Origin of the sequence: Hallella faecis (assembly GCF_018789675.1) — a bacterium.
Taxonomy (GTDB): domain Bacteria; phylum Bacteroidota; class Bacteroidia; order Bacteroidales; family Bacteroidaceae; genus Prevotella; species Prevotella faecis.
In genome coordinates this window covers 1-57,671 of record NZ_JAHKBE010000014.1, presented here as the reverse complement: position 1 = coordinate 57,671, position 57,671 = coordinate 1, and the positions used below count along the sequence as shown (strand labels likewise).

General features: G+C 55.4%; 37 protein-coding genes and 2 tRNA genes (1 of these 39 running past the window's edge). 29 read left to right on the top strand and 10 right to left on the bottom strand.

Annotation, left to right across the window (positions count from 1 at the left end; all coding sequences use genetic code 11):
- From KM934_RS05215 to KM934_RS05160, 12 genes are all read left to right on the top strand, one after another.
- Positions 1–1,432: the 3' portion of a S41 family peptidase gene (locus KM934_RS05215; RefSeq protein WP_215759567.1), read on the top strand. 293 nt of this gene lie to the left of the window's left edge; the window shows 1,432 of its 1,725 coding nt (coding positions 294–1,725); the start codon falls outside the window, past its left edge; it ends in the stop codon at positions 1,430–1,432.
- A gap of 1,074 nt (positions 1,433–2,506) precedes the next feature.
- Positions 2,507–2,968, top strand: coding sequence for a 50S ribosomal protein L13 (rplM, locus tag KM934_RS05210; RefSeq protein ID WP_215759566.1), 462 nt, complete (start codon positions 2,507–2,509; stop codon positions 2,966–2,968).
- An 11-nt stretch (positions 2,969–2,979) separates the two neighbouring features.
- Positions 2,980–3,366, top strand: a complete 387-nt coding sequence (gene rpsI / locus KM934_RS05205; protein WP_215759565.1) for a 30S ribosomal protein S9 — start codon at positions 2,980–2,982, stop codon at positions 3,364–3,366.
- A 192-nt stretch (positions 3,367–3,558) separates the two neighbouring features.
- Positions 3,559–4,392 carry a 30S ribosomal protein S2 gene (rpsB, locus tag KM934_RS05200; RefSeq protein WP_215759564.1) on the top strand — a complete coding sequence of 278 codons (834 nt, stop codon included), beginning with the start codon at positions 3,559–3,561 and terminating at the stop codon, positions 4,390–4,392.
- Positions 4,393–4,438: 46 nt separating this feature from the next.
- Positions 4,439–5,446 carry a translation elongation factor Ts gene (tsf, locus tag KM934_RS05195; protein ID WP_215759563.1) on the top strand — a complete coding sequence of 336 codons (1,008 nt, stop codon included), beginning with the start codon at positions 4,439–4,441 and terminating at the stop codon, positions 5,444–5,446.
- Between the two features lie 99 nt (positions 5,447–5,545).
- The gene (locus tag KM934_RS05190; RefSeq protein WP_215759562.1) at positions 5,546–7,675 is read left to right on the top strand and encodes a S8 family serine peptidase; all 2,130 of its coding nucleotides are present in this window, start codon (positions 5,546–5,548) and stop codon (positions 7,673–7,675) included.
- A gap of 2 nt (positions 7,676–7,677) precedes the next feature.
- Positions 7,678–8,295, top strand: coding sequence for a fumarylacetoacetate hydrolase family protein (locus KM934_RS05185; protein WP_215759561.1), 618 nt, complete (start codon positions 7,678–7,680; stop codon positions 8,293–8,295).
- 204 nt (positions 8,296–8,499) lie between these two features.
- Positions 8,500–12,030 carry a type IX secretion system sortase PorU gene (porU, locus tag KM934_RS05180; RefSeq protein WP_215759560.1) on the top strand — a complete coding sequence of 1,177 codons (3,531 nt, stop codon included), beginning with the start codon at positions 8,500–8,502 and terminating at the stop codon, positions 12,028–12,030.
- A gap of 95 nt (positions 12,031–12,125) precedes the next feature.
- Positions 12,126–13,322: a type IX secretion system outer membrane channel protein PorV gene (gene porV, locus KM934_RS05175; protein WP_215759574.1), complete on the top strand. Its 1,197-nt coding sequence runs from the start codon at positions 12,126–12,128 to the stop codon at positions 13,320–13,322.
- A gap of 1 nt (position 13,323) precedes the next feature.
- Positions 13,324–13,809 (top strand): 2-C-methyl-D-erythritol 2,4-cyclodiphosphate synthase, encoded by a 486-nt coding sequence (ispF, locus tag KM934_RS05170; RefSeq protein ID WP_215759559.1) that lies wholly within the window; start codon positions 13,324–13,326, stop codon positions 13,807–13,809.
- A gap of 648 nt (positions 13,810–14,457) precedes the next feature.
- Complete coding sequence (locus KM934_RS05165) at positions 14,458–15,732, top strand: glycosyltransferase family 4 protein (RefSeq protein ID WP_215759558.1); 1,275 nt, start codon at positions 14,458–14,460, stop codon at positions 15,730–15,732.
- Positions 15,733–15,749: 17 nt separating this feature from the next.
- Positions 15,750–16,526, top strand: coding sequence for a glycosyltransferase family 2 protein (locus KM934_RS05160; RefSeq protein ID WP_215759557.1), 777 nt, complete (start codon positions 15,750–15,752; stop codon positions 16,524–16,526).
- A gap of 982 nt (positions 16,527–17,508) precedes the next feature.
- Here the strand turns inward: KM934_RS05160 and KM934_RS05155 are convergent.
- The 4 genes from KM934_RS05155 to KM934_RS05140 form a co-directional block, all read right to left on the bottom strand.
- Positions 17,509–18,477 carry a peptidoglycan DD-metalloendopeptidase family protein gene (locus KM934_RS05155; RefSeq protein WP_215759556.1) on the bottom strand — a complete coding sequence of 323 codons (969 nt, stop codon included), beginning with the start codon at positions 18,475–18,477 and terminating at the stop codon, positions 17,509–17,511.
- Positions 18,478–18,839: 362 nt separating this feature from the next.
- On the bottom strand, positions 18,840–20,939 hold the full coding sequence (gene recG / locus KM934_RS05150) for an ATP-dependent DNA helicase RecG (protein WP_215759555.1): 2,100 nt from the start codon (positions 20,937–20,939) through the stop codon (positions 18,840–18,842).
- An 86-nt stretch (positions 20,940–21,025) separates the two neighbouring features.
- Positions 21,026–21,700, bottom strand: a complete 675-nt coding sequence (locus KM934_RS05145; RefSeq protein ID WP_215759554.1) for a 2-C-methyl-D-erythritol 4-phosphate cytidylyltransferase — start codon at positions 21,698–21,700, stop codon at positions 21,026–21,028.
- A gap of 30 nt (positions 21,701–21,730) precedes the next feature.
- A complete protein-coding gene (locus KM934_RS05140; RefSeq protein WP_215759553.1) occupies positions 21,731–22,303 on the bottom strand; it encodes a DJ-1 family glyoxalase III in 573 nt (190 codons plus the stop codon).
- A 189-nt stretch (positions 22,304–22,492) separates the two neighbouring features.
- Between KM934_RS05140 and KM934_RS05135 the strand changes: the two genes are divergently transcribed.
- The 4 genes from KM934_RS05135 to KM934_RS05120 all read left to right on the top strand — a co-directional run bounded on the left by KM934_RS05135 (position 22,493) and on the right by KM934_RS05120 (position 26,540).
- Complete coding sequence (locus KM934_RS05135) at positions 22,493–23,377, top strand: NAD kinase (protein ID WP_215759552.1); 885 nt, start codon at positions 22,493–22,495, stop codon at positions 23,375–23,377.
- Positions 23,378–23,416: 39 nt separating this feature from the next.
- The gene (locus tag KM934_RS05130; protein WP_215759551.1) at positions 23,417–25,087 is read left to right on the top strand and encodes an ABC transporter ATP-binding protein; all 1,671 of its coding nucleotides are present in this window, start codon (positions 23,417–23,419) and stop codon (positions 25,085–25,087) included.
- Between the two features lie 296 nt (positions 25,088–25,383).
- Positions 25,384–25,704, top strand: a complete 321-nt coding sequence (locus KM934_RS05125; protein ID WP_215759550.1) for an iron-sulfur cluster assembly protein — start codon at positions 25,384–25,386, stop codon at positions 25,702–25,704.
- Positions 25,705–25,760: 56 nt separating this feature from the next.
- Complete coding sequence (locus tag KM934_RS05120) at positions 25,761–26,540, top strand: UDP-2,3-diacylglucosamine diphosphatase (protein WP_215759549.1); 780 nt, start codon at positions 25,761–25,763, stop codon at positions 26,538–26,540.
- A 129-nt stretch (positions 26,541–26,669) separates the two neighbouring features.
- On the opposite strand, the gene KM934_RS05115 is transcribed toward KM934_RS05120, so the two are convergent.
- Together KM934_RS05115 and KM934_RS05110 are read right to left on the bottom strand one after the other, a co-directional pair.
- Entirely contained in the window at positions 26,670–27,707 is a 1,038-nt protein-coding gene (locus tag KM934_RS05115; RefSeq protein WP_215759548.1) for a sugar kinase, read from the bottom strand.
- A 494-nt stretch (positions 27,708–28,201) separates the two neighbouring features.
- A tRNA-Pro gene (locus tag KM934_RS05110) sits at positions 28,202–28,274 on the bottom strand.
- 191 nt (positions 28,275–28,465) lie between these two features.
- Here KM934_RS05110 and KM934_RS05105 point away from each other — a divergent pair.
- Positions 28,466–28,538 (top strand) — tRNA-Phe (locus KM934_RS05105).
- A gap of 242 nt (positions 28,539–28,780) precedes the next feature.
- Here the strand turns inward: KM934_RS05105 and KM934_RS05100 are convergent.
- Positions 28,781–30,133: a UDP-N-acetylmuramoyl-tripeptide--D-alanyl-D-alanine ligase gene (locus tag KM934_RS05100; RefSeq protein ID WP_215759547.1), complete on the bottom strand. Its 1,353-nt coding sequence runs from the start codon at positions 30,131–30,133 to the stop codon at positions 28,781–28,783.
- Positions 30,134–30,503: 370 nt separating this feature from the next.
- Positions 30,504–34,037: a glycoside hydrolase family 95 protein gene (locus KM934_RS05095; protein WP_215759546.1), complete on the bottom strand. Its 3,534-nt coding sequence runs from the start codon at positions 34,035–34,037 to the stop codon at positions 30,504–30,506.
- 210 nt (positions 34,038–34,247) lie between these two features.
- On the opposite strand from KM934_RS05095, the gene folP reads away from it, so the two are divergent.
- The 7 genes from folP (at position 34,248) to KM934_RS05060 (ending at position 44,997) form a co-directional block, all read left to right on the top strand.
- Complete coding sequence (gene folP, locus KM934_RS05090; protein ID WP_215759545.1) at positions 34,248–35,051, top strand: dihydropteroate synthase; 804 nt, start codon at positions 34,248–34,250, stop codon at positions 35,049–35,051.
- Positions 35,030–35,806: a diadenylate cyclase CdaA gene (gene cdaA, locus KM934_RS05085; protein WP_215759544.1), complete on the top strand. Its 777-nt coding sequence runs from the start codon at positions 35,030–35,032 to the stop codon at positions 35,804–35,806. Before folP ends, cdaA begins: the two co-directional genes overlap by 22 nt.
- A gap of 61 nt (positions 35,807–35,867) precedes the next feature.
- A complete protein-coding gene (gene pta, locus KM934_RS05080; protein WP_215759543.1) occupies positions 35,868–36,914 on the top strand; it encodes a phosphate acetyltransferase in 1,047 nt (348 codons plus the stop codon).
- Positions 36,915–37,045: 131 nt separating this feature from the next.
- Positions 37,046–38,254 (top strand): acetate kinase, encoded by a 1,209-nt coding sequence (locus KM934_RS05075; RefSeq protein WP_215759542.1) that lies wholly within the window; start codon positions 37,046–37,048, stop codon positions 38,252–38,254.
- A 680-nt stretch (positions 38,255–38,934) separates the two neighbouring features.
- A complete protein-coding gene (locus KM934_RS05070; RefSeq protein ID WP_215759541.1) occupies positions 38,935–40,293 on the top strand; it encodes a glycoside hydrolase family 28 protein in 1,359 nt (452 codons plus the stop codon).
- A 50-nt stretch (positions 40,294–40,343) separates the two neighbouring features.
- Entirely contained in the window at positions 40,344–43,352 is a 3,009-nt protein-coding gene (locus tag KM934_RS05065) for a SusC/RagA family TonB-linked outer membrane protein (RefSeq protein WP_215759540.1), read from the top strand.
- A gap of 28 nt (positions 43,353–43,380) precedes the next feature.
- The gene (locus tag KM934_RS05060; protein ID WP_215759539.1) at positions 43,381–44,997 is read left to right on the top strand and encodes a RagB/SusD family nutrient uptake outer membrane protein; all 1,617 of its coding nucleotides are present in this window, start codon (positions 43,381–43,383) and stop codon (positions 44,995–44,997) included.
- Between the two features lie 65 nt (positions 44,998–45,062).
- Here the strand turns inward: KM934_RS05060 and KM934_RS05055 are convergent, their stop codons facing one another.
- Positions 45,063–45,275: a hypothetical protein gene (locus tag KM934_RS05055; RefSeq protein WP_215759538.1), complete on the bottom strand. Its 213-nt coding sequence runs from the start codon at positions 45,273–45,275 to the stop codon at positions 45,063–45,065.
- Between KM934_RS05055 and KM934_RS05050 the strand changes: the two genes are divergently transcribed.
- Together KM934_RS05050 and KM934_RS05045 are read left to right on the top strand one after the other, a co-directional pair.
- A complete protein-coding gene (locus tag KM934_RS05050; protein WP_252344902.1) occupies positions 45,274–47,826 on the top strand; it encodes a GH92 family glycosyl hydrolase in 2,553 nt (850 codons plus the stop codon). The genes KM934_RS05055 and KM934_RS05050 overlap by 2 nt on opposite strands.
- On the top strand, positions 47,823–51,260 hold the full coding sequence (locus KM934_RS05045; RefSeq protein ID WP_215759537.1) for a GH92 family glycosyl hydrolase: 3,438 nt from the start codon (positions 47,823–47,825) through the stop codon (positions 51,258–51,260). The genes KM934_RS05050 and KM934_RS05045 overlap by 4 nt, the downstream gene beginning before the upstream one ends.
- A gap of 498 nt (positions 51,261–51,758) precedes the next feature.
- Here the strand turns inward: KM934_RS05045 and KM934_RS05040 are convergent, their stop codons facing one another.
- Positions 51,759–52,472, bottom strand: coding sequence for a Bax inhibitor-1/YccA family protein (locus KM934_RS05040; RefSeq protein WP_215759536.1), 714 nt, complete (start codon positions 52,470–52,472; stop codon positions 51,759–51,761).
- A gap of 133 nt (positions 52,473–52,605) precedes the next feature.
- On the opposite strand from KM934_RS05040, the gene KM934_RS05035 reads away from it, so the two are divergent.
- From KM934_RS05035 to KM934_RS05025, 3 genes are all read left to right on the top strand, one after another.
- Positions 52,606–52,776, top strand: coding sequence for a hypothetical protein (locus KM934_RS05035; protein ID WP_215759535.1), 171 nt, complete (start codon positions 52,606–52,608; stop codon positions 52,774–52,776).
- Between the two features lie 1,176 nt (positions 52,777–53,952).
- Positions 53,953–56,844, top strand: coding sequence for a hypothetical protein (locus KM934_RS05030; protein ID WP_215759534.1), 2,892 nt, complete (start codon positions 53,953–53,955; stop codon positions 56,842–56,844).
- 82 nt (positions 56,845–56,926) lie between these two features.
- On the top strand, positions 56,927–57,397 hold the full coding sequence (locus KM934_RS05025; RefSeq protein ID WP_215759533.1) for a hypothetical protein: 471 nt from the start codon (positions 56,927–56,929) through the stop codon (positions 57,395–57,397).
- Positions 57,398–57,671: the final 274 nt, after the last annotated feature.

Genomic DNA, 57,671 nt, shown 5'->3' with positions numbered 1-57,671 from the left:
CCATGTGGCCATGGGCGAAGGCAGGGCCGACATGGGGCTCGAACGTTTCCGTATGTTCTACGGGATGAGGTGGTCGGCCGGAACACTCTATTTCTTGAAAGCCAGGAAGTTGGGCAATGAGTTTTGTGTGCCGTTCGACTGGTTTTTCCGCGACTACTATAAGCCCAAGAGAAACCTGGGCGACGCCTGGGCCGCCATCGACGCACCCACACGCCGCTTGCTCGGACTGAGCCATCTGTGGAGTGGGGTGAAGCAAAACTTCGTGTTCATGAATCGGGTGAGCGTGGATTGGGACAGCCTGTACGTGGCCATGATACCGAAGATCAAGGCCGCCGCCAACGACGAGGAGGCCACACGCCTCTTGCAACGCATGGCCGCCACGTTGCACGATGGCCACACCTTCGTGTATTCCGATTACCCACAGGACCTGCGCACCATGCCCCTCACCACGCGGTGGATCGACGGGAAGGTGTATGTCGATCAGGTGTTGAGCTCGGCTTTTGCCCGGAAGGGCGTGCGACGTGGCCTGCAGGTGGTGGCCGTCAATGGCGAAGCGCCTGAGGTGTACGCCCAGCGCGAGTTGGCGCCCTATGTGTCGTCGTCCACCCCACAATGGCTTATACATAATATGTACGACGACAAGAACCTGACGAAGGGTGGCGACAACCGCCAGATGACCTTGACGCTGAGCGATGGCAAGCGTGAGGTGAGCGTAGGCTACAACTTCGACGGAAGTGGGTTCGACATCAGGCCCCAGCAGAATGGCGTGCCCATCAGGTTCTCCCTGCTCAAGGGGGGCGTAGGCTATCTGCGCATCGACAACTTCATGGATGGGCGAATCTGTCGCGAGTTTGACAAGCTCTATCCGCAAATCCTGCAGACGCGCGCCCTCATCATCGACGTGCGCGACAATCCCGGAGGCAACTCGGGCAATGGCGACCATGTGGCACGCCATTTCATCGCACAAAGTCTGCGTGCGGGTGCGTGGGAGAGCAGGGAGTATATCCCAGCCTTCGCCTCGTGGAGAATGGCCGAGAGGGTCTATCGACAGGAGGGCGCCCTGATGACGCTGGATGCCAACAGCAAGCTCGAGCGTTACACGAAGCCCGTGGCGTTGCTGGTGAATCGTGGCACCTTCTCGGCCGCCGAGGACTTCACCGCCCTCCTGCGCGCCACCGGCCATTGCGCCTTGGTGGGTGAGCCCACGGGCGGAAGCACGGGCAATGGCGTGCGCATCGCAGTCATTCCGGGGGTGTGCACCGCCAACATCTGCTCCAAGCACGACTATGCCCCCGATGGCTACGACTTTGTGGGCAAGGGCTTTGTGCCCGACATTGCCGCCCCCGAGAGCTACAAGACCTACTTCAAGGACAAGCAAGACAACGCCATGACCAAGGCCCTGCAGTGGCTGAACAAGCAGATACGCAAGTGAAAATGGCCCAGCGGGGCATGAAAACCTCAACATACTCTCTCTAAGTTATTCATCGTGGTGGTGCTTCTTCGGAGGCGCCACCTTTATTTTTCCCTCGTGCGGAAGGGTGCTGACAGGATGTGTGTTGTTGGGTATTTTGGTGAAAAAGTTGTGTCGAGAATTGGAGTGAAATAGCGTGCGGAAAAGCCATTTTTGCCGTCTCGAACCCCGTGAAATGAGACTTGCGCTTGCGGTTAGGCATCTTTCGAGTTGCGAAACATGCCTAACCGAACCACCGTTTGGCGTCTTTCGCACGACCGATGGGCATGTTTCGCATTGCGAAAAGGCATGTTTTATAGTGAAAAATGATAAATGTGCAATGTGGAATTGTGTGTGATGGATGTAAGTGTTTGAGCGTTAGAGGGTTACGAAAACGCGCCGAGAATGGCGTATTTCGGCCAAACATTTCCGTCGTGGAAAAGAAATGTGTAGTTCTTGCTATAGATTGTTGGTTGTTTTCGGTGTGCTTCAAACCGGCAAGTCTTGCGCTTTTCTTGTTCCGAAGCGCCCGTCTTCCGTCTCTTGCCTTACCCTCAGGGAGTTTTCGCTCTCTCGCTTTCCGTTTCCAGTTCTTTCATGCGCCATTTCCCATTCTCTCATTTTCCATTCCCTGCTCTTCCGGCAGTTTCGTCCCTTTCCGCCTTCTTCGTTGGGAGCTCCTTTCTTCTGGCCTCGTCACCCCAGCGTTTCCCTTCTTCCATCTTTGCCTTGAGGAGCTTCTTGAAGGGTTTGATGTAGTTAAATAACCTTAAAACCGTTAAAATATAATAAACGTAGGGCGTTCAGGGCTTGTCTGTAAGATGTGTATGAAATAAAATATGTAATTTTGCACACCGATTATTTCGGGACACGCTTAGAGTCCCCCCCGTGCGGACGTGTAAATAGCCGTGCCTTTGGCCGGACACGGTGGTTTGTGAATCATCCGCGCAGCAGAGCGAAAGCCATGGATGGTCTCTTTTAGACTGGAGGCGCCGTGAGGTCTCTGTTATAAATAAGGTATAAAAACGTTTTTTAGTAGTAAATTTAAATTTTAAAATGGACACTTTAAGTTACAAGACTATTTCCGTCAACAAGGAAACAGCTCAAAAGGAGTGGGTAGTGATCGACGCTACCGACCAGATCGTTGGCCGCCTCTGCTCGAAGGTTGCCAAACTGCTCCGTGGAAAGTACAAACCCACTTTCACTCCGCACGTCGACTGCGGTGACAACGTCATCATCATCAACGCAGCCAAGGTGCGTTTCTCCGGCAAGAAGGAAACCGACAAGGTTTACACTCGCTATACTGGTTATCCCGGTGGACAGCGCTTCAACACGCCTGCAGATCTCCGCAAGCGCGAGAATGGCGTCGACAAGATCATTCGTCACGCCGTGAAGGGCATGCTCCCCAAGGGTCCCCTCGGTCGCTCACTTCTCAACAACCTCTATGTGTACGAGGGTGCTGAGCACAAGCAGGAGGCACAGAAGCCTAAGACAATTGATATTAACCAGTATAAATAATTTGAGACAAGATGGAAGTTATTAATGCAATCGGTCGCCGCAAGAGCGCTGTGGCTCGTGTTTATGTCACAGAGGGCACCGGTAAGATTACAATCAATAAGAAGGACATCACTGTTTTCTTCCCCTCAGCTATCCTGCAGTATGTGGTGAAGCAGCCCCTGCAGTTGCTCGAGGTCGCAGAGAAGTACGATATCAAGGCCAACCTCGACGGCGGTGGTTTCACCGGCCAGAGCCAGGCCCTGCGTCTCGCCATCGCACGTGCGCTGGTGAAGATCAACGCTGAAGACAAGAAGAACCTCAAGGACCACGGATTCCTCACACGTGATAGCCGTGCCGTTGAGCGTAAGAAGCCTGGACAGCCCAAGGCTCGCCGTCACTTCCAGTTCAGTAAGCGTTAATATCTCCTGGGTCTCTATCTGTGTGAGACCGGAGATACGTTTAGCATCCAAACAGGCAGGACTCTTCCACGATCGGTGCGAGGCTACCTGGCTGCTGGTTCTAAGCAACGGCCATTGGCCGGTTACGCTCGGGGCAGGAACCCCAGCTAACAAGAATTAAAAAGGAAAGTAAACAATTAAAAATTGAACAAAATGTCAAGAACAAATTTTGACCAGTTGCTTCAGGCAGGTTGCCACTTCGGTCACCTGAAGCGTAAGTGGAACCCCGCCATGGCTCCTTACATCTTCATGGAGCGCAATGGTATTCATATCATCGACCTCAACAAGACAGTAGCCAAGATCGACGAGGCTGCTGAGGCTCTCAAGGCCATCGCCAAGAGCGGTAAGAAGGTTCTGTTCGTCGCTACTAAAAAACAGGCCAAGGACATCGTAGCCGAAAAGGCTGCTTCTGTCAACATGCCCTACGTTATCGAGCGTTGGCCGGGCGGTATGCTCACCAACTTCCCCACCATCCGTAAGGCTGTGAAGAAAATGACGAACATCGACAAGTTGATGAACGATGGTACATTCTCGAACCTCTCTAAGCGTGAGCTGCTGCAGATCACTCGCCAGCGCGCCAAGCTCGAGAAGAACCTCGGTTCTATCGCTGACCTCACTCGTCTGCCCTCGGCTCTCTTCGTCATCGACGTGATGAAGGAGCACATCGCAGTGAAGGAGGCTAACCGCCTGGGCATCCCCGTGTTCGCTGTGGTCGACACCAACTCTGATCCCAACAACGTGGACTACATGATTCCCGCCAACGACGACGCTAAGGACTCTGTTGAGGTGATCCTCGATGCTGTCTGCGGTGCTATCGCTGAGGGTCTGGAGGAGCGCAAGGCTGAGAAGGCTGACGACAAGGCTGCCGCTGAGCAGGCTGAGGAGGCCGCTGAGGGCCGTCGCCACGCTCCCCGTCGCGCTCGCCGTGACGAGGCTGCCGCCGAGGCTGCTCCCGCTGCTGAGGAAGAGGCTCCCGCAGCTGAGTAATCATATTGAAGTTTATTCATCAAACTTTTTAAAGTAAAATATCATTATGGCTGTTACAATTGAAGACATCAAGAAGCTTCGCACAATGACCGGTGCAGGTATGAAAGACTGCAAGAAGGCTCTGAACGAGGCTGATGGTGATATCAAAAAGGCTGTGGAGCTCGTTCGTGAGCGTGGTCTGGCTATCGCTGCAAAGCGTTCTGACCGCGCCACATCCAATGGTTGCGTACTCGCTAAGTACGAGAATGGCTTCGCTGCCATGATCGCCCTGAAGTGTGAGACCGACTTCGTTGCCAACGGTGCCGACTATATCAAGCTCACGCAGGATATCCTCGACGCTGCCGTGGCCGCTAAGGCTCAGACACTTGAGGAGGTTAACGAACTGACCGTGAACTACGACGGTGAGGACGTGAAGGTGGCCGACGCCGTTACACGCCGCTCAGGTGTTGTGGGTGAGAAGATGGAGCTCGACGGCTACAATGTGCTCGAGGGCGACAACATCTACACTTACGACCACATGGGTCGCCACATGCTCTGCACACTCGTGCAGCTCTCTGACGCCAATGAGGACGCCGGTCACAAGGTTGCCATGCAGGTGGCTGCCATGAAGCCCGTGGCCCTCGACGAGGCCAGCGTGCCCGAGAGCGTTAAGGAGGAGGAGCTCAAGGTGGCTATCATGAAGACAAGAGAGGAGCAGATCCAGCGTCAGGTCAATGTTGCCCTGAAGAAGGCTGGCGTCAACGCCAATCTCGTCGACAGCGAGGACCACATCGAGTCGAACGTTGCCAAGGGCTGGCTCTCTCAGGAGGACGCCGACAAGGCTCGCGAGATCATCAGCACTGTAAGTGTTGAGGCTGCTGGCAAGCTCAACGAGAACATGATCCAGAACATCGCCAAGGGCCGTATGGCTAAGTTCTTCAAGGAGAACTGCTTGGTTGATCAGGAGTTCCAGTTCGAGGAGGGCGACAAGAAAACCGTTTCTCAGTGGCTCGACGCTCAGGCCAAGGGTCTGAAGGTGGCTGCTTACAAGCGCTTCTCTTTGTCAGGCGACTAATCACTGATTATACATCAATACGAGTGGGGAACCATGGAAGACGCGGTCTTCCGCGGTTCCCCATATTGTTTTTACACCTTATATTATATGTGGCAAGCAATGAGCAGATGGTTGGCCTTGGCCCTTTTTTCGCTGGCTACCCTTTCGGCGTGGGCGCAGCGTCCGGCTTTTGGGAAGATGTCGCCGCTCGTCAGGCAGGCGTGGCTCGCACAGCAGCGCATGGTCAACAAAACGAAGGCCAAGGCGGTTGCCAAGGCAAACGTGCGGTCGGAGAGAACGATCATGGCGTTTGTCAAACTGGCGTCGGCCGACAGTTCGCCCCTTACCGAACAGGGGGCGCAGGTGCTTGCCCAGAAAGGCGGGCTCTTTGTGGCCAACATTCCCTTGGGCTCTTTGGCGCCGCTTTCATGCGACGAGCGGGTCGTAAGGATTGAGGCGGGCCAACGCGCCACAACCCACATGGACACAACGGCCGTTGTTGTCAACGCCACATCTGCCCAGCAGTTGCTTCGTTTGCCGCAAGCCTACACCGGACGGGGGGTCGTCGTCGGTGTGCAGGATATCGGATTCGACCTCACGCACCCCAACTTCTTTTCTCCCGACATGGCCCAGTATCGCATCAAGGCCCTCTGGGACCAACTCTCCATCGATACGCTCCAGTCGTCGTTGCCCGTTGGGCGCGATTATGTGGGGCGCGATAGCCTATTGGCTTTGGGCTGTCCGCGCGATGGGTTGAAGCAGACCCATGGCACGCACACCGCCGGAATCGCAGCCGGAAGTGGGGCGGAGGGAGCCGACACGCTGTCGCCTTATCGCGGCATTGCGTGGGAGAGCGACATCTGTTTGGTGTGCAACGCCACGACCGACGACATCGCCCTCATCAATCCCGACGACTATTACAAGTACACTTACGCCCTCGACGCATTGGGGTTCAAGTATATCTTCGACTACGCCGACCGTGTGGGCAAGCCGTGCGTCATCAATTTCAGCGAGGGGTCGAGACAGGATTTCCAAGGCTACGATGTGCTTTATTATGAGATGCTCGACTCGCTTGTAGGGCCTGGACATATCATTGTTTCCTCGGCGGGCAACGACGGGCAGGCCATCAACTATCTCCACAAGGCGCCCTCGCAGCAATCGGCGGGACTCTTCTGTGGCAGCAACTTGCAGAATGTGGGCTTTACCACCAAGGCAACGGCCGATTTTACGCTTCGATTATCGGTATATAGTCAGGCCGATGCGCCGCAGGTCATCGATGTTCCGATGAGCAAGGTGCTTGCTACTAACGACTCGACGCTCGTCGATACGGTGGCTGTCGGCGACTATAAGTATGTCGTTTCGGCAACGGCCTATCCCTCTTGCTACAATGCCGATGAGGTGGTTTGCGATTGGGATGTCATCACCTTGGCTCACATCTTTAGCAAATGTTATCCCGTGGCCGTGCAACTCGTTGGGCAAGGAGCCGACGTGGAACTCTTCCCTGTTACAGGATGGCTCTACCATAGTAGTGTCGACAGCAGTCTTGCCGATGGCGACAACAGCCACAGCATCAACTCACCGTCGAGCGCTCCGGCGGTTATCTGTGTGGGAGCGACGGGCTATCGCACGCAGTTTATCAACTATCTGGGACAGCAGAAGGTTTACGACAATGGTCAAGGGGGTGCCCGCACGCCTTTCTCTGGTGTCGGACCAACCTTCGACGGGCGCGTCAAACCCGATGTGATGGCCCCCGGACAAAACATCATTTCGTCGTACAGCAGCTTCTATTTGGAGAACAATCCCGATGCGGGCGACATCAACTCGGATGTCCGCCATTTCTCCCACAAAGGCCGTACCTACGCATGGAACAGTAACGCGGGTACCTCCATGTCGTCGCCTGTGGTGGCTGGAGCCATCGCTCTGTGGTTGCAGGCCGACCCGTCCTTGTCGCCTTCCGATTGCCTGAGCATCTTCGAAAAGACTTGTCGGCGCTACGACCCCATGCTCTCATATCCCAACAACCTCTATGGTTACGGCGAGATCGACGTCACCGCTGGCCTTGAGGAAGTGTTGAGATGGCAGGCGGCGGGCGTGCAGGGCGTGCCCGTGCAACCAGCTACAGGCCGTATTTACACCCTTGATGGCCGTGGAGTGGGAACCGATGCTTCGGCTCTTGCCCCCGGACTCTATATTAGCGATGGACGAAAGTTCGTCGTTCCTTCATCGAATATTCACCTTAATCATCCATAACTATGAAGATTTTCGCCATTGGCATGAACTACGCTTTGCACAATAAAGCGCTTCACGATACGTTATCTAAACCAGAGGAACCGGTCATTTTCCTGAAAGCCGACACCGCTTTGCTCAAGGACCACAAGCCGTTCTTCATCCCCGACCACATAGGCCGTATCGAATATGAGGCCGAGGTGGTGGTGCGCATCTGCCGCTTGGGCAAGAACATTCCTGAGCGTTTTGCCCATCGCTATTACGACGCCTACACCATCGGCATCGATTTCACGGCGCGTGAGATGCAGCGCAAACTCGCCTCGCAAGGCAAACCGTGGGATATCGCTAAGGGATTCGACGGATCGGCCTGCATTGGCGATTGGGTTCCCAAGGAAAAACTGCCTGAGATCCAGCGCTTGCGATTCCACCTCGACATCAACGGGAAGGAGGTGCAGCAGGGCTATACGGGCGATATGTTCTATAAGGTCGATGAGATCATTGCCTACATCAGCCAGTTCTACACCCTGAAAACGGGCGACATCCTCTTTACGGGAACACCAACAGGCGTTGGCCCCGTGAGCATCGACGATCACCTGGAGGGCTATATCGAGGAGCGCAAGGTGCTCGACTTCAACTGCAAGTAATTGCGCCTTGCCCCCTGTGGCTACTCTTAGCGCCCGCCATTCCTAAAGGCTCGAATTACGGTGGCTGCTCTTAGCGCTCGCCATTACATATGGCTCGTCCTCTGGTGGCTGCTCTTAGAATGGGTCCCTTAATAGTGCTTGGATGCCGATGGCTTGCAACAGCGCATGGCGTTTCGTGCGCTTCCCTTTATCAACAGACAAAACATGAAACATAGACGAATACAACTTCTTCTCCTGGCGGTCGTGATAAGCATGACGGCTACGGCCCAACGGTTCTTCAATCTGACGTCCGACGAGGTCAGCGTCGACTCGATGTTGCCGCAGTTCAGCTATTCCGTGCCTTTGGAAGGGGCTTTCGCCGATTCGGTTTACTCCTCTATGATTCTCTATCCGGAGTTCATCGACATGACCCAGGAGGACATAGCCCATTACCATCGTTTGTCCGCCGACTCGCTGCCGGCGCTTCCCCGCGTGGAGCAACATCTGGTGCTCAGTCGCAAGAAGGGATCTTTGGAGGTGAGCTTCTGTCCGTTGGTCTATCGTGAGGGACGCTATCAGATACTCGTCAGTTTCATGCTACGCATCGATTCCAAGGCGTTGCCACGCGCGAAACGTATGGCGCCGGGAACCCGAGGCACAGCCGAGGCGTCGCGTTATGCCGACCATTCGGTGCTCGCCTCAGGCACATGGGCCAAGATTCGCGTGCCTTCCACAGGTGTCTACCAGCTTACCGAGTCGTTCGTCCGACAGGCAGGATTCTCCAATCTGAGCAAGGTGAAGGTGTATGGATACGGCGGAAACCTGCAGAATGAGAAGCTTGTGGGCGACGAACTGCGTGCCACCGACGACCTGCACGAGGTTCCCACTTATGCCGCAGGCAACCGACGCCTCTTCTATGCGCGTGGTCCGGTGAGTTGGGAGAACAACACCGCCACCCGCCGCACACGCAATCCTTACTCCGATTACGGCTATTATTTCCTTACAGAGACCGACGCTGAGCCCCAGAGGGTTGACTCGGCGGCGTTCCTGTCGTCGTTCTATCCGTCGCCCGACGATTACCATTCGCTCTACGAGAAGGATGGTTACAGCTGGTATCCAGGCGGCCGCAACCTCTTCGATCCTGACCCCATTCATTACGGGAAGTCTAAAGAGGTGGTGTTCAACAACCGTACGGGTGCCACGAGTGGGCGTCTAACGGTGAGCGTGTCGGCAGGTTCGAACAGTCGTGCAACGGTCTTTTTCAACGGCAAACAGGTGGGCGAGCTCTACGTTTCCTTAGGATCCTACGATAAAGGCAACTCCGCTACTGCCACCTACAACCTCTCAGGGCTGACGGCTTCCGACACGGTGAGCGTGCGTTGCGTGTTGGGCGACCCCATCCGGCTCGACTATGTGTCGATGGCTTGGGACAAGCCCGCACCCGCTCCCAGCCTCGCAGCGCAGTTCGCCACGCCCGAATATGTGTACCATATCACCAACCAAGATCATCATGCCGACGCTGCCGCCGACATGATCATTATCATTCCCACCTCGCAGAAGCTGCTGAAGCAGGCCCAACGTCTTGCCGCTTTCCACGAGCAGCACGACGCCATGCGTGTCCGCATCGTGCCGGCCGACGAACTATTCAATGAGTTTTCCAGTGGCACACCCGATGCCAACGCTTACCGTCGGTACCTCAAGATGCTCTATGACCGCGCCGAGACCGACGCCGACATGCCCCGTTACTTGTTGCTTTTCGGCGATTGCGTGTGGGATAACCGCATGCTTACGAGCGAGTGCGCCAACCTCAACCCCGACGATTACTTGCTTTGCTTTGAGAGCGAGAACTCTTTCAATGAGATCAAATGCTTCGTAGACGATGGCTTCTTCTGCCTGCTCGATGATGGAGAGGGCGTCGACCAGATGCGCTCCGACAAGCTCGACATGGCCGTTGGACGCTTCCCCGTCACCACCGAGGACGACGCCAAGGCTATGGTAGACAAGACCATCAGCTACGTGGAGAACCAAAACGCTGGCGCTTGGCAGAACACGTTGGTCTTCATGGGCGACGATGGCAACAGCAATCTGCACATGACCGACGTCAACGATGCCGCCAACGACATCGCCACACGCCATCCCGGCTATCAGATAAAGAAAGTGATGTGGGACGCATACAAAGGCGTTTCGACCTCGACTGGCAACAGTTACCCCGAGATAACCACCTTGTTGAAGCAGCAACAGCAGGCTGGTGCCCTTATCATGGACTATGCCGGACACGGTCGTGCCGACCAAATCTCGCATGAGCGGGTGCTGACGCTGAGCGACTTTGAGAAGTTCTCAAACACCAACCTTCCCCTTTGGGTCACCGCCTCGTGCGACATCCTGCCTTTCGACGGCGTGGAGCCCACCATTGGAGAGGCTGCCGTGACCAACAGCAAGGGAGGCACCGTGGCGTTCTTCGGCACCACACGCACCGTGTACTCCAATTACAACAAGTCCATCAACATGGCTTTCATGCGCTATGTGCTTTCCGCTCCCGATGGCAAACCTATCACTCTTGGCGAGGCGCAGCGCTTGGCCAAGAACCAGTTGATTACCAACAAGCAGGACACTACGGTCAATAAGTTGCAGTATTCGCTCCTTGGCGACCCCGCCATAGCGCTCCATTTGCCCACCCTGAGCATAGTGGTCGACTCCATAAACGGTGTCCGTCCGTCGGCCAGCAATCCCCTTACGCTCAAGGCTGGAAGCGTGGCGCGAGTGGCGGGACACGTCGAGAACGCCCCCACTTTCAATGGCGTGATGACGGCATTGGTGCGCGACTCGCGTGAGTTGGTTACTTGCCGACTGAACAATAGCGCCGAGGCGGAGGTGGCGTTCACCTTCTTCGACCGCACCAACACGCTCTTCACGGGGTCCGATAGTGTGCGCAATGGTGCGTTCGCCTTCTCCTTCGTGGTGCCCAAAGACATCAATTACTCTGACGAGCGAGGCCTTATCAACATCCATGCCGTGAGCAACGACAAGCAACTGATAGCCCATGGCGCCGAGGACAACTTCCTTGTGGGCGGAAGCGACGAGAACGCAGTCGACTCCTTGGGGCCGAAAATTTACTGCTATCTCAACACACCGCAGTTTGAGAATGGTGGCAACGTCAACCCCACACCTTACTTCGTAGCCCAGCTAACTGATGACGACGGCATCAATGCGGCAGGCACAGGCATAGGCCACGACCTGCAACTCGTGATCGACGGCAGTCCCAACATGACCTATAAGCTCAACGATTATTTCGCCTACGATTTCGGAACCTACCAACGAGGCACCGTGAGCTATAGTCTGCCGGCGTTGGAGCCCGGTCGCCACACGCTGCTTTTCCGTGCGTGGGACGTGCTTAACAACTCCTCGACGGCCACGCTCGATTTCAATGTGGTGAAGGGATTGAAGCCCACCCTTTATGGCATCGACGTGTCGAAAAATCCCGCTTCCACCTCCACCACGTTCATCATCAGTCACGATTTCAGCGGTTCGGCCATAGATGTGACGATTGATGTTTTCGACACCAGCGGTCGCCTGTTGTGGACCCACTCCGAGACGGGCGTGTCGACCAACGGCGCTTACACAGTCGATTGGGACTTGTGCCAGGACGGAGGCGGTCGGTTGCAGACCGGTGTTTACCTTTATCGCGTCCGCGTATCGAGCGATGGCAGTTCCGAAGCGTCGAAAGCTAAGAAACTTGTCGTCATCAACAATAAATGACCCCTTGCCTACGTTTCTATAGAAGTCAATGATTTTTGGTCGTTCCCACGGTTCAGCCGTGTGTTGCAACCATCCATACAACAATGATACACAGAATGAACAAGACCTTGAGAATAGTTGTGGCATGTCTTCTTGCCGTTGTAGCCCTGCAGGTTAACGCTCAGGATAAGAAGGACATGTTTAACCCGGTGAACACGTCGGTCACCTCGCAGACCATCGCTCCCGACGCCCGTGCTGGCGCCATGGGAGACGTGGGTGTTGCCACCGACCCTGATGTGGTGTCGCAATACTGGAACCCCGCCAAGTACCCGTTTACGATTAGCCGTGCCGGAGTGGCGCTCAACTACACGCCGTGGCTGCGCCAGTTGGTGAGCGATATGGACCTTGCCTATCTTGCCGGCTACTATCGCATAGGCGACTATAGCGCCGTTTCGGGTTCGTTCCGTTATTTCTCACTGGGTGAGGTGATGATGGGCGACTATCCAACCGTCCCGGGCGGTGGCTCGTCGAATGCCGGCAACACCATCAATCCCTATGAGATGTCGCTCGATGTGGCCTACTCGCTCATGCTCAGCGAGACGTTCTCCATCGCCGCTGCCGTGCGTTGGATCTATTCGGACCTTACCTACGACTACACACGGGACACGTCGCCTGGTTCGGCTTTTGCCGCCGACATCGCCGCTTATTACCAGAACTATATCAACATAGGTGCGCGCGAGTGCCAGTTGGGATTGGGTCTTAACATCTCAAACATCGGTAGTAAGATTAAGTTTGGTGGCTACGACAACAGCGAGTTTATCCCCACCAACCTGCGTCTGGGTGCCGCCCTGATGATTCCGGTCGACGAATACAACCGCTTTACCATCGCTGCCGACGCCAATAAGTTGCTCGTTCCCACCTATCCCAAGCAGGAAGAGGGTGAGACAACCGAGGATTACACGCAGCGTGTGCAGAAGGATTATTACGACGTTTCGAGCATCAGCGGTATCTTCAAGAGCTTTGGCGACGCTCCCGGTGGCTTCAAGGAGGAGTTGCAGGAGATTCAATGGAGCTTGGGTGCGGAGTATAACTACCACGATCAGTTCACCCTTCGCGCCGGCTACCATCATGAGAGCGCTAACAAGGGTAACCGAAAGTACTTCACGGTGGGTGGCGGTTTCAAGATGAGCGTGTTCTCGCTCGACGCCGGTTACGTCATTGCCACGGCCAAGAGCAACCCGCTCGACCAGACGCTCCGCTTCACGTTGAGTTTCGATATGGATGGCATCAAGGATTTGCTTAAACGTAGATAACATGACAAATATAAGAACAGGAATGGGTTACGACGTTCACCAGTTGGTGGAAGGTCGTGACCTTTTTTTGGGCGGAGTGAAGATCGACCACGCCAAGGGACTGTTGGGGCATAGCGACGCCGATGTGCTCATCCACGCTATATGCGACGCTTTGCTCGGCGCCGCCAACATGCGCGACATCGGTTACCATTTTCCCGACACGTCGGACGACACCTTGGGCATGGACAGCAAGGTCATCCTCAAACAAGTAGTGGCGCTTATCGCCACCAAGGGCTACCAACTCGTCAACATCGACGCCACCGTATGCGCTGAGCGCCCGAAGCTCAACCCGCACATTCCCGCCATGCAGGCCTGCCTCGCCAATGTCATGGGATGCGATGCGGACCAAGTGAGCATCAAGGCCACCACCACAGAGAAGCTCGGCTTCACGGGTCGCCAGGAGGGCATCTCGGCCTATGCTGTCTGCCTGGTGGAGAAGGTTCGCTAAATAGCGGCGTACGCCTTGCTTCACTTTGTAGCTTTTGCGAACAAGGAAGAAAAGGCTTAGCCTTGTTATAATGCCTATCAGGCTCACGATGCGCAGTATGCATCGTGGGCCTGATAGGCATTCTTTTTTGTGTGTTGGCTAATGGCCAATTGGGGATTGTGGACCTTGTGGGCTTGATGATGTGTGGGCTCAACGGGCACAAAAAAAATACGCTGAAACTCATCAACGAGCTCCAACGTACACCTATGTTTAACTAAAAATCCTTTTCAAACGAAATGAAAACCTCACGGTCTCCATTGTTCTCCGTTAAACAATCTATCAATCTACCTTAAACCTAATAACTAAAAACCTAAATCTATTACTACTAACCTAAACAATCTATTAACCTTTTGACGATGCAAAATTACACTTAATATCTATATTCTGCAATACAACGATGCCACTTTCTTTTCAAAAATGTGCTTTAATTGATTTATGTCAAGGGTTGTGTACGCACACATCATCTTTTTATCTCATTTTTATCGTATTTCCTACTAATTTGGTTCGATTTTATTATCTTTGCATAAGATGGGCTGCACTCTGCCATTTGAGAATAAATTCTCATGGCTCTCGTTTGCGCCATCATGGCTTTTTATACAACTTATAGGTATGAGAGTACTGTTAATCAACACAAGCGAGAAGACGGGTGGGGCTGCCGTTGCTGCCAATCGCCTGCTCGAAACGCTCAACAATAACGGCGTGAAGGCCAAATTGCTCGTAGCCGACAAGGTAACTGACAGCATCGTTGTGGTGCAGGCCCCTCACCCATGGCTTCGCCGCTGGAACTTTCTTTGGGAGCGTTGGTGCCTGTTTTGGCATTTGCATTTCAACCGTAAGAACCTCTTTGAGATCGATATGGCCAATGCCGGAATCGATATTACGAATACTCCTGAGTTTAAGGAGGCCGACGTTATCCACCTGGCGTGGGTCAATCAGGGGCTACTGTCGTTGGGCGTCATTCGTAAAATCATAGCCTCGGGCAAGCCAGTGGTGTGGACCATGCACGACATTTGGCCTGCGACGGGCATCTGCCACGTTACGTTGGGTTGCAAGGCCTACCGCAGCACCTGCCAGAGTTGTAAGTTCCTTCCCAAGCACCATTCGCCCTTCGACCTCTCAACGCGTATCTTCAACCGCAAGAAGAAGTTATATAGCGGCAGCGGCATTCATTTCGTTACCTGCAGCAAGTGGTTGGGCGACCAAGCGCGGCAAAGCGCCTTGCTCTCGGGCCTACATGTCGACACCATCCCCAATCCCATCGACACCCATGTTTTTTATCCCAAGGACAAGCGTGAGGCTCGCGAGCGTGTGAACCTTCCCGTCGACAAGCGCGTCATTCTCTTTGTGTCGCAGCGTGTCACCATGGAGCGCAAGGGCATAGCCTATTTCATTGAGGCCATCGACCGCATGGTGGGTCAGCACCCCGAGATGCAGCAAAACACCGTGGTGGCCATCCTTGGCGGCCATGCCGAGGAGGTGGTCGACCAGTTGCGCCTGCCCGCTTTCCCATTGGGATATGTGAGTGATGAGCGACAAATCACCGACATCTACAGTGCGGCCGACGTGTTTGTCATTCCCTCGCTCGATGAGAATTTGCCCAACACCATCATGGAATCCATGGCCTGCGGCGTTCCGTCGGTGGGCTTCAAGGTGGGTGGCATCCCAGAGATGATCGACCACCAGAAGAACGGTTATGTGGCCAAGTATAAGGACTCGGCCGACCTTGCGGCAGGAATCCATTGGGTGCTCAACGAGGCCGACCCCGATACCTTGCGCCAAAACGCCCTGACGAAGGTGCGAACCTGCTATTCGCAGCGTGCCGTGGCCATGCATTACGTGGAGGTTTACAACCAGGCATTGGCCTTCAAAAACTATAATATCTGACGAATTGCTCGTTTCACATGATCAAGATAACCATTATTACTTGCACATATCAGGCAGCCCACGAGCTGCCGCGCACGGTAGAGAGTGTGCTCAGTCAGACTCATGCCGATGTGGAACATATTATCCTTGATGGCCTGTCGACCGATGGCACCGTGGAGATAGCGCGCGATTATGAGCGCCATTCGGCCGCGGCCGACAATGGGCACGAGGTGATTGTCGTGTCGGAGAAGGACCGTGGGCTCTATGATGCCATGAACAAGGGCATACAGAAGGCCACGGGCGACTACCTGGTGTTTCTCAATGCCGGCGACGTCTTTCCCTCGCCCGACACCCTTGAACTCGTTGCCAGCAGCGTGGGCGATGGTGAGGAGCTTCCGGGTGTGCTCTATGGCAACACCGACATCGTCGACGATGAGGGCCATTTCCTGCGCCATCGCCGCCTGCAACCACCTGAGCGGCTCACGTGGCGCTCATTCCGCCAGGGCATGCTGGTGTGCCACCAGGCGTTCTATGCGCGCACCGACCTGGCCAAGGCCAACCCCTACAACATGCAGTATCGCTTCTCGGCCGATGTGGACTGGTGTATCCGCGTGATGAAAGCGGCCGAGCTCCAAGGACTTCCACTGCGCAATGTTGATGCGGTGGTGGTCAATTACCTCGACGGAGGCATGACGGTAAAGAACCACAGGGCCTCGTTGCGCGAGCGTTTCCGCTTGATGCGACACCACTACGGACTGCTGCCAACGCTGGCCATGCACGCATGGTTTGTGTTGCGGTCGGTACTGAAGAAATAACAATTCAATACTCTTGATCCCCAATCGGCTATTTGGCTGATTGGGGATTTTATATAGCTCATCCGACATTTGGAGTGATAAAGGACACACGTGAGTATTTACGCTCAGACGCGGTAACAACGAATTGAACGAATTTACGAATTGATATAATCGTTTTACGATTACCAATTTGAACGAATTTTGGCTAACGCAATTAGGAAAATTCGAAAATTCGAGAAATTTGTTGTTGCGCCGTCTGAGGCTAAAAGAAAAACCATTCGGGGTGAGAGAAATTCGATCAGACGCGGTCGCCGTCTGAGGCCAAAGCTATTAGAAGTAGTACGCACTTCAAGTCACTCCAAATGTCGGATGATCCTTTTATATGTCCCTTCCGTTGTTTGTGGGAGAAAAGAACGCTGAAAATGGGTAACAATCTATAGTCAAAACTACACATTTCTTTTCCACGACGGAAATATTTGGTCGAAATATGCGATTCTTGGCGTATTTTTGTAAATTCTTAACATTCAGGCGTTTACAATCAAAATGCCTCATTCATCACTCCCCATTTAACGTTCCACACTATAAAACATGCCTAATTGAGGTGCGGAAGATGCCCTTCGGCAGTGCGAAAGACGCCAAACGGTGGCTCGTTTAGGCATGTTTCGCAACTCGAAAGATGCCTAACCGCAAACGCAAGTCTCGGTTTTGTCGCTCCAGTTGGGTAAAAACGGCGTTTTCGTTCTCTGGTTCATCCGAAATGGTGGACAAACTTTTTAGCCAAATATCCATACATCGCCTGTAGCCTTGGCATTGCTCAATGCTAAGTGTTGCGGGGCTGAGGAGCCTTGCGCAGGGGTGTTTAGAAGAAATGAGCCTCCCTTATTGGCCCTTGCCTGTGGCCCATTCCATACGAAGCTTCGCGCATGGATACAGAAAAGCCCTGCACATCCGATGGAAGTGCAGGGCTTTCTTATGGGTTCACGCCAATGGCGTGGTTGGTGCATTAAGAGTATCTCACGATCTGTCCGGTTCTCACACGCTGGTTTTTGCGGAATCCGTTCAGGCGGCAGAGCTTGTTGATGTCCACATGGAGCTTGTTGGCAATGCCCTCAAGCGTCTCGCCGTTCTTCACCTTGTAGTAGAGGCGCTCCGGACCGTTCATGGCGTAGTTGATTACCTCGTCGGCCGTCTCGCTGCGTCCCAGTTCGCCACCCTGAACCATGTCGCGGGTGTAACCGCCGTTGCCCACCTTGCCGCGCTCGCGTGTGGCCTCTGCCGACTCGCAGTCGTATGTGTCACGGTTAAACACGTATTGGTCGCCCGTCACATCCTGGTTGCGGAAGTCGAAGAGCAGGGCGGGGTTGAGGGCCACGCCGCACAGACGTGTTTCGAAGTGGAGGTGCGAACCAGTGCTTCGCCCGGTGTTGCCGCCCAGTCCGATGGGTTCGCCTGCGCGCACCACTTGGTTTTCATGAACGATTTGCTTTGAGAGGTGGCCGTAGATGGTCTCCAGGCCGTTGGGGTGACGAATGACGATGTATTTTCCGTATCCGCCAGCGTTGTATTTCACGATGCGAACCTTTCCCGAGAAAGCGGCGCGAATGGTGTCGCCTACATAAACCTTGATGTCGAGGCCCTTGTGCTGGCGGCCCCAACGGGCACCAAAGTTACTGGTCACCACACGACTGGGTGTGGGCATGCAGAAATGGCGTAAGTCGATGGTAAATCTATCGGGGAGTTCGGTGGCACGATGTGCGTATGTGTTGTCCCATTCGTCGCCATAAAGATCGGCGGCGGGAGACTGCATGTTTTCTCTTTCGGCGAACGACTTGACTTCAATGGAGTCGAGCTTCTTTGCTCTTCGGTCGATGGGAGCCTGTCGCGCCAATAGGTCTTGTCCTACCACGGGCTCGGCTGCCAGTGCGAATAATAGTGATAGCGTTATAGTCTTTATTGTTCTTTTCAGCGTCATGTGCTTCGTTTTGCGATTAGGTTCAGATCTTTCGAAATGCAAGAAACGTTTGCCTTGCATGTCGTCATTGAATGTTAGGTGGATCAATGAATTATCAAAAGATGGTGCAAAGGTAATAAAAAAATCTGTAATGAGATTGTTACATTAACAGTTTTTGCTCAGAAATTAACATAAAAACGGTGTTTTTCCCTGTCTGTTAACATTTGTAATGTGCTAATTTGCCAACATTTAACGAAATGCGGCTCACTTTTTGATGTAATGCGACGGTGTGTATTACGCAATATAATGTAATATCACACGGGGTGAAAGGCTGTGTTTTTGGGGGGTGGAATGGTTGGTGGTCGATGGATGTCGGATACTGGTTAGCTGATGGCCGACCAGTTGATGTTGGTCTTCCGCAGTTCCTTGAGTCGGTCCCATAGCAAGGCGTTTTCCGGCTTGTTGCAGTCGGGGTCGTTGTCGATGATGCGTTGCGCCTCGTCGCGTGCCATCTGCACGAGTTGTCCGTCGCGCGCAATGTCGGCTATCTTCAGGTCGAAGGCAATGCCGCTCTGTTGCGTTCCCTCCAGGTCGCCGGGGCCTCTCAGTTTCAGGTCGGCCTCCGCAATGCGGAACCCATCGTTGGTTTCGCACATGATGTCGATGCGCTTGCGCGTTTCTTGCGACAGTTCGTAGCCCGTTACGAGGATGCAGAAGCTCTGCTTGGCGCCTCGTCCCACGCGGCCGCGCAACTGGTGGAGCTGCGACAATCCGAAGCGCTGGGCCTCCACGATGACCATGACCGAGGCGTTGGGCACGTTCACGCCCACCTCGATAACGGTGGTTGAGACGAGTATCTGGGTCTCTCCGCTGACAAATTTCTGCATCTCGGCCTCCTTCTCGGCGGCCTTCATGCGTCCGTGAACCTTGCTGAGCTTAAACTCGGGGAATATCTCGCGCAGGCTCGCATAGCCCTCCTCGAGGTTTTGCAGGTCGAGCTTGGCGCTCTCCTCGATGAGCGGAAACACGATGTAGACCTGTCGGCCCTCGTTGATTTGTTGTCGGATGCCGTTGTAGAGACTGGTCGTCTGGTTGTTGTACTTGTGCAGGGTGACGATGGGTTTGCGGCCCGGCGGCAGTTCGTCGATGACGCTCACGTCGAGGTCGCCATAGATGGTCATGGCCAGTGTGCGCGGTATGGGCGTGGCGGTCATGACGAGTATGTGTGGCGGTTTCTCGCTCTTGGCCCACAGTTTGGCGCGTTGGGCCACACCAAATCGGTGCTGCTCGTCGACCACCGCCATGCCGAGGCGCCTAAATTGCACGTTGTCCTCGATGATGGCGTGCGTGCCCACCAGGATGTCGACCGACCCATCGGCCAGTCCTTCGAGCACCTCCTTGCGGCGTTTGCCCTTCACGATGCCCGTCAGCAGTTCCACACGGATGTCCATTCCCTTCAGAAACGCCTGAAGGGTGGCCAGGTGCTGCTCGGCGAGAATCTCCGTAGGCGCCATCATGCAGGCTTGGAAGCCGTTGTCGAGCGCCAGCAGCATCACCATGAGCGCCACCAGCGTCTTGCCCGATCCCACGTCGCCCTGTAACAGGCGGTTCATTTGCCTGCCCGACCGCAAGTCGTCGCGAATCTCGTGCATCACACGTTTCTGGGCCCCGGTCAGTTCGAAGGCCAGGTTCTCTTGGTAGAAGCGGTTGAAGTGTTCGCCCACCTTGCCAAACACGTAGCCTTGGTATTTCTTGCGGTGCTCGGCCATGTAGCGCACGATGTTGAGCTGAACGTAGAACAGTTCCTCAAACTTCAGGCGCACTTGGGCGCGTTGCACATCGTCGAGCGACTTTGGATAATGGATCTTCCTCAGGGCGTCGTCGCGTGAAATGAGGTGCAACCTGCTGATCTGCGAGGGCAGCAGCGTTTCTTGCAGGGCGCCTGCCGGAATCTTCCCCACCAGCGTCTTCGTCAGTTTTCCCACGGCGTGCGAGGTCATGCCCGCGTTTTTCATCTTCTCCGTGGTGATGTAATACGGTTGCATGCCCATGTCGTTGAGGCACAGGTCGGCCGCCCGCTCCATCTCAGGGTGGGCAAACTGGTAGCGCCCTTGGTAGGTGGTGGGTTTTCCAAACACCACATACTCCTCGCCAACCTTATAGGTCTTCATGGCGTATTGCCCACCCTTGAACCACACCAGGTCGGCCACGCCATGCCCGTCGGTGAAGTGGGCCACGGTGCGTTTGTGGCGACGGTCGGACGCAAACACCTCGTAGCTGAGAATTTTTCCCTTGATTTGCACAAAAGGCATGTCGCCAGTGAGGTCGGATATGCGGTAAACCTTGGAGCGGTCCACATATTTATAAGGATAATACTCCAACAGGTCACCCCAGGTCTTGATGCCGAGCTGACCTACCAGTGTGTCTTTCTTGTGTGGGCCTACGCCCGAAAGATACATGATGTCTTGTGAGAGGATGTCCATTTGCCTGAGTGAGGAGAATGAGATTACTGCTTACTGATGCTTTGGTGCGTGCCGACTCGTGGCGCGACGGCTGTCCGTTCGCCGCCTTATCGCTGCTTGATGATGAAGTCGGCCAGTTGGAGGTCGAAGGGCGTAGTGAGCTTGATGTTCTCGCGGTTGCCCTCCACCATGCGCACCTGGCAGCCCAGGCTCTCCACGACCGATGCGTCGTCGGTGAACGCGTCGCGGTAAGGCTGGCGGAAAGCCTGCTTGGCCAGCGCTATGTCGAACACCTGTGGCGTTTGCACAATGCGGTAGTCGGAGCGCGGAACGTTGCGCCCGGCGCTGCTTCCGCCCGTGAAACGCAGCGTGTCGGTGACGGGCATGACGGGCAATGCGGCATAATCCTCGCGTGCCGCCTCGAAGCATCGGTCGATGGTTTCGGCCGACACGAAGGGGCGCACGCCATCGTGGAACCCCACAACGCCCTCCTCATCGTCGGGCACAAGCGCCAGTCCGTTGCGCGACGACTCAAAGCGCGAGGCGCCACCATCCGCGATGTCGTGCTCGATGGTGAAGCCCTGCTCGTTGCACAGCTGCCGCCAGAACGCCTGTTGGTCGTGGGGCAGCACCACGATGATGTGGAGCTTGGGGTTGTAATCGTGAAACTTCTTGATGGTGTGCATGAGGACGGGCCTTCCGCCTATGGGCAGAAACTGCTTGGGGAGGTCGCCTCCCATGCGTGTTCCCTTGCCTCCAGCCACAATGATGATATGGTCCATGGTTTCGGATTGGTGTTATTGCGTAGTGTGTTAAGCCTCGGTTCCCATCAGGTGGGCGTACATCATGCCGTGCTGCATGGCGCGCACCTCATCCTCGCTGACGAAATAGCTCAGTATGCGGTAGGCGTAAGGCAGGCTGGCGGCCGGTCCTTCGCCAGTAATGATGTTGCCGTCTTCTTGGAAGAGTTGTGCGGTGTAAGTGGCGCCCGTAAGGTATTTCTCGAAACCGGGATAGCAGGTGGCCTTCTTCCCTTCGAGGAGGCCGATGGATCCCAGCACCATGGGAGCGGCGCAGATGGCACCCACCCGTCGTCCGCTTTCATACTGCCTTTTGAGTGCTTGGCGCACCCCCTCGTGCTCGTTGAGATTGCTTGCGCCCGGCATGCCGCCCGGCAGGAGCAGCATGTCGGCGTCGCTGAAGTCGCCAGCCTGCTCAAACGTCAGGTCGGCCTTGACGGTGACGCCGTGCGCCGATTCCACCCACTCGGTGCCAGTGATGCTTACGGTTTTCACGTCAACGCCTCCTCGGCGAAGAATGTCGACAGGAGCCAATGCTTCGATGTCCTCAAAGCCATTGGCGAGAAATTCATATACTTTTGCCATGATTTGATGAGTTAATTCGATGAAAAGTAGTATTTTTGCATAAAATAGGTTGCACTCGGCCATTTGCAAGCACGTTCTCGTTGCGCTTGTCGGAACGTCCTCGTGCAGGGGTTATAGTTGCAAATTTACTAAAAGTTTACCATTCTCCGACGATTTGAGAAGATAAAGAAGATTAAAAAGCGATAAACGATGTCACAGCAGCATTTGCGTTTTGCCCTTTTCGGCAACGAGTATCAGACCAAGAAGTCGGTGGCCGTGGAGCGAACCATCAACTATCTGCGGGCCCACGGCGCCGAGCTCTACATCGATCGGCCGTATTACGAGTTTCTTGTGCGGCAGAGCGACGACGAGGTGTGGTGCTCAGGCGTGTTCGACGACTATAATTTCGATGTCGACTTTGCCATTTCCCTGGGAGGCGATGGCACGTTCCTGCGTGCTGCGAGCCGTGTGGGCGCCAAGGGAATACCCGTGTTGGGTGTCAACATGGGGCGCTTGGGCTTCCTGTCAGACGTGCTTCCCTTGGAGGTGGAAAAGGCCCTTGATGAGATTTTCGAGGGCCAATACAAGCTCGAGGAGCACACGGTTATCAAGGTGGAGGCCGAAGGCGAACCCATCGAAGGCAACCCCTACGCCCTCAACGACATAGCGCTTCTGAAACGTGTGGACGCCTCCATGATCACCATTCGTTGCCGTGTGAACGGCGAGTACCTCGTCACTTATCAGGCCGACGGTCTCATCGTTTCCACGCCGACAGGTTCCACGGCCTACAATCTCTCCAATGGCGGTCCCATCATTGTGCCGTCGGCCGACATTCTTTGTCTCACCCCCGTGGCTCCCCACAGTCTCAACATCCGCCCGATCGTCATCAATGACGACTGTGTCGTCGAGTTGGAGGTGGAGAGTCGCAGTCACAACTTCCTGGCCGCCATCGACGGACGGTCGGAGAAACTGCGCGAGGGCACGAAGGTGATCATCCGTCGCGCACCTTTTAAGATTAAGATAGTGAAGCAGCGTTCATCGCATTATTTCTCCACGTTGCGCGACAAGCTGATGTGGGGCGCCGACCAACGCTGAGGCCATTGAACTTTTCCGATTGAACAACACGTCCGACACATGAACATCAAACGACTGCTGAAGATTCCCCCTTCGCGCTACAGCGCGCGCACCATCCTTGGCTGGCTATGGCAGGCATGGCGTGGCAACCGCACCCAAGCGGCGCTCAACGCGCTCATAGGCTTGCTGTCGGTGGTGGTGTCGCTGGGCCAAGTGTGGGCCGTGCAGCATGCCATCGATGTGGCGTCGGGCGCCGTCCGGGGGTCCCTCTATGTCGCCGTGGGCTTGATGGGCGCGCTAATCCTGTGCGATTTTGGCCTGAACATTGCCACCACATGGGTGAGAAACATCCTCGGGGTGAAGGCCCAGAACCGTATGCAGCAGCGCATGCTCGACCGCATACTGCGTTCCGAGTGGCACGGTCGGGAGCGTTACCACTCGGGCGACGTGCTCAACCGTTTGGAGTTTGACGTGAGCAACGTGGTGAGTTTTCTCACCGAGACCATCCCGTCGACGCTCTCTGTGGTGGCCATGTTTGTGGGAGCCTTCTGCTACCTGTTGTCGATGGATGCCGTATTGGCCCTGATCACGGTGGCCATCCTTCCCGTTTTCATTGCGTTTAGTAAGATTTACATGGGGCAGATGCGCCGTTTGACGCGCGAGGTGCGCACGTCCGACTCGAAGGTTCAGAGCGTGTTGCAAGAAACCATACAGCACCGCGTGCTCATTAAGACCCTTGAGAACGATGAGGCGATGGTGGGACGGTTGGAGGGAACGCAGAGCGAGCTGCGCCATCGCGTGGTGCGCCGCACAAGGTTCTCGGTGTTTAGCAACCTCGTGCTCAACTTTGGATTTGCGCTGGGCTACCTCGTAGCCTTCCTCTGGGCCGCCGTTCGCATGTCGGAGCGCACCCTTACGTTTGGAGGTATGACCGCTTTCTTGCAGTTGGTAAACCGCATACAGAGTCCTGCCCGGTCGCTCACCAAGTTGGTTCCGGCTTTCGTCTCGGTGTTCACCGCCGCCGAACGCCTGATGGAACTCGAGGAGACGCCGCTGGAGGAGCAGGGCGAACCCATCCTGATGGCGGCGCCTTGTGGTGTGAGGTTGGAAGGGGTGGGCTATGCCTACGACGCCGCCGACGGCAAGGTGATCGACAATCTCTGTTTCGATTTCCGTCCTGGATCATGCACCGCCGTGCTGGGCGAGACCGGCGCTGGCAAGACCACGCTGGTGCGCATGATGCTGGCCCTGTTGCGACCCCAGCAAGGACGGGTGGTTCTTTACAACGCCACGGAGAGTAAGGAGTTGTCGCCTCGTATGCGTTGCAACTTCGTTTATGTGCCGCAGGGCAACACCCTGATGAGCGGCACCCTGCGCGACAACCTCCGCATGGGCAAGCCCGACGCCACCGACGAGGAGATGCGTGAGGCGCTTCACAAAAGTTGCGCCGACTTTGTGATGGACCTTCCCGATGGGCTCGACACCGTTTGCAGCGAGGCTGGCGGCGGACTCTCGGAGGGACAGGCGCAGCGCATAGCCATAGCCCGCGCCCTGTTGCGCAACCGTTCGGTAATGCTCTTCGACGAAGCCACGTCGGCTCTAGACCCCGAAACGGAGCGGCAGTTGCTCCACAACATTCTCGCCACCCACGAAAAGACGGTCATCTTCATCACTCACCGCCTCGCCGTGGTGGATTATTGCGACCAAACGCTCCGCATCGACAAGCTCTGACATGCACCGGGGCACATGCTCTGGGGGCATCGTTCGGCTGATGGCGCCAGTCGAAGACTTTTCATCCTTTTGTCGGCAAACGCTGAAAGTTTGCCGATTTTTCTTTTGGTCAGGCGCACCTTTTCCGTATCTTTTTCCTATCTTTGCAGAAGATAGGCTGCTCTCGGCCATCTGAAAGCAAACTTTCATGGCGCTCGTTTGCACTATCTTTGCAGAAGATAGGCTGCTCTCGGTCATTTGAAAGCAAGTTTTCATGGCGCTCGTTGGCACTATCTTCACAACAAACCATTGCGAAAATGACCATAGAAGAAAAGACAAAGCTTGAGGAGCGAATCGTCGACGTGTTGAAAACCGTTTACGACCCGGAGATCCCCGTGAACATCTGGGACCTCGGAATGATATATAAAATAGATGTGAAGGACGACGCCACCGTCGACATCGACATGACCTTCACCGCACCGTCGTGCCCTGCCGCTGACTTCATCCTGGAGGATGTGCGCACAAAGGTCGATAGTGTGGAGGGCATCAAGGGAACCAATGTGAACCTGGTGTTCGAGCCTGCTTGGGACCAAAGCATGATGACCGAGGAGGCACGCGTGGAACTGGGATTTGAATAAGAAGGCTCGCTGAGCCGCTTTCTCACCGAATAGACTGACCTATCATCACAACGCTTATGGCAAAGAACGTGTATTTTCTGAGCGACGCCCATCTGGGTTCGCTGGCCATCCCGCATCGCCGCATGCAGGAACGCCGCCTCGTTCGTTTCCTCGACAGTGTCAAGGAGAAGGCGTCGGCCATCTATCTGCTGGGCGATATGTTCGATTTTTGGGACGAATACCGTTATGTCGTCCCCAAGGGGTACACCCGTTTCCTTGGAAAACTGTCGGAGTTGACCGACATGGGGGTTGAGGTGCACTTCTTCACCGGCAACCACGACCTGTGGACCTACGGCTATTTGGAGGAGGAATGTGGGGTCGTGGTGCATCGTCAGGCGCTCACGGCTGACATCTACGGAAAGGTGTTCTATATGGCCCATGGCGACGGTCTGGGCGACCCCGACAAGAAGTTCAAGCTGTTGCGCTGGATGTTCCACAACCGCGTGTGTCAGCGCATGCTCAATTTCATGCACCCTTGGTGGGGCATGCAACTGGGCTTGAACTGGGCCAAGCACTCGCGTCTGAAGCGGGTCGATGGTAAGGAGCCGCCTTACATGGGCGAGCATAAGGAGCACTTGGTGTTGTGGACGAAGGAATACATGAGAACCCATTCGAACATCGACTATTTCATTTACGGCCATCGCCACATTGAACTCGACCTGAACATGCCTCGCGAGAACGGCCATACGGCCCGCATGCTGATTCTCGGCGATTGGATTTCGCAGTTTACCTATGCCGTGTTCGACGGCGAACACCTCTTCCTGGAGGAATATGTGGAGGGCGAGAGCCGCCCATAAAACCCAACACGGGGGCAACGCATGCTCGTCAGCGCGTTGCCCCCGTATTGTTTTTGTGTAGGTGCGAAAGCCCGTTGTGCTCTCGCCCAAAGTATCATCTATTATAAAAAGTGCCCCGATGGGGGGTGGTTAGCGGTCGATGCGGCCACCCCGTGAGGTCATGTTAGTCAAAATTTCTTCCTCGCTCACAAGGTTCTGATCGCCCGGAATGGTGTTTTTCAATGCCGATGCCGACACTGAGAACTCCAGGCATCGCTGCTCGTCGTTGGGCCATTTCAGGCGTGCGTGGATGTAAGCGGCCACCCAAGCGTCGCCCACACCCATTTGGTCGACGATGTTGTCGATGTCGTAGATGCGCGAATAATAGATGTCGCCGTCCACCCAAAGCACGCCACAATTCACATGATGCTGGAACGACAGAATGTTGCGGTGGGCGATGAGCATGCGGTGACAGCGTGGGAACATCTCGTGCAGACGGTCGAAATAGCGGCGGTAGGCATCCTTGTCAAACGCGTAGCCCTCGCCGAGGGCGGTGAAGGGGATGGGCTCCATGCCGCTGGCCACATACCACTCGTTCTGGTCGCCGAAGATAAACGAGCTGTGGCTCATCAGCTCACGCAGCGAGCGCTGGGCGTCGGCCCCAGGATATTTCCACAGGTTGCCACGATAGTTGATGTCGCATGTGAGCTCCACGCCGCGCTCGTCGGCCATGCGCACGGCCTCCATGGTGGTGTCGAGAGCCGCTTGTGAGGTGGCGCAGGTGATGCCCGAGCAGTGGAACAGGTCGGTCTCGTTGAAGATGGGCTCCCAGTCGATGTCGCCATAGGCCATGGTGTTGAACGACGAGTCGTCGCGGTCGTACACCACGCGTGAGCCACGCATGGCTGCCGCCGGCTCAAAATAGTAAGTGCCCAGACGCTTGCCGCCGCGCACGGTGTGGCGCACGTTGAGGCCCAACTCGCGTAGGTGCATCAGCGCCGCATCGCCAATGGCGTTGTTGGGAACGCGAGTCACATACTCTACGTCGTCGCCCAGTTGGGCCAGCGACACGGCCACGTTGGCCTCCGACCCACCGTAGGCTGCGTCGAACGGTCCGTTTTGAAACAGGCGCTGGCCAGAATGCTTCGACAGGCGCAGCATAATTTCTCCGAATGTAACAATCTTCATGGTGTGAATCCTTGTGTTCGTAGTATCGTTTATTTGCTGCAAAAGTAAGCCTTTCGCACGAAATGGCAAAGCGTAGGGCTATAAAAAATGTGGCGTGGGGCAGTAAGTTGAGCCCAGGCACTATTGTCTGCCAATAGCTTTCGGGCTTGTCTGCATTTCCATTGCTATTGGTTGCCAATAGCTTTTGGGCTTGACGGTATTCTCGATGCTGTAGCCTTCCAGTAGCTTTTGGGCTTGTCGGTATCCTCGATGCTGTAGCCTTCCAGTAGCTTTTGGGCTTGACGGTATCCTCGATGCTATTGCGTAACCATAGGGGAAATGCATAATCAATTAGGAGATTGGGACCGACACGCTCCACCATCTTATATATAAGGGGTGTCGCGAGCCTGTTTGGCATGGTGCCGATAATAACTGGAATGCGTGGGGAGTGGGGCAGAGGGTAAAACGAAAAAAGCCAAATGGTGATGGCTACCATTTGGCTTCTTTGTAATGGGTCGGGATTACTGGACTCGAACCAGCGACCCCTACGTCCCGAACGTAGTGCGCTACCAACTGCGCTAAATCCCGATTGCCTCAATCGATGGAGAGGTCGCCCAAAAGCGTTCCCCACTTGAAGACGGATGCAAAGTTACATCTTTTTTTTGAAACACGAGCATTTTTTTTAGGAAAAGTTTGTTGGTTAGAATAAAAAGTGCTACCTTTGCACTCGCAAATGAGAAATGAGGCACTAAGCGCCGCAATTCTCAAGTTCGAAAGAGGGTACCTTAGCTCAGGTGGTAGAGCAATGGACTGAAAATCCATGTGTCCTTGGTTCAACTCCAAGAGGTACCACTTCCTCCTTTCATTCTGTCCAGTTCTCGTTCGCGAGGCTGGACTTTTTTGTTTTTTGTCACTATGTTTTTAATTTCCAAAGAGCCACCATTATTCCCAGTCGGCCATTAGACCGAGACGAATGGATTATAGAATAAAAGGGGCGTTTGCCGTGTGTCGTGTCACATGGCAAACGCCCCTTTGGCGTCTTGTCTTCCCTTGGGTCATAGCTTGTGTGATGGCCGACGGGAAATGATCAAGGGTTATAGCAGTTTGGGCAACTCGAACAGTTTGATGCCATTGCTGCCCTTCACCAAGATGCACTTGCCGCGCGGCTTGTCTTGGGCAATGGCCGCCTTCACCTCGTCGATGTTATGGAACTTGCGGAAGGTGGTATGGGTCTTGGCAAACTCATCGCCCACGAGCCACACATCGGTGAGATGCAACTTCTCAAGCGTGTCGACCACGCGTTGGTGTTCCTCGTTGCTGGCCTCGCCCAACTCGCGCATGTCGCCCAGAATGGCCATTTTCGGCTCCGCCACGGTAACGCGACTGAAATTGTCGAGTGCCGCTGCCATGCTCGATGGGTTGGCGTTGTAGGCGTCAACGATCAGCAGGTTGTCGGCCGTACGCTCCAGTTCTGAGCGGTCGTTGGTAGGACGGTAGTCGGCCAACGCCTCATTGATGAGTTCGGGCGCCACACCATTGTGGATTCCCACGGCAATGGCGGCCAACAGATTGTCGGCATTATATGTGCCCACCAGTTGGGTCTCCACTTCATATTGCAGGCTTCCCGTGGCCCCCTCGGGCACATATTCCCACTGCAACTTGACGTAAGGGTTGCACGCCACGACGCGTCCGGTCACCTGGTAGCGATTGGCCTCGTCGCTCTGTCCGTACGACAGCACGCGGTTCATCTGTCGGTCTTCCATCATCTTCGTCAGGTGGGGATTGGCCTCGTTGACGAACACTTCGGCGTTATGGGCTTTCAGCCAGTCGTAAAGCTCACCCTTGGTGCGCATCACGCCCTCGAACGAACCGAATCCCTGCAAGTGGGCGCGCCCCACGTTGGTAATGAGGCCTTGTGTGGGTTCCACGTATTCCACCAGTTGCTGGATGTCGCCGGGATGTGAGGCGCCCATCTCCACCACAGCAATCTCGTCGCCAGCTTTCAGGCGCAGCAACGTCTTGGGCACACCCACGTCGTTGTTGAAGTTGCCCTCGGTGTGCATCACGTGGTAGCGCTTGGCCAGCACGGCCGACAAAAGTTCCTTGGTGGTTGTCTTGCCGTTGGTGCCTGTGATGCCGATAACGGGGATGTTGAAATGGCGTCGGTGCTCTCGGGCCAACTGCTTGAAGGCCAACAGAGCGTCGTCGACCAAGATATAGCGGTCGTCGCCCTCAACCATGTATTCCTTTTCGTCGATGATGGCGTAGCTGCAACCACGCTCCAATGCCATCGCCGCAAACTTGTTGCCGTCGAACGATGCGCCCTTCAGAGCCAAGAATATTCCACAATCGCTCCCGTCTTGCGGTGCCGTTGCGGGAAGGCTTCGGCTGTCGGTGGTTACCTGCGGATGGCGCAGGTAGATGCTGTACAAATCAGTTGCATTCATTGTTCTTATCAAAATGTCTTCTACAATTATCGTTCGGCAGGTTCAACCGTGGTTGAGCCTACGAGCGTAGTATAGGGCAAAAGTAAACATAAAATGTGAGAACGCCCTTCTTTCCTTCGGAAAATCTTTCGCGCATGGGTCTTTTTGTCACTTCGCAGGTGCCTTCTTGTCGTTTTGCATGTGGCTTTTGGTTGATCTGTGTGAGAGACATGGGCATGGGGTGGTTGGCCTTTGGCGACAAAACAGATAAAACTCCATTCGGTGGTTGGTGACTATATGTGACAGGGTAAGAAAGCCGCCGACCGACTGGGACTAAAAGAAATCGGACCGAACGCGATGTTGTTCTGCGCTCGGTCCGATGGGAGGGTGATTAGAATTTCACTTTATATGTTTGCTTGCGGCCGTCTTGCGTCGTTACGCAGAGGATGGCCACCTCGCCTGCGCCTTTGCTTACTACGAGCGTGGGGCGCGATGAGCTGCCTACCAAACGGCCTTGCAGGTCAAACGCTTGCAAGTTTCTCACCTTGCAACCGCTCACACTCACGGTGCGGCCGTTGACGTTGAATGCCAGCGAGCTGTTCTCCACCTTGTTGATGCCAGTAGGATCGAAGGTGCCGTCGAAGTCGAACACGGTGACGCTACCCTTCTCGGGCGACACGAATGCGTTGTTGCTTTCCTTGGCTTCGGCCTCTTGGCACACACCGTCGATATACACGATAGCCTTCGAGATGCCAGGATACTTCACGATGCCCGTCTGTCCACAGTTGTTCACCACGGTGATGCGTGTGGCCTTTCCGGCCTTCCACGTGATGTCTACGGTGAAGTTGCCGACGGCCTTCAAGCCTGTGATGTGGCCCGTCTTCCAAGCTGCGGGCAGGGCTGGCAGTACCTGGAGAGTGTCGGTGTGGCTCTGCAGCAACATCTCGGCGATGCCTGAGCAAGCACCGAAGTTGCCGTCGATCTGGAACGGAGCGTGCGAATCATAGAGGTTGTAATAGATACCGCCACGGCTCTGGTCGGTTCCATACGATGTGCTGTGGCGCAGGGCCTTGGTCAGGATGCCGTGGGCCTTGGTGCCATTCTGCAGGCGTGCCCACAGGTTGATCTTCCAACCCATCGACCATCCTGTCGACTCGTCGCCGCGAAGGTTCATTGAGTTGACGGCGGCTTGGTAGTAGGGGCTGCTCGGTGTTACCTGGTTGAAGGGATAAACGCACATGAGGTGCGACATGTGGCGGTGTCCGTTCTCACCAGCGGTGTAAGCGCTGGTCTTCCATTCGCGCAGCAATACGTCGCCCGTATTGACGCCATTCTTCGGGTTGCCCCATTTGCCGGTGTAGGTCTCTGTGGCCAAACCGCGATCGAGCTTCGACAGGCGGTCTTCAAGGAGCTTGAGGTCGGCCTCGGTAATCTCGGCGTCGCTGCCAAGCACATCAATGGCGCTCTTTGTGTTGGAGAGAAGGTCGAACACGAGTTGCTGGGCGTGTGCCACACCATCTTCCTGCGAGGGACCATGCTCAGGCGAATATTCCTTTGGACAAACGTAGGTGTTGTCGGTTGTGTCGAGCACCAAACGGTCGAGCCAGAACTGGGCTGCGCTGAGCATGGCGGGGAAGGCACGCTTCAGGAAATCGCGGTCGAGGGTGTAGCGGTAGTGCTGCCAGAGGTGTGTGCAATACCATGCGTTGGCAATGACATAGTTGTGGGCGAATGATCCTACGCCACCGAAGATGTTGTTCTCCGTGTAGCAAGTCCATCCGCGCTTTTGTCCAGTGGCCTTGGCGTAGCCTGCCCACTCCTTGTGGTTTCCGGCGGCCATGTTGATGATATAGTTGAGGAAGGGCAGGTGCGTCTCACTCAGGTTGGTGGGCTCAGCGGGCCAATAGTTCATCTGCACGTTGATGTTCGAGTGGATGTCGGCGTGCCAGGGAGCCTGGCTCACGTTGTTCCAGATGCCCTGCAGGTTTGAGGGCAGGTCCACTCCGCGCGAGCTGCTGATCTCCAAGTAGCGTCCGTAGGCGAAGTAAAGCGTCTCGAGCATGCGGGCGTTGGTGCCCTTGCCTTGGTTGTAGGTGTCCACCAGCTTGTTGGTAGGCATGGTATTGGCGGTGCCGTCGAGATCAAAGTCAACGCGAGAGAAGAAGTTCTGGTAGTCGGCCACATGCTCCTCCTTCAATGCCTCGAAGCCATTTGCGGCAGCGTTGTCGACGCGAGCCTGTACGGTTGCGCCTAATTGTGATGTGTTGCTGACGAAACTCTTGACCGATGGGTCGAAGTCGGTGGCGCCAGCGAGCACCACGAGCACCTCGTTGGCGTTCTTCACGACGATGCCCTCGTCGGTTGTGGTCATCTCACCACCCGTGGGCACCACTTTGAGGCGTGCGTTATAGCTCACCGTTTCGAGCTTTCCAGCGAAGGCGGCCTCGCCCTCGGCATATTTCGTTGTGGCCTTCACGCCGGGCTTGCCAGCGTTGAGGGTGAAGCGCAGGCTCACCTGTCCGTCCTTGTCGGCTGCATAGCGAGCCACGATGGCGCCAGCGGGGTTCGACACAAAATACTCGCGAGAATATGTCACCGATTTGTCGGGACTTTTAAAGGTCACCTTGCTTGTGGCGTTGGTGAGGTCGAGCAGGCGGCAGTAGTCTTGCGCTGCGCCAGCCGAGCTGTAGTTGAAAGTTCCACTGATGTCCTCGGCAATTACAGAGCCGAAGTTCTGGTAATAGCCGTAGTTGCCGCCGTTGTCGGTGTTGCGTCCGCTCCACAGCGTCTTTTCGTTGAACTGAATCTCGTCCTTGTTGACACCTCCGAAGAGGCTTGCGCCGAGCTGTCCGTTTCCGATGGGCAAGCTATACTCCATCCAGATGTTGCCCACGCCAGTCAGTGTGGCGGGTTTGTCGTACCACAGCGTGAGCTTATTCTCGGGCGTGAAGCCCTCGATGCCCACCACCTTGTAGTCGGGGTATGACATTTCGTTGGGCGAAACGAAAGCCAAGGGGTTGTTGGGGTCGCCAACGGTCCACAGGCCTATGCTTCGTCCCTGTTGTGCGCCGCCCCATTGGTTGAGGGCGTTGGCGGTCTGTCCGTTGGGTTGGATCTCCCAGGCGGGCATGTAGGTGGCGTTGGGCGACTCAACCAGTTTGAATCCCTTCTTCTGAGGTGTGGGGTAGGCGCGCAACGGTGTGTTGTTGGCGGGCGACTCCGACGAAGCGGATGTGCTGCTCACCACGGCATAGCGACCGGCCTTGTTGACCAACTGGAAGTTGGATGCGTCGCCAACAAGTTTCCACAACTGCTCGTCGATGGGGTCGGCGGTGGCCAATCGGATGCACTGTCCCTGTCCCATGTCCTGCAGCGTGTAGCCGCCGTTGCGGAACTGGATGAAGTACCATGTCTCGCTTTCGTCGTTGCTAAAAGTGGGCAACTTGGTCGACGTGGCTACGAAAGAAAGCGGGTTGTTGGGGTCGCCCTGGGTCCATTCGCCCAGGTCTTTGCCGGCTCCTCCGCCGCCCCATTGGTTCATCGACTGACTTCCGTCGGCGCGTTGGATCTCCCAGCAGTCGGTGGCCGATGCGTTGGTGCTCTGCACAAGCTTCAGCGCCACGCTGTTGGTGCTGCTTGTTGTGAACATGCTTCCGTTCCAATTGACGAAACGTCCACTCTTGCTCTTCATCTTGAAGTTGCTCTTTGTTCCGATGAGCTGCCACTTTTGGGCGTCGGAAGAGCTTCCTGCTGCCGTCTTGAGGTTGGCGCCATCGCCTTTGTCGGCTAAGAAAGCGCCGCCTGTCTTAAACTGCACGCGATACCAAACGGGGTCGGTCTCGGTGGAAAACTCAGGCAACACACCCTGTGCTGCGGCTGTGACGCAGAGGAAGAGCGCTAATAATAATGCGTAGGTTTTCTTCATGTAATGATAAAATGATAGTACGGTTGGTTATGTTATATTTAGGTATTGCGATATAGGTAGTGACGTTTGCTAAAAATACATATTGTGGAGGCGCGGACTGTGAAAGACTGCCGTTAAAAAGCCTCATGCGGAATATCTGGTGCAAAGATATGGAAAAATCCGCAAAATGAATTTGATTTTCCAATTAATATTATTATTTTTGCCACGAATATGGATTATACACTGAATATCCGCGGCCGCTTGTTGTCGTTGGAGACTCCTTTAGTGATGGGAATCCTGAATGTGACTCCCGATTCTTTTTACGCCGGCAGCCGTGCCATGAGCGACGAGGCCATAGCCCAACGCGCCCAGACACTTGTCGGGGAAGGTGCCGCCATCATTGATATTGGCGGGTGTTCCACCCGGCCGGGAGGCACCCTTGCCACCGAGGCGGAGGAGACCGACCGTGTGCGTCGGGCCTTGGAGATTGTGAAAGCCGCCACCCCCGCCGCCATCGTTTCCATCGACACATTCCGCGCTTCCGTGGCCCGCATGGCCATCAATGAGTTTGGCGCTGACATCATCAATGACGTGTCGGGCGGCGAGGATCCAGAAATGTTCCCCCTTACAGCCTCTACAGGCACTCCCTATATCCTCATGTCGCAGCAGCCCACGTTGCGCGACGTGCTCGTTGAGTTTGCCGCTCGCGTGCAGCAGCTCCGCGCCTTGCATCAGAAAGACATCATCCTCGACCCGGGCTTCGGCTTCGGAAAGACGCGCCCTGGCAACTTCCGCATCCTCGACGAGATGGACAAGCTGCAAGTGCTTGGGCTGCCAGTGTTGGCCGCCATGTCGCGAAAGCGCATGGTTTTTGAGACGTTAGAGAGCACTCCCGCCGAGTCGCTCAATGGCACCACCGTAGTGAACACGATGGCCTTGATGCGTGGCGCGTCGATCATTCGCGTGCACGACGTGAGGCCGGCGGTTGAAGCTGTGAAAATCTACAACGCATTATGTTCTTCGAATTTGGCATAAAAGACATCATCGACATCGTCCTTGTCGCTTTGATGCTCTACTACATCTACCGCTTGATGAAGGAGAGCCGTTCGCTCAATGTCTTCATCGGCATCATGGTGTTTGTCCTGGTGTGGCTCTTTGTGTCGCAGGTGCTGGAAATGCGACTGCTTGGAAGCATCATGGACAAGCTCGTCAGTGTGGGTGTGATAGGTCTCATTGTGCTCTTCAAGGAGGAAATTCGAAAGTTTTTATACCAGCTCGGCGCCCACCAGCGCGTGAAGAACATCATGCAATTCTTCTCGTCTAAGAAAAGCAAGAGTCCCGAAGAGGACAAGGCCACCATCATGCCCATTGTGTGGGCCTGCATGGATATGGCTCGCGGAAAGATCGGCGCGCTCATCGTCATTGAGCGCGCCACCCCTCTCGACGACATCGTTCAGACCGGCGAGCTTATCGGCGCCAACGTGAACAAGTTGCTCATCGAGAACATATTCTTCAAGAACTCACCCCTCCACGATGGCGCCATGGTCATCTCGCAGAAGCGTATCAAGGCCGCAGGCTGCATCTTGCCCGTGAGCCACGCCATGGACATCCCCAAGGAATTGGGCTTGCGCCACCGTGCCGCACTGGGCATTGCCCAAGACAGCGACGCCATTGCCATCATCGTCTCAGAGGAGACGGGCCGCATCAGCGTGGCCATCAAGGGCCAGTTCCGCCTGCGCCTGTCGGCCGAGGAGCTCGAGGGCATCCTGGCCAAGGAGATGACGGGCTGAACGGCCTGCCCCAACCCTATATGAAAAACGACACATTTTAATCGATTAAAATACACAACTTATGAGTTTATTAGAGCAAATTGTTGCGCGCGCCAAAGCCGACAAGCAACGTATTGTACTTCCTGAAGCAGAGGAAGAACGCACCCTGAAAGCAGCCGACAAGGTGCTGGCCGACGATCTGGCCGACCTGATTCTCATCGGCGACCCCGCAAACATCAAGAAGGAAGCCGAGCAGTGGGGCCTCACCCACATCGACAAGGCTACCATCATCGACCCGCTCCACTGCGAGAAGACCGAGGAGTATGCCACCCTGCTCGCCGAGCTTCGCAAGAAGAAGGGCATGACCTTGGAGCAGGCTCGTGAGCTGGTTACCAAGAACAACCTCTATCTGGGTTGCATGATCATCAAGACAGGCGACGCCGACGGACAGATCTCTGGCGCCCTCTCTACCACTGGCGACACCCTTCGCCCCGCCCTTCAGATTATTAAGTGCGCCCCGGGCATCACCTGTGTGTCGGGTGCCATGCTGCTCATCACCAACCAGAAGGAGTATGGTGAGGACGGCGTAGTGGTGATGGGCGACGTAGCCGTCACTCCCAACCCCACAGCCGACCAGATGGCCCAGATCGCTTACACCACCGCCCAGACCGCCCAGAGCGTGGCAGGCTTCGCCGAGCCTCGCGTGGCCATGCTGAGCTTCTCTACCAAGGGCTCTGCCAAGGACGCCAAGGACAAGGAGACTGGCAAGAGCGTTTACATCATCGACAAGGTGGTTGAGGCCACACAGATTGCCAAGGAGAAGTATCCTGAGCTGAAGGTTGATGGTGAGATGCAGGCCGACGCTGCCCTCGTGCCCTCAGTGGCCGCCAAGAAGGCTCCGGGTTCCGACATCGCCGGAAAGGCCAATGTGCTCATCGCTCCTTGCTTGGAGGTGGGCAACATCGGTTACAAGTTGGTGCAGCGCCTCGGTGGCGCCACAGCTATCGGTCCCGTGCTGCAGGGTATTGCCCGCCCCGTCAACGACCTGAGCCGCGGTTGCTCAGTCGACGACATCTATTACATGGTGGCCATTACCAGCTGCCAGGCACAAGACGCGAAGAAGTGTTGAACGTGGAGTGTGGAATGACGAGTGGCTTGCTTCGACTCCATAGGGCATAACCCATTCGCCATTGTCTCATGAATCGCATGTTCCATTTTCAACATTCATCATTTAACAATTAACATTCAACATTATAGAAAATGAAGATTTTAGTATTGAACTGCGGTAGCAGCAGCATCAAGTATAAGCTCTACGACATGGACGGTGAGAAGGTTCTCGCCCAGGGTGGTGTGGAACGCATTGGCCTCGACGAGGCTTTCATCAAGGTGAAGTTGGCCGACGGCTCCAAGAAGCAGATCATGGCCGACCTTCCTACCCACAAGGAGGGTGTGCAGCTCGTGTTCAAGTGCCTGCTCGATCCTGAGCTCGGCGCCATCAAGAGCCTCGATGAGATTGGAGCCGTGGGCCACCGTGTGGTGCAGGGCGGCGACCTCTTCGAGAAGAGTTGCATCGTTACTCCCGAGGTGGAGAATGGCATCGAGAGCCTCATCGACCTGGCTCCCGTGCACAACAAGGGCCACTTGGCAGGCTTGAAGGCCGTCGACGAGCTCATGCCCAACGTGCCTCAGGTAACCGTTTTCGACAATGCTTTCCATAGCACCATGCCCGACTACGCTTACCTCTACGCCATTCCCTACGAGTGGTACTCCAAGTATCACGTGCGTCGTTATGGCTTCCACGGCACCAGCCACCGCTACGTATCGCAGCGCGTGTGCGAGTTCCTGGGCGTTGACATCAAGACCCAGAAGATCATCACCTGCCACATCGGCAACGGTGCCTCAGTGGCTGCCGTGAAGTATGGTAAGGTCATCGACACCTCAATGGGTCTCACCCCGTTGGCCGGTTTGATGATGGGCTCACGCTCGGGCGACATCGACCCGTCGGCTGTGACCTACATGATGCAGAAGAGCGGCATGACTCCGCAGGAAATGTCTGAGTATCTCAACAAAAAGAGCGGTGTGCTCGGCGTGGCTGGCATCTCAAGCGACATGCGCGACAACGAGAACGCCGACAACGAGGGCAACAAGCTGGCTCACCTGGCCCTGCAGATGTACAACTATCGCATCAAGAAATACATTGGCGCATACGCCGCAGCCATGAATGGTGTCGACATCATCGTGTGGACAGCCGGTGTGGGCGAGAACCAAGAGGGTGTGCGTTGGGACAGCTGCGCCGACATGGAGTATCTCGGTGTGAAGATGGATCGCGAGCGCAACCACTGCCGTGGCGTGGAGCAGGTGCTCTCTGCCGACGACTCTAAGGTGAAGGTGGTGATGATCCCCACCGACGAGGAGATTGTCATCGCACGCGATACGCTGGCATTGGTTACCGGCAAGGAGTTCGACTAATACGCTTCGACACATAATCATATATGAAGCCATCCAGGTTGTCCTGGGTGGCTTTTTATGTATCGCCGGATGATCCTTTTTGTTTCCGTCAAGCTTATGTTTTTCTTGTTGGCGTGAGGCGTGGATGCGTCGCTTGTCTTGATTTTTGGTCCAAAAGTTTGTCGACAATTTCGGGTGAGTTAGCGGGCAAAACTGCCGTTTTTTCCCGATTGGAGCGGCAAATTGGAGCGATGCGTTTGCGAAAGGCCATCTTTCGAGTTGCGAAACATGCCTAACCGAGCCACCGTTAGCCGTCTTTCGCACTGCCGATGGGCGTCTTTCGCACCTCGATTAGGCATGTTTTATCGTGTGAAATGTTAAATGGGGAGTGTTGAATGTGATGTGTAAGTTGTAACCGGCTGAATGTTAGCTGTTTATAAAAGTATGCTAAGAATTGCGTATTTGCGCTCAACATTTCTTTCGTTCAAAAGAACAGTGTAGTTTTTAGTATAGATTGTTGGATGTTTTTTGAGTTCGATGGCCTCCTCATAGCTTGTGCAATATGCAAGCAGTAGAGTACCGAAGGGTTGACGTATGTTAGCGCTGAAACAACTTTTTAATGTGCTTTTAAAGAAAAAAAGTGTTTTTGACATGGTTTTGTAACATTTTTAATATATATTTGCACACATAAAACCAACTCGATGAAACGAACCTTAATATTATTGCTTTTATGCTTGCTTGCTGTGCTGAACCTTTCAGCTCAAACACCTATATATAATGTCACGGCTTATGGTGCCTGCGGCGATGGTAAGACCAACGACGCGGCGGCCATCCAGCGCGCCATCGACCAGTGTTGTGCCGATGGAGGAGGCCAGGTGTATTTTCCCAGGAACCACACTTTCTTGGCAGGCCCCATTGAGCTGAAATCGAACGTCGAACTGGTGCTCGACGCCACGGCCACACTCAAGGCCCATCCCGACGAGAGTCTTTACCGCCTCAGCGCCTTCGGCAAAAACGAGGGCGAGGGCATGCTCTGGCTCTGGGCCAAGAATTGCCGCAACCTCTCTTTCTCGGGCAGGGGAACCATTGATGGCAACGGAGTGGCTTTCATGGGTGCTGAGCTCAGCGACTCCTACGAGCTGAAACCCGTTACCACGTTCGATCCGCGTCCCCATGTGCTCACGCTTTACGGCTGCAAGCAGGTCAACCTGCGCGACATCACCGTTCGCGAGGGAGCCTATTGGACCGTGCATTTCGTGGGATGCGACGATGTGGTGGTCGACGGCGTCAACCTGCTCAACAACCTGAAGATACGCAATGGCGACGGCATCGACATCGACCATTCGCGCAATGTGCGCATCTCCAACTGCCATATTACCTCGGGCGACGACTGCATCTGCCTGAAAAACCGACGCGAGTTTGCCGAGTATGGCTCCTGCCACAACATCACCGTCACCAACTGCACCATGACTTCGCGCTCGTGCGCCGTGAAGATTGGGTCGGAGAACATGGACTCTATATATAATGTGACCATCGCCAACTGCATCATCAGCGCCAGCAACCGAGGCCTGGGCATACAGAACCGCGATGAGGGAACCATCACCGACGTGTCGTTCTCCAACATCATCATGGACTGCCGCCTGTGGTCCGACGTGTGGTGGGGCAAGGCCGAACCCATCTACGTCACCTCCTATCCGCGTGCCGACGGCAACAACAAGGATGCCAACTGGCGGTTCCCCAAGGGGCAGACCCATGGCCGCTCGGGCGAGGTGAGCCGCATTTTCTTCACCGACATATTCGCCACCTCCGAGAATGGATGCTTCATCGGCGGCGACACCGACACGAAGGTCAACAACATTACGCTCAACCGCGTGCGCCTCAACCTGCGCCCGCAGACCCATTACAAGGGCGGCGTGTACGACAAGCGCCCCTGCCGCGACGAGGGATTCGTGCGCGACAAGGTGTATGGCCTCTATGTGGAGAAGGCCTCCGCCGTAACCGTCGACGGCCTCACCGTGCAAGCGGCGCCTGGCATCGACTACGGAGGCGAACGCAATTGAGCCACTATAAAAACTATCACACATTTTATAAACTAATCAACTGAACGCTTATGAAAAAAGGTAAGAAACAATTGAAGGTTAGATTGCAGCGCCCGTTGCTATCAGCCGCTTTGTTGCTTTGCGGAGCCACGGCCATGGCACAAGGTCTTAGGACAGGTGTCATCACCGATGCCAATGGCGAACCGCTCGTTGGCGTGAGTGTCTTGGAACAAGGCACCCAAAACGGAACCACGACCGACGCCAATGGTCGTTACCGTCTGACAACCACAAAGGCCAACGCCAAGTTGCGCGTGTCCTACACGGGCTATGAGGCACAAATCATCAGTCCCGGACAGAATGCCCAGATGAAGGAGTCGAACGAAACGCTCAACGAGCTGGTGGTTGTGGGTTACGGCACCATGCGCCGTAAGGATGTCACTTCATCGATTACCACGGTCAATGCCAAGGACCTCAATCAGGGCGTGTTCACCGACCCCGCACAGATGTTGCAGGGCAAGGTGCCCGGACTCTTTGTTACCTCTACCGGCGACCCCAACGGATCACCCAGCATCTCGCTGCGTGGTGCCTCATCGCTCCGCTCGGGCGAGGCCATGCAGCCCTACTATGTCATCGACGGCATTCCCGGTGTGGACATCTCCATGGTGGCCCCCGACGACATCGAGTCGATCGATGTGCTGCGCGACGCCACAGCCACCGCCATCTATGGTTCGAAGGCCGCCAATGGTGTCATCATCATCACCACGAAGAAAGGAAAGGCTGGACGTACCAACGTCAGCTATAACGGATATGTAGGCTTCGACCGCGTGGCCAAGACGCTCGACATGATGAGTGCCAGCGGCCTCAAGGCCCTGAGCCAGGAAACGGGTGTTGCCGTCGACGACAACGGTGGCGATGTGGATTGGCAGAAGGAAGTGCTCCGCACGGGTGTCAGCCACAACCACAACCTCAGCATCAACGGTGGCAACGACAAGACCAAGTATATGGCCAGCGTTAGTTACCACAACCGCCAGGGTGTGGTCAAGGGCAGCGACATGAGCCGCCTGAACGTGCGCTCGTTGCTGAGCACATCGGTGCTCAAGGACCATCTCGACCTCTCTGTGGGTGCCAACATGATGTATGGCGAGTATGCCGGTGTGGCCATGGACAACGAGGGCGCATCGGTCATGGATGCCATGAACTATTTCTCACCCCTCAATCCCGTAGATTGGGCCGGTAAGGACAAGAACTACAACCCCTTGCGCATGATCGACGAGGACACCAGCGAGAACTCTTGGAAGCGCCAGCAGTTCACCGCCAAGGCCACTCTCCACATCATCGATGGCCTCGACCTCAACGCCAACTACTCGTATGGCAACCGTCAGCGCACATCAAGCAGCTACCACTCAACCCTGTCGGAGATCACCGCAGGCCAGCACGGACAGGCCAACCGCAACACCTACATGGGACACGAGAGCACCTTTGAGACATACGCCAACTTCAGCCACACCTTTAATAAGGTGCATAGCCTCTCGCTCATGGCCGGTTACTCGTGGGAGGAGCGTGTGGGCAACGATGGCTTCGGACTGACCGTTCACAATTTCTTCGACGATTATGTGAAGTGGAACAACCTCACTTACGCCAGCATCATCGACGGCATTTCAGGCGTGTCGAGCGGTGTGAAGGAAACGGTTCGCAACATTTCGTTCTATGGCCGTGTCAACTATTCGTATAATGGTCGCTATATGCTCCAGGCCACCGTCCGTCGCGACGGTTCATCGGTGTTTGGCAGCAACAACCGTTGGGGTACCTTCCCTTCAGTTAGCGCCGCATGGAACATCACCGAGGAGCCCTTCATGAAGAATCAGAACCTGTTCTCCAACTTGAAGCTGCGTGTGGGTTACGGTGTTAGTGGTAACGCACTGGGATTTGGTGCTTACACAGCGTTGGCTACTTATACAGGAATAGGTTACTTCGATTATGTCACTTCAGATGGCCAAACGAATACTTACCGAACGCTCTATTTCTCCAAGAACCCCAACCCCGACCTGAAGTGGGAGTCGACGGGCATGTTCAACATCGGTCTCGATTACGCCTTCCTCAATGGCCGCATCAACGGAACCATCGAGTTCTACAACAAGAAGACCTGGGATCTCATTTGGAACTATCCGGTCTATTCAGGAACCATTTCTTATGGACAATTAGACGCCAACGTGGGTGAGATTACCAACCGCGGTGTGGAGTTCACCATCAACGCCGATGTTATCCAGACAAAGGACTTCCGTTGGAACACCTCGCTCAACCTCTCGCACAACATGAACCGTGTGGACAAGCTCTCCAACGAGATCTATCACACCGACAGGTTCACGCAGGGCGACCCCATGGTGGCTGGTGTGTCTAACAATGGTTACACACAGCGTATCCTCGAGGGCGAGCCTCTCGGAACGTTCTACACGTTTGAGTTTGCTGGCTTCAACGACCTCGGACAGTCTACCTACTATGTCCACGACGAGAATGGCGCCCGCACAGGCGAGGTTACGACCGCTCCCGACGACAGTCGCGACCGTGTTATCACGGGCAATGCACAGCCCAAGCTCAACCTCGGATGGAACAACACCGTGAGCTACAAGAACTGGTACCTCACCGCTTTCTTCACCGGTGTGTTTGGCAATAAGATCTACGATGGCACACGCGCCAGCTACATGGCCGCCTCTAACCTGGCTTCTGCCAGCGGCACCAAGAACGTGCTTGCCGACTTTGCCACAGAGCAGGTGGTGAAACTCAGCGATGGCAGCAAGGTGATCAACACCAGCCCCAACTATCCCTCTGACCGATGGATCGAAAACGGCAGCTACCTCCGCTTGAAGACCTTGTCGCTCGGCTACACCTTCCGCAACTGCTTCGACGGTTGGATCAACAGCGCCACGCTCTATTTCACGGCCAACAATGTCTTTACCATCACCAGTTACAAGGGCCTCGACCCAGAGGTCAACATGGGTGGTCTCTCACCTGGAGTGGACTATCGTTGGAGCGTTTATCCCCACACACGCACTTACATGATTGGTGTGAAAGTAAACTTTTAAGTTTTAAACCATAAAAAAGACTTTCAATATGAAAAAAAGCATATTGTTCATCTGTGCGGCCAGCATGTTGGGATTGACCACGGGCTGCACGGACCTGGATGTCAAGGTTGACTCCATGTACACGGAGTATCCGTCTTCCGAAATAGCGCAGGAAGCCAAGTTGTCCAATATCTATTTCCAGTTGTTGGGCACCTATGGGCGTCGTTACATGGAAGCCCAGGCCTTGGCAAGCGATGAATGGGTTAGCATCAGCTTCGACGGCGACTATTACGACTCGGGTACATACGCCCACGCGTGCCAGCACAACTTCTCGCCCGACGATGCATCTATCGGTTGGTATGAGGATGTGGCATCAGGTATCACCAAGGCCAACGAGGCCATCCGCGACATGGGTGGCAACAGCGGTGGCGCTGGTGTGGCTTCGGCCCGTGCCATCCGCGCCTTCTTCCACTTCATCCTGATGGATAGCTATGGCGATGTGCCTATCGTCGACTCAGTGGCCAGCCTGACTGACCAGATCCAACGACAGCCGCGCGCAGAGGTGGCACGTTTCATTGCCAACGAGTTGGAGAGCGTCATCCCCAATCTGACCACAAACGTAACAGCCAACACTTACGGTAAGCCGACCCGCTGGATGGCTGAGGCTTTGCTCGCCAAGCTCTATCTCAACTGGCCGGTCTATACGGCTGCCAGTGTCGACGCTTACGATGCTGCCAGCTATTCCAACGATAAGTTGAACCGCGTGGTGGAGCTGTGCGACGATATCATCCAGAGTGGCAAGTTCGATCTCACCGATTCGTACCTCTCAAAGTTCTACCCCAACAACGGTCCGCAGATCAAGGACTTCATCTACGCCATGCCTTACGATGCCATTAAGCAAACGGGCATGCAGTATGGCCGCCCCCGCACATGGCGTAAGGCCAACGACGCTGGTGGCAGCTACTATGGCACCAAGCTCTCGAAGTCGGTTGGTGGCAACTTCTCCATCACGCCGGAGATGTCGGATCTGCTCATGGGCCTGAGCCAGGACGACCGCCAAGGACACGTTCTCGCGGGAACCATCTACGTTTACGATCCTGTCACTTACCAGAAGACCTCTGCGCCTTGGAAGTACAAGGACCACACCATCACCTTGTCAAAGACCATCACGCTGAAGGAGAATGGAGAGGATGAGCTTAATGTGGGCAACGACGAGAACGGTTACAACCAAGGCTACAAGTCGGTGAAGTGGATCGTTTCGGACGCCGACTTCAAGAATGGACGTAACCAAGGCAACGACGTGCCTATCTTCCGTTTCGCCGACATCATCCTGATGAAGGCTGAGGCCATCACCCGCGGTGCCACGGCTACCAACGGCGACACGCCCCAGAGCCTGTTCAACCAGATCCGTTCGTATGTGCACGCTCCCCAGATCGACCACAACCCATCGCTCGAGGAGATTTATAAGGAGCGCGGACGTGAGTTCTTCGACGAGAACTGGCGTCGTAACGACATGATCCGTTTCGGTCATTTCGAGGACGAGTATGGCTTCCACAAGAGAAGCTACAAGAACGCTTCCTTCGACAAGACCCGCCGTGTGTTCCCCATCCCGACTTCTGTCTTGAACAAGACCGGTTGGAGCCAGAACGCCGGTTATAACCACTAATAGATGAAGTCTCCCTCTGATCGGGACGCCACACCTTAGGCCGTGGCGTCCCATCAGTGGGAGATTTATGCTTTTTTAGAAGCCTTTTCCATGGGCAGCTCTGACACCAGCCATTGCTTTCCCTGACCTTTTCCATGGGCTGCTCTGACATCAGCCATTGCCTTCCCTGACCTTTTCCATGGGCTGCTCTGACACCAGCCATCGCTTTCCCGGAGTTTTGGTCGTGGCTTTGCGTGGATGCTTCTTCGTTTTATAGTATTGCTTTTCTTTGTTTTCATGATGCGCACACTGCTCTTACTGATCCTCTTTTTGACGCAAATGCCGGTTTGGGCCGATCATCGAGACTTGGCCGGTTGGGTCGATCCCCGCATAGGAAGCGTGGGGTTGGGCCGTACGTTTGTGGGACCGTCCATGCCTTTTGGCATGGTGAAGCCGGGCCCCGATTGCCTGTCGATGCCCAACGCCGGATGGGCGCCCATGCCCGAACCCGTGAAAGGGTTCTCGCAGACACACGTCAGCGGCACCGGAGGCGGACAAAAGTATGGCAACGTGCTCATCCAACCCATTCGGCTTACCGACACCCCCACCCATACGCCCCTGCTGATGCCCAACAACCGTGTGTGGAATCAGCCCGTTTACGTCCAGCGGCGCACGGCCGAAGACTTCTCGCTGGGCTATTACCGTTGCTCGTTCAGCAACGGAATCACGACCGAAATAACCACCTCTGAGCGCTGTGCCCTCTATCGCCTGCGCCATGCCGATGGCCTTTTTGTCGATGTGGCCTCATTCCTTGGCATGGATTCCATCCCCAACAAGCGTGAGGCGCAGCAGTTTGTGGGATCCTCCATCCACCTTGTCAACGCCCATGAGCTGAGGGGCCACACCACCGTTCGCGGTGGATGGAACAACGGCGGGCCCTACACCGTTTACTTCTGCCTGCGGAGTGAGGTGCCCTTCGCCGCGACGGAGGTCCATGATAGCTTGTCGGCCAAGCTCCTTTTCCGCACCCATCCTATCTCCATGGCTCCCGATTCGGTGGTGTTGGTCAAGGTGGGTGTGTCGTATGTGTCGGAACTTCAGGCCCAGCGCAATGTGTGTGGCAACGACTTCGACACCCAGCTCGACACCCTTCGCGCCACATGGTCGGCCTTGTTGGGGCGCGTGCCTTACCTGGGAACGCCCAAGGAGCGGCGCATGTTCTACACAGCCCTTTACCACACCCTTCTCATGCCCATCGACAAGACAGGTGAGGAACCGGCCGCTTACCGTCGCCCGATGGCGTCGACGGCGTTGTGGGCCGACCGCCAACTGCCCTATTACGACGATTATTATGCCCTCTGGGACACCTACCGCACGTCGTTCCCGCTGCTCATGGAGTACTATCCCGAGCGTGCCACCGACATGGTCAACGCCCTGCTCAACATCTATCTCCACGAGGGCTACATGCCCGACGCGCGCAGTGGCGATTGCAATGGGCGCACGCAGGGAGGATCGCATGGCGAGGTAGTGATGGCCGAGGCTTTCGCACGCGGCCTGAAAGGCGTCGATTATGAGTTGGCGTTGCAAGCCATGCTGAAAGATGCCGAGGTGCCACCCGCCGACCATGAGAAGGAGGGGCGTGGCGGACTCGAAGAGTATAACCGACTGGGGTACATTCCCTATGGCATTCCACGCGCCGGAACACGAACCGTGGAGTATAGCTACGACGATTGGTGCATCGCGCAGGTGGCGTGTGGCTTGGGCCGCGACGACCTCTACCGGAAATATCTCCAACGATCACGCAACTGGCGCAACCTGTGGCGCGCCGACTACGAATGGCAGGGCATGCGCGGCTTTATCATGCCACGCGACGCCAACGGGCAGTGGCTCGACTCGGTGGTGTGGGGCCAATCGGCCGTTTACCATCCCACCATCGCCTATCGCCCCGACACCAAGGTGGCGCCCTGGTACATTCCCTGGTGGAACACGTTCTTCTATGAGGCGCTGTCTGCCGAATACTCGCTCAGCGTGCCTCACGACGTGCCCGGACTGGTAGAGCTCTGCGGTGGCGACTCGGCCTTCCGCCGCCGTCTCGACATCTTTTTTGAACAGGGACATTACAACGTGGCCAACGAGCCTTCGTTTCTCACGCCTTACCTCTACCATTACATCGGACGGCCCGACCTCAGCGCCCAGCGCGTGAGCCAGATCGTGCGCGACAACTACTCTGACGCGCCCGACGGACTGCCCGGCAACGATGATGGCGGAGCCATGTCGTCGTGGCTCGTGTGGGCCCTTCTGGGCCGCTATCCCGTGGCGGGGCAGGCCACGTGGCTCCACATACCGCCCGTGCGCATCCCTGAGGAGGCGAAGGCCGCACCCACGGCTCACCTGTCGCCCTCGCAAAAGGCGTATCCCATGCCTGGTGGCAACCCCATGCTAACCGCCCGCTTCGTGCTCAATCGGCAGTATCGCAACTGGCCGTTGGCGTGGACCTTGGAGACCGACACGCTTCGCATGGTGTGTCATGGAAACGAGTATCGCATACCGTTGTCGGTGGTCGAGGGAGCCGACGCGTTTTGTTGGGACAGTCCGCAATGGACGGGACGCAGCTACGCCTGCCGTGGCACCTTCCTCTTCATCTCACGCGCGGCCCTTCGGCAGTTGCTGCGTCGCCATCGGTTTGTTTACGACGGACTGACGTGGCGCGAGGTGGAACGGCGGAAAGGGGTCGTGCACGTGCGAGCCGATGTGGATGGCACGGAGATGTGGATAGCCACCGACAGGCCACTGCCCTTCGTAATCAAGATGATGAATAACAAATTAGGAATAGACTGGACATTGGAATGAAGAAAACACTATTGACTTGTGCGCTGTTCTTCATGGCGCTCTTCGCCACCGCCCAACCCACTTGGGAGCAGTTGGGGGGTGTTTACTATGCTTATCCCGAACGGTCGGGCGCCGATTTCCGTATGCCCGAGGGGTTTCAGCCGTTCTACATCAGCCATTACGGCCGTCATGGGTCGCGCTGGCTAACGAGCGACAGTCGCTACGAGTGGGTGAACAGTCAGTTTGCCGACAAGCGAAACCTCACGCCGCTGGGACGCGAGGTGGCCAAACGGTTGCGCAAGATATGGCGTAACGCGAAGGGAAACGGTGGAAAGCTCACACCGTTGGGCGCCAGACAGCACAGTGGCATTGCCTACCGCATGGCGCAAGCCTACCCGTCGGTGTTTGCCAACAGGCCCGTCGTGAGGGCCTGCAGCAGCACGTCGGATCGCTGCCGAAAGAGTATGGAGGCGGCTTTCCGCACCTTCCTGGCGCTCCCCAATGGCTTCCTGGTGGTCTGTAAGACCGATTCGGCTGACATGGCGTGGATAGCCTACAACTCGCCCGAGGAGCAACGGCTTACGGCGGCTACCAAGGTGGTGGCCCGTGTTACGCCCGACCGATTCCTGAAGGCGCTGTTTCGAGACCCAGCCAAGGTGGCCGATGGGCTCCATCTCATGAGCGAACTCTTCACCATTGCCACCGATATGCAAGATGTGGAAATGCCCATCGGTTTCCAGGATGTGTTCACACGTCAGGAGGCTGAGGCGTTCTACGAGCAAAACAACCGTCGGATGTGGATATGCAATGGTCCTTGCGCCTTGAACAACGGCATTCCGGCGAGGAGCGCCATCGGCCTGTGGCAACACATCAAGGCCGATGCCGACTCGGCCATTGCCCACGGACAGCGTGGCGCCGACCTGCGCTTTGGCCACGACACCAACCTCTACCGCCTGCTCACGCTGCTCAAGCTGAGCGGTGCGAAAAACCGGCCGGCCGACGGTGTGGACCGCATGGATAGCGTTGTTCCCATGGCGGCCAACCTGCAAATGGTGTTTATGAGGAGCCAAAAGGAACCGGGTGTCTTCGTGGCGTTCCTCCACAATGAGCGCCCGGTGTATGCCGTGGGCTGCCCGTCGGTGAGCGCCAGTGACTACGTCTATGCGTGGGACTCGGTGAAGGTGTTCATGAACCGGCGCTTGGCGGAGTTGGAACGCTTGCGCATGTTGTCGGAAATCAACACCCTGGTGGGTACCGACCAAGCCGTTACGCGATCGAAAGGCATCTACGGCAAGGGATCGGAGGAGCACGGACAGACGCTGCCGGCTGTGCTGGTGCCCCACGGACAAAACTTCTGGACACCGCAAACGCGTGCCACAGAGCGCAAATGTGTGGCGCCATATTATTATCCCGACAGTTTGTTGCAGGGCATTCGCTGCAGTCATTGGTTGGTGGGCGGATGCACGCAGGACTATGGGTCGTTTACCATCACGGCGCAGGGCGAGGGCCCAGTGCGCCTGGGGGTGGAGGAGGGCGCCACGCCCTTCGACCATGCCGATGAGCTGAGCCATCCCCATTACTATGGCGTCCGACTGCCGCGTGAGCGTCTGCGCGTCGAACTGACGGCCTTGTCGCACGCGGCTTTGCTGCGCATCACGCCCGAGGTGGATGGCGAGGTGCACATCGTGGTGCGACCCAATAGCGACGAGCGTGAGGGTACGGTGCTACTCGATACCTTGCGCCAGCGTGTCTACGCTTCCAATCCGGTTCACCGCATCTACCAAGGGTGGGGCGAAGGGGCTGGTTTCGCCGGGCACCTGTCGTTGGAATATACCGATCCTCTCGTGCGTTCGGGTGTCAACGACTCGGTGGTTTGGCTCACCTTTCAGGGCAAGGCCCACCAACCCATCGTGCTGACCGCAGCCACTTCGTTCACCAGTAGGGAGCAGGCCGACCACAACCGCATGGCCGAGACCAATGGCCTCGACTTCGGAGGAATGATGGTTGCCAACGCCAATCGGTGGGACAAGCGCTTCGCGATGGTCGACGCCGCCGATGCCGACACGGCCAAGGTGAGGCAGTTTTATGGTGCGCTTTACCGCGCGAGTTTCCTTCCGCGCGAGTTTAGCGATGTGGCCAATGCCCAAGGCATGCGCCTTTGTCCCCGCTTTGCCGATGGCAGGGTGGAGGCCAATGAGCCACAGACGATGTATATGGACTTCAGCATGTGGGACATCTACCGCGCTGAGATGCCGCTTCTCTTGCTGATGGACACTACGCTGACGGCCAACATGATGCAGAGTCTCTGCCGAATGTATCGGGCGGGCGGATGGATGCCCATCTTCCCTTGTTGGAACGCGTACACGGCGGCGATGATAGGCGACCATGCGGCGGCGGTGTTGGCCGATGCGGCGGTGAAGGGGGTGAGGGGATTCGACCTTCCTACGGCCTACGAGGGGGTGCGAAAGAACGCCTTTGACACGCCGGCGGACCTTGCCGTTTATCGCGATGGCATGGGCCGCCGTGCGCTGACCAGTTATCTGCGCTATGGCTATGTGCCGTTGGAGGATAGTGTGCCCGATGCTTTTCACACACGCGAGCAGGTGAGCCGCACACTGGAATATGCCTACGACGACTTCTGTGCGGCGCAACTGGCCAAACTCGTGGGGAACGAGGCCGACGCCAAACGGCTCATGGAGCGGTCGCACAACTGGCAGCATGTGTTCAATCCCATAACCCGATGGGCCGATGGGTGCCATGCGCCCAAACGTGGCAAGAAGGCTGGCGGTGCCTTTCTCGGCAACACCGACTTGCTGGGCCGGGTGCCGTTTGTTACCGAGGGGGCGGTGGCCCACTATTCGTTTTATGTGCCCCACGATGTTTACGGACTGATGGAGGCTATGGGAGGACGCGACAGTTTGTCGGCTCGCCTCGACCGTCTGTTCGACCTTCGCCCTACGGCCACGGGCCAATGGGCGACGGGGCGCATGGCTTATTGGCATGGCAACGAGCCGTGCCACCACATTGCCTACCTGTACGCCTGGACGGGGGAGCCGTGGAAGACGCAACTTCTCGTGCACGACATCTTGCAAACTGAGTATCTCGATGAGCCTGGGGGATTGTCGGGCAACGACGATGCTGGGCAGATGAGCGCCTGGCAGGTGTTTGGCATGATGGGCTTTTATCCCGTTTGCCCCGCCACACCTTATTACATCATAGGGTCGCCATCGGTCAGCCGTGTCAGGCTGGGGCGTTTTGAAATGGTGGCGGAGGGCGTGACCGACAAGAATATATTCGTTCAGTCGGCCACATGGAATGGGCAGCCTTACAACCGCGCTTATATCACCCACAACATGATAGCGCATGGCGGACGACTCGTGCTCACCATGGGAAGCAAGCCCAACAAGGAGTGGGGGAGTGGCACCGCATCGCTGCCGCCCAACACCGCGCACTAATGCACCGCAAGAAACCCCACGTCGGTCATTAGATTGGGGTTAAAATCTAATGACGATATGGGCTAAACCGAAACGGGAAGACGATTAGGAACTAATGACCGACGTGGGCTAAAGCGTGACAAAGAAAAATGGATCATCCGACATTTGGAGTGAAAAATAACACACGTTAGTATTTACGCTCAGACGCGGTAACAACGAATTGAACGAATTAGCGAATTGATATAATCGTTTTACGATTACCAATTTGAACGAATTTAGCTAACGCAATTTGGAAAAAATCGAAAATTCGAAAAATTCGTTGTTACGCCGTCTGAGGCTAAATTAACTATTCGTTGTGAAAGCCGTCTGAGGCCAGAGCTATTAGATGTGATGCGCACTTCAAATCACTTCAAATGTCGGATGAGCCAGAAAAAATGCCAGACCGTCAATCGATGTTGACAGTCTGGCATTTTTCAATATGCGTCTTTGTTGGGTTTTACCAGTTTCGGCGCTATGGTTTTAGCGCTCCTTGCCAAAGATTCTCAGCAGATAAAGGAAGAGGTTGATGAAGTCGAGGTAGAGCGACAGGGCGCCCATGAGCGCCATCTTCTGCGCTGTCTCGCCCATGTCGGTCTGCATGGCGAGCATCTGCTTGATCTTCTGAGAGTCCCAAGCGGTGAGTCCCACGAAGATCACTACGCCAGCATAGCTCAGCATGAGGTCGAGCATGCTGTTGTGGAGAAACAGGTTGACCACCGTGGCAAGGATGAGGCCGATGAGCGCCATGAAGAGAATGCCACCCAACTTGGATAGGTCGCGCTTCGTGGAGTAGCCGTAGAGGGCCGTTGCGGCGAAGGTGCCTGCGGTGATGAAGAACACACTGGCAATGGAGGTCAGCGTGTAGGCCAGGAAGATGGCCGACAGCGTGACGCCATTGATGGCTGAGTAGAGGATAAACAGTGTGGTGGCTGTGGTAAGCGACAGGTGGTTGATGCGTGCCGTGGTGTAGAACACCAGGCCCAGCTCGGCGAACAGCAGGATCCAAATGGCTGCGCGGTTCATGTAGATGAGCTGAAGCAATGCAGGACTGGTGGCCACGCCGTAGGCGCAGATGCCCGTGATGGCCAGAGCCAACGTCATCCATACATATACTTTACGCATCAGGGCGGGGAAGGCACTGCTCAGCGCTCCCTCTTGTCTGCGAACGATTTTCTCAAATTCTTGTATTTCCATGTCTTTTGGGTTTTGTGATTATTTGTAATTTGCAAATTTATGGCTTTACCTCATCAAAAGCAAGAACCGTGCCATTTTTTAATGTTTTTTGTGTTCTTATACAGTTCTTGTAACTGCTCTGCACCCTATAATCATGAGCAATAACGATTTGCAGCAAATACGTAATTCTTCTGACTCCTATTACATCTATGGCAGTTACACGCTCCGCCATGTGTCGGGATCGTCGCGTGTGTGGTGTGAGCGCCTCAAGGTCATCACCCTTCCTCGCCACCTGGTGGTCAACGCCAACGCCCCTCGCCCATAGGGCGCCACCTCCCATCACGGCTGTTCCCAACGCATCTCCATGTTGCCTTTCGCCTCCATGCGTTCCGAAAAACGGTAACAATCTATAGCCAAATCTACACGTTTCTTTTCCACGACGCAAACATTTGCTGCAAATACGCCATTCTCGGCGTATTTTTGTAATCGCCTAACAATCAGTGTGTTGTGCTGTTTCTTTGTATTCTGCAGCTCCACATTCAGCATTTTGTATTGCCGTTAGGCATCTTTCGCCCCTCGAAACATGCCTAACCCCGCTGCGAAACCTTCCCAATCGAGGCACGGTTAGCCATCTTTCGCAACTCGATACATGCCCAACGCCAACCGCTGCTCTTATTTTCGCCATGTCCATCCCGCAAAAACGGCGTTTCCGCTCTCTGGTTCACGCAAAATCCCGACACAACTTTTTGACCATATTTTATAACAAAGCTTCTCCGCGGGAAATTTTCATTGGACCCGCTAAACGTTGTCGGTGTAGTGGAACTTTATAAGATCAGGTGAGAAGGAATAACATTCATGAAAAATGCGGAATGACAGAGGAAAATGAAAAAATGATAGTTGTTAGTAGCAATAGAAGAAAAAAACAATCTAATCGTTTTATTAAGCCATATTTTTTTAATACCTTAGCACCCGAATTGAATGACTGTTTAATGGTGCACGTATCCTATGAACGAGGTGCTCTGAAGCCTTATCTATTGATGAAACCTTTTTCGTGACACTGTTTCTACCGCCAAATGTTCTATTGCAACACGACTGTAAATGAAACAAATATTATTCTTTATAATTGCATTAGTGGGATTGCTGTCTTGCACTGGGCAGCAATCTACAAACAAGATTTTGGGGCATGCCGATAGCATGCTTAATTCAAATGATGATTCTTGTTTGGCAGTGACGAGTTTATTGGATGGCCAACGACAGAATCGTCTTTGGAAAAAGCGGTGTCAAACATTTCCTTACTTACAAATAAGTTCTCGTTTGTTAGTTGGGAAAACGACAGGTTTAGGAAACAGGGCCTTTCCGTCAATCGCAATATGTTGGAACCCCTGTTCAACAAGCACCAAATGCGAATGAACATCTACCTAACCAAGGAATTTGAGCGATTGGCCTATGTGACCCGCAAGCATCATGAAATAATGGTATTGGAGAAAACCTAATGAACAATATGAAACACATCATTTTCCTCATCCTTCTTTTTGGGAGTTGCAGCAACCTCTTCGGTCAGGCCAAGTTGGACCAGCTTCGCCAGAAGTTGCTGAGGGCTCCCGTCCAGGAGAAGGTGTACCTGCACCTCGACAACCAGTGCTATTTCGTTGGCGACACGCTGTGGTACAAGGCCTACGTGACGCGCGCCGACAACCTCCGTCCCACCAACCTGAGCCGCATCCTTTATGTTGAGCTCGTCTCCTCCGACGGTCTTGTTGTGGAGCGGCAGACGGTCGACGTCACCCCCACTGCCGACGGCTACGCGTGCGGCAGCTTCGCCCTGAAGGACTCCCTCTACTCCGGCTACTACGAGGTGCGCGCCTACACCCGGTGGATGCTCAACTTTGCCGTGACCGAGCACCCCTACAGCCGCAAGGACTGGGAGCAGTTCTACAACCGCCAGATGGCCAAGGACTTCTTCCGCGAGTACGGCACAGTGTACTCGCGCGTGGTCGCCGTCTACTCCAAGCCCGCTTCGGCCGGCGACTATGGCGTGAAGGACATGGTGCCCCGCCCCAAGCAGCGCGCCGACGCCATCGCCCCGCCCAGGCTCACGGTGGCGTTCTACCCCGAGGGCGGCAACCTCATAGCGGGGTGCAGGGCGCGCGTCGCCTTCGAGGCCACCAACCAGTTGGGCGAGTGCGTTGCGGTGAGGGGGCGCGTCAACGGCAAGGCGGTCAGGACCACCCACATGGGCCGCGGCGCCTTCGAGGTGGACGTGCCGGACCACGGCGCCCTGACGGCCGACTTCGAGTGGAACGGCGCCCATTACTCTTTCGACCTTCCCGAGATCAGGAAGCGGGGAGTGTCGCTCCGGCTGAAGGGCAACACGGTGCGCGCCAAGCTGGTGGGCGACACCCAAAGGCTCTACGCCATGGCGGTCCTGTGCCGTGGCGCGCTGAAAGTGTTCAAGCCGCTGGCGTTCAAGGCGAACGGCGAGTGTGTGGAGACGGTCGACGCCAGCCGCCTCCCCACGGGCGTCAACAACCTTGTGGTGTTCGACGAGGACGGCAACGTCGTGGCCGACCGCCTGTTCTTCGTCAACCACCACGACTACGACGACCCGAATGTGCGTGTCGGCGGGTTGGCAGACATCTACGACCCCTTCGAGAGGGGCGAGCTGTCTCTGCGCGCCACCCCAGGCGTGAGCTCGCTGTCGTTGTCCATCCGCGACGCCTCCACCGACGACCCCACCTACGACAGCGGCAACATCATGACCGACCTGCTGCTTTCGTCGGAGCTCAAGGGGTTTGTGGCCCATCCCGACTACTATTTTGAGAAAGACGACGCCGCGCACCGGCAGGCCCTCGACCTCTTGCTGCTGGTCCAGGGGTGGCGCCGGTACGACTTCAGGGAGATCGTCGCCGCCCAACCCCTCCGCTATCGGCCGGAGAAAGTGCAGACGGTGGAGGGCTGCGTGTACAAGAACGTCAGTTTTGATGAAGTGGAGCCCGAGGAGCCCCAATTCTGGCTACAGGGCATCTTTGGATGGACCCCAGCACGCTTGGAACAAGAATACAAGGAAAACAAGGAAAACAAGTCGGCCAGCAAGGATGACCAGGAACAATCGGTGGAATTTAACAACGTGGCCTCTTACCTGAGGGCGTTGGAGCGGATCGACTATGGTTCCGAAGCAAGTTCGGGCATGTCGATCGACGGAAAGGTGCCCATGGCGTCGACACCGTCTCACGTCGCCTCCCACGGGACTTCACAAGGATATAGCGACGACGCAGACCGTGACCGCGGCATGAACCGTGGCTGTTTGCGCCATGAGGTGATGTTCAACAGCGAGTTGGTGCTGGACCAAGAGATCTACGCGCTCGACACGCTCACCTTCCATGGTGGCAGGTTCTGCTTCGACGTCCCACCGTATTTCGGCGACGGAATTCTCTTTATGAGCGCCCACAAGAGCAACCTCAGCCAGAAAGCCTTGGACAGAATCGAGAGGAAAGGAGTGCTCGATGAGGAGAGATGGCCTGAGTATTACGTGAAGCGCGACCTCTTCTATCCCGTCTTCGCCAAGAAATACTCTTGGTACCAGACCCACCGCGCCCCCGTAAAAGGGCACGCTTGGGAAGAGGAGCTGGAGGCCGCCGACGACAGTCTGCCCAAGGTGGGCAAGACGCTCGGAAACGTGGAGGTCAGGGCGCGCAGGAGACGCGTCAAGCTCGGCATCGACTGGTCGAAGCCCGCATACGAGTACGACACCTACGAGCTCTACAACCTTGCCACCGACTACGGCCTGTCGTTTGGCAAGTTCAACGCCCGCCGTTTCCCCATCCAGCTGGGCATATTGCTGTTGGGCACCTATGGCTCGGAAAGGATGTTCAATGTGGACGCGCGAATGAACGACTATATGTTCTACCGCTCCTACAATCCCGTGAATTCCGATTCGCCTTACACCAAGGAGGCTATTCTGAAGATCGTGGCGAATCGAAGCAACTACGCTGTTTACAAAGACCTGTTCCTGAAACGCCAGTGGAAGACGCGCGTCTACACAGACTTCGAGTTGCGCAACGAGGACAAGCCGTTGGAGATGAGCATGAAGGCGGCCGACATCACCTTCGACTTTGTGACCCTTCCCGACGACGCCACCCGCCATTCGTTCCGCGACCGTCGCATCATCCTGCATGGCTTTACCGAGCCCAGGGAGTTCTACCAGCCTAACTACAAGGACAGGCCCCTGCCAGACACCAAGGACTACCGAAGGACGCTCTACTGGAATCCGAACGTGAAATGCGACAAAAACGGAGAGGCAACCATCAGGTTCTACAACAACGCCAAAACCACAAAGGTGAAACTCTCCGTCGCAGGATTATGCAAGAACGGAAAAATGATATACAATCCATAACCATAAACGATATGAAAAGACTAAAACCCAAAACCGTTAAACTTGAAAACCTTAGTGCCGTTTGAATATAAACCTAAACAGTATGAAGAAATTCAGATGGATTGACCTTGCATTAGTGCCATTCGGATTGTGTGTGTTGTTTCTGCTCTTGTTGGGTAAGCTTTTGGGGCTCACCTACAAGCAGATCTCTGTGGTTTTTAACCTGTGGGTGCAGGGAGCCGTCTTGGCATTGTCGGGGTTAGCTCCTTTTGGTATAGTCGTCTACAAGATGACGGAGTCGTTTTCGACAGGTTGGCTGGTTCTATCCTTCATTTTGGCGCTTTATGGTACGGCATACGTATTTGCTTTCATAATAATGGTGCAGCATTATCGTTTGCCATTTGATGATGCTTTTAATCGTTGTGTTTGGGATCTGCAAAAGGTGGCCCAAAAGTGGCATACAACCTATCAGATGGTAAATCTTATAATTTTCGTTGTTCTATTTTTGCTGCTTTTATCGTTAAACATTGCAGGAGGTTACCTGCTGTTAAGATACCCAGCTATGCTCTGGTAAACTAAAAAAGCCCCAAGCTTTTCTTCTTTTTACTTCCATTTTTCGTCTTTGGGTCTTGTTTTGATGCCTTTAGGGGGCGATTGTTGGCGCACACATTTTGCTCCAAGACCCCCTAATAATATAAGGTGGCAATGAGGTTAAAACGCTTGTTTTGTCAAACAATCCGAAAACTTCGCATAAAATCCTCATTTTTTTCTTCAAAAGTTTGGAGGGGATCTAAAAAAGCTATACCTTTGCACTCGCTTTTCAGGAACACCGCCACGGTGACACACTG

What these genes read in the sequence shown, in the direction of transcription:
- rplM (WP_215759566.1), top strand. Translation starts at nt 2,507, where the DNA reads ATGGACACTTTAAGTTACAAGACTATTTCCGTCAACAAGGAAACAGCT.
- rpsI (WP_215759565.1), top strand. Translation starts at nt 2,980, where the DNA reads ATGGAAGTTATTAATGCAATCGGTCGCCGCAAGAGCGCTGTGGCTCGT.
- rpsB (WP_215759564.1), top strand. Translation starts at nt 3,559, where the DNA reads ATGTCAAGAACAAATTTTGACCAGTTGCTTCAGGCAGGTTGCCACTTC.
- tsf (WP_215759563.1), top strand. Translation starts at nt 4,439, where the DNA reads ATGGCTGTTACAATTGAAGACATCAAGAAGCTTCGCACAATGACCGGT.
- KM934_RS05190 (WP_215759562.1), top strand. Translation starts at nt 5,546, where the DNA reads ATGAGCAGATGGTTGGCCTTGGCCCTTTTTTCGCTGGCTACCCTTTCG.
- KM934_RS05185 (WP_215759561.1), top strand. Translation starts at nt 7,678, where the DNA reads ATGAAGATTTTCGCCATTGGCATGAACTACGCTTTGCACAATAAAGCG.
- porU (WP_215759560.1), top strand. Translation starts at nt 8,500, where the DNA reads ATGAAACATAGACGAATACAACTTCTTCTCCTGGCGGTCGTGATAAGC.
- porV (WP_215759574.1), top strand. Translation starts at nt 12,126, where the DNA reads ATGAACAAGACCTTGAGAATAGTTGTGGCATGTCTTCTTGCCGTTGTA.
- ispF (WP_215759559.1), top strand. Translation starts at nt 13,324, where the DNA reads ATGACAAATATAAGAACAGGAATGGGTTACGACGTTCACCAGTTGGTG.
- KM934_RS05165 (WP_215759558.1), top strand. Translation starts at nt 14,458, where the DNA reads ATGAGAGTACTGTTAATCAACACAAGCGAGAAGACGGGTGGGGCTGCC.
- KM934_RS05160 (WP_215759557.1), top strand. Translation starts at nt 15,750, where the DNA reads ATGATCAAGATAACCATTATTACTTGCACATATCAGGCAGCCCACGAG.
- KM934_RS05155 (WP_215759556.1), bottom strand. Translation starts at nt 18,477, where the DNA reads ATGACGCTGAAAAGAACAATAAAGACTATAACGCTATCACTATTATTC.
- recG (WP_215759555.1), bottom strand. Translation starts at nt 20,939, where the DNA reads ATGGACATCCTCTCACAAGACATCATGTATCTTTCGGGCGTAGGCCCA.
- KM934_RS05145 (WP_215759554.1), bottom strand. Translation starts at nt 21,700, where the DNA reads ATGGACCATATCATCATTGTGGCTGGAGGCAAGGGAACACGCATGGGA.
- KM934_RS05140 (WP_215759553.1), bottom strand. Translation starts at nt 22,303, where the DNA reads ATGGCAAAAGTATATGAATTTCTCGCCAATGGCTTTGAGGACATCGAA.
- KM934_RS05135 (WP_215759552.1), top strand. Translation starts at nt 22,493, where the DNA reads ATGTCACAGCAGCATTTGCGTTTTGCCCTTTTCGGCAACGAGTATCAG.
- KM934_RS05130 (WP_215759551.1), top strand. Translation starts at nt 23,417, where the DNA reads ATGAACATCAAACGACTGCTGAAGATTCCCCCTTCGCGCTACAGCGCG.
- KM934_RS05125 (WP_215759550.1), top strand. Translation starts at nt 25,384, where the DNA reads ATGACCATAGAAGAAAAGACAAAGCTTGAGGAGCGAATCGTCGACGTG.
- KM934_RS05120 (WP_215759549.1), top strand. Translation starts at nt 25,761, where the DNA reads ATGGCAAAGAACGTGTATTTTCTGAGCGACGCCCATCTGGGTTCGCTG.
- KM934_RS05115 (WP_215759548.1), bottom strand. Translation starts at nt 27,707, where the DNA reads ATGAAGATTGTTACATTCGGAGAAATTATGCTGCGCCTGTCGAAGCAT.
- KM934_RS05100 (WP_215759547.1), bottom strand. Translation starts at nt 30,133, where the DNA reads ATGAATGCAACTGATTTGTACAGCATCTACCTGCGCCATCCGCAGGTA.
- KM934_RS05095 (WP_215759546.1), bottom strand. Translation starts at nt 34,037, where the DNA reads ATGAAGAAAACCTACGCATTATTATTAGCGCTCTTCCTCTGCGTCACA.
- folP (WP_215759545.1), top strand. Translation starts at nt 34,248, where the DNA reads ATGGATTATACACTGAATATCCGCGGCCGCTTGTTGTCGTTGGAGACT.
- cdaA (WP_215759544.1), top strand. Translation starts at nt 35,030, where the DNA reads ATGTTCTTCGAATTTGGCATAAAAGACATCATCGACATCGTCCTTGTC.
- pta (WP_215759543.1), top strand. Translation starts at nt 35,868, where the DNA reads ATGAGTTTATTAGAGCAAATTGTTGCGCGCGCCAAAGCCGACAAGCAA.
- KM934_RS05075 (WP_215759542.1), top strand. Translation starts at nt 37,046, where the DNA reads ATGAAGATTTTAGTATTGAACTGCGGTAGCAGCAGCATCAAGTATAAG.
- KM934_RS05070 (WP_215759541.1), top strand. Translation starts at nt 38,935, where the DNA reads ATGAAACGAACCTTAATATTATTGCTTTTATGCTTGCTTGCTGTGCTG.
- KM934_RS05065 (WP_215759540.1), top strand. Translation starts at nt 40,344, where the DNA reads ATGAAAAAAGGTAAGAAACAATTGAAGGTTAGATTGCAGCGCCCGTTG.
- KM934_RS05060 (WP_215759539.1), top strand. Translation starts at nt 43,381, where the DNA reads ATGAAAAAAAGCATATTGTTCATCTGTGCGGCCAGCATGTTGGGATTG.
- KM934_RS05050 (WP_252344902.1), top strand. Translation starts at nt 45,274, where the DNA reads ATGATGCGCACACTGCTCTTACTGATCCTCTTTTTGACGCAAATGCCG.
- KM934_RS05055 (WP_215759538.1), bottom strand. Translation starts at nt 45,275, where the DNA reads ATGAAAACAAAGAAAAGCAATACTATAAAACGAAGAAGCATCCACGCA.
- KM934_RS05045 (WP_215759537.1), top strand. Translation starts at nt 47,823, where the DNA reads ATGAAGAAAACACTATTGACTTGTGCGCTGTTCTTCATGGCGCTCTTC.
- KM934_RS05040 (WP_215759536.1), bottom strand. Translation starts at nt 52,472, where the DNA reads ATGGAAATACAAGAATTTGAGAAAATCGTTCGCAGACAAGAGGGAGCG.
- KM934_RS05035 (WP_215759535.1), top strand. Translation starts at nt 52,606, where the DNA reads ATGAGCAATAACGATTTGCAGCAAATACGTAATTCTTCTGACTCCTAT.
- KM934_RS05030 (WP_215759534.1), top strand. Translation starts at nt 53,953, where the DNA reads ATGAAACACATCATTTTCCTCATCCTTCTTTTTGGGAGTTGCAGCAAC.
- KM934_RS05025 (WP_215759533.1), top strand. Translation starts at nt 56,927, where the DNA reads ATGAAGAAATTCAGATGGATTGACCTTGCATTAGTGCCATTCGGATTG.